The sequence below is a fragment of the Streptomyces minutiscleroticus genome, from assembly GCF_014650875.1.
Lineage (GTDB): Bacteria > Actinomycetota > Actinomycetes > Streptomycetales > Streptomycetaceae > Streptomyces > Streptomyces minutiscleroticus.
Genome location: NZ_BMVU01000008.1, coordinates 112,162 through 168,417 on the forward strand (window position 1 = coordinate 112,162; position 56,256 = coordinate 168,417).

Consider the following 56,256-nt stretch of genomic DNA (forward strand, 5'->3'; position numbering starts at 1 on the left):
CGAGCATCTGGGGTTGGATGCCTGGGCGGTGCGCCTCTACGCCCCTTCCGGGGCCGAGTGGGTGTATCTGTTCGACGTGAACGGGCAGACAGGTGTGTCTCATAAGCGGCCGGTGCTCAAGTGGCTGTCCGAGGGAACCGAGGCGATCAGTGTGTGGTCGCTCATCGGCTCGACCACCCATGTGACCCAAGCCCGTGACGGAGAAGTTGTCGCGACCTGCAGCACGTGGATGTTCGAGCCGGCGAGCGGCTCGGACCCCGACCGTCTCAACGGAGCCCTGGAGCGGGCCGGGTTCTTCCGGGAGGGCGGGACCGAAGACGATTGCGACGACGCGCTTGCAGCCCTGGCCGCGGTGGAGCACGAGTTCGGCCTGGAAGTGGAACCAGGGGCGGTCGCCGGGCCGCTGCCGACCGTGATCGTGCCGGTTCAGCTGCTGTGACGGCGGGCAGCGGCCTTTACCTGCGTGTCAGGACGTGACCTTCAGTCAGAAGCCGTCGTTGTCGGCCGGCCGCGCCGCTACGACGAAGACGCCGCGGGCACTGCCCACGTCGGAGTCGAGCGGTCCGGGGGTGTGGCCTCGTGCACATTTTTCGGTGCCGGTCATGGTGCCGATGGGTGTGATGGTCTGCCGGCCGAAGGGCAGATCGCCGGCGTTGTTCTTGTGGACGGACGTCACCTGTGCGCATTCGTTGCCATGCGTGACGCCATTGAGTGCCCCGCTTCCGTAGGTCCCGGCGGCCCTGGTGGATCTCCCGTGCGCTGGTCGCGTTGGACGCGACTCGGAGAGTGCGTGGTCCGCGCTGGAGCCGGTCGCGCCCATGGACCGGGTGACGCCTGCCTCGCGGCAGGCTTCGACGAATGTCCGACTGCGACAACGGGTCCCGTAAACGCTCTCCTGAATGTCGAGGTTCCCGGACCGATCGGTTCGGAGTGCTGTCCAACTTGATCGGACAGTGGGCTTCGTAGGCCGCGTACCGCTTGGGACAACGCATGATCTCCGTCTTCGTTTCGTCTTCGCCGGTCCGGCGTTCGAGGTACTTCTGCGGGGCTTCGTCGTGGCGGAGGCGGCAGATCATGGCCATGTGGAGAGCGGAGTCGGCCTGGCGGTCGGCACCGCGGTTCCGCCGGTGACGCCGGACCTTTCCGGAGGAGGCGGGGAGCGGGGCGGCACCGCAGAGTTCGGCGAAGCGGGCCTCTCTGGTGACGCGTCCGGGGTTGCCGCCGCAGGTGACCAGGGACTGGGCGGTGTTCTCGATGCCGAGGCCGGTCCGCTCCAGCAGTGAGGGGGCCAGTTCGCGGACCAAGGGCTCGATCGTCGTGTCGCGGTCGGCGACCTCGTCGTTGGGCCCGAGGTGGCGGCGGACCGGGGACTTGATTGCGACGCGGGTGGCCAGAGAGGGGGCGTCGGTGCCGATCACGGCGGCGACGTGCGGGTCTTCGCGGGTGTCCACGTCGCCGATGACGACGTGGGAGACGGGTGGGATGCCGGCCGTGTCGGCCTCCTCGCGGACGAGAGGGGCCTCGGGCGCATCTCGCGGGGCAGCGTCCATCACGGTTATCGGGCCTCTGCCTCGGCTCCGTCCCGGACCTGGTCGTCGTCCGTCGGGCCGGGGCCGCGAGTCCGCATCGCCGAACGCCTCACGCCCGAACGCCTCACGCCCGAAGGCTTCACGCCCGAAGGGTGGAGCGTCCGTCCGACTGTGGCGATCGCGCACCCTTCGGCAGGCGTCCGGCGCACACGTCGCGCGGCATCTTCTTCGGTCGAACCCCTTGACCGCGTGCGTCCGTTCCCTCAGATTACTCGTTAATGCGCATTACCTAATACGCATTAACGAGCCGGAAGGAGGAGCGGTGACCAAGGAAGCCGCAGGGCGGGCCAGGCCGGGACGGACTCCTGTGCCGGCCGGTCGGCGGGCCCGTCCGAGGCAGGCGGAGGTGGCCCGGCTCGCCGGTGTCTCCCAGGCGACGGTGTCCCTCGTGCTCTCAGGACGCGCCACGGCGACGGGGCGGCCGATCTCCGAGGAGACCCGCAAGAAGGTCCTGGACGCCGCTCACAGCCTCGGTTACGTCCCCGACCCCGCCGCCAGCCGGCTCGCCGCCGCCCGCAACAACCTGCTCGGCGTCTACAGCTTCACCGCCACCTTCCCGACGGACGTGCGGCACTCGTACTACCCGTTCCTCGTCGGCGTGGAGCAGGAGGCCGCCGCTCAGGGCTACGACATCGTGCTGTTCACCGGGTCGAGCAGCGGGGGAGCGGGCGCGGCCGGGGCCGGCGCCCTCAACCGGGTGCGGCTGGCGGACGGCTGCCTCTTCCTGGGGCGCCACGTCCCCGTGGACGAACTGCACCGGCTGGTGGCCGACGGGTTCCCGGTCGTCCACGTCGGCCGGCGCGACGAGGTGGAGGGCCTGGCCTGGGTCGGCGCCGACTACGTCAGCGCCGGCCGCGAGGTGGTGACCGCACTGACCGGGCTCGGGCACCGGCGGATCCTGCTCGTGCGCGAGGACGACGACGCCCCCGCCTCCACCGACCGTGAACGGGGATTCCTGGACGGGCTGACGGCGAGCGGTCTGCCCGCCGGCCCCAACGCGGTGGTCCGGTGCGGTGACCCGCGCCGCGAGGTCACCGCCGACCGCGTCCGCGCCTGGTTCGCCGACGGGGTCACCGCCTTCGTCGCCGAGGAGACCGACACCGGTGCCGCCTGGCGGGCCCTGCGCTCCGCGGTCGCCGAGGCGGGTCTGAGCTGCCCGGGGCAGGTGTCGCTTGCCCTGCTCGGCAGCCCGCCCCCCGACCTGGCGGACGGACCGGTGCCGATGGGCTTCGACATCCCGCGCCCGGCGCTGGGCGCCGAGGCCGTACGGCTGCTCGCCTCCCGCATCGGCGGCGGAGCGGTCGGGAGCACCCTCGTGGCGTGCACCTTCAGACCGGGCGCGACCGCCGGGGCACCGGCCACCCCCTGACCCCATCCCACCCCCGACTCGTCCCCCTCACCGAAACCTCACCGAAGCTCATCGAAGAAGGAGCAGAGTGATACCCGAACCCGACATCCTCGTCGTCGGCGGCGGCCTCGGCGGCGTCGCCGCGGCGCTCGCCGCCTGCCGAGCCGGCCGCAGCGTCGTGCTGACGGAGGAGACGGACTGGATCGGCGGCCAGCTCACCAGTCAGGCCGTACCCCCCGACGAGCACCCCTGGGTGGAGCAGTTCGGCACCACCGCCACCTACCGGCAGTTGCGCGAGGGCATACGGAGCTACTACCGGCAGTGGTACCCGCTGCGCGCCGAGGCTCGGGCGCTGACCGACCTCAACCCGGGAGCCGGCCGGGTGAGCAAGCTCTGCCACGAGCCGAGGGTCGCCCTCGCCGTCCTGGAGGGCATGCTCGCCCCGCACCGGGCGGCCGGACGCCTCACCGTCCTCACCGAGCACCGTCCGGTGGCCGCCGAGTCCGACAACGATGTCGTACGTTCCGTCACCCTCCAGGACCTGCGCGACGGCACGCGCCGCACCCTGGCCGCCCGCTACGTCCTGGACGCCACCGAGACCGGCGAGCTGCTCCACCTCGCCGGCGTCGAGCACGCCACCGGGGCCGAGTCCCGGGCCGAGTTCGACGAACCGCACGCGCCCGAGCAGGCCCGGCCGGACAATCAGCAGGGCATCACCGTGTGCTTCGCCGTCTCCCATCACGAGGGCGAGGACCACACCATCGACCGGCCCGCCGACTACGACTTCTGGCGGTCCTACCGGCCCGACTTCTGGCCCGGCCCCCTGCTCGGCTTCCAGGCCCCCGACCCGCGCACCCTGGAGCCGGTCCCGCGGACCTTCGTGCCCAACCCCGACCTGGACCCGCTCGCCGTCAACGCCGACCAGAGCGCCGACGCGGGCGACAAGGAACTGTGGGGCTTCCGCCGCATCCTGGCCCGCAAGCTGCACACGGACGGTGCCTTCGACTCCGACATCACCCTCGCCAACTGGCCGCTGAACGACTACTGGCTCGCGCCGTACATCGGGCGGGAGGCCGAAGCGCTGGCCGGAGCGCGGCAGTTGTCCCTGTCGGTGCTGTACTGGCTGCAGACCGAGGCGCCGCGCGCGGACGGCGGCACCGGCTTCCCCGGACTGCGCCCCCGCCCGGACGTGACCGGTACCGCCGACGGTCTCGCGAAGGCGGCCTACGTCCGCGAGTCCCGCCGGATCAAGGCGGTCACCACCGTCACCGAGCACGACGTGGCCATCGACCTGGTCGGCCCCTACGGCGGCACCCGGTACCGCGACTCGGTGGGGGTCGGCAACTACCGCATCGACCTGCACCCGTCCACGGGCGGAGACAACTACATCGACATCGGCTCGGTGCCCTTCGAGATCCCGCTCGGCGCCCTCGTGCCGCGCCGGGTGCGCAACCTGCTGCCCGCCGGCAAGGACATCGGCACCACGCACATCACCAACGGCTGCTACCGCCTGCACCCGGTGGAGTGGAACGTCGGCGAGGTCGCCGGCGCCCTCGCCGCCCACTGCCTCGCCGAGGACGTCGAGCCGCAGCAGGTGCAGGCCGAGGACAAGCGGTACGAGGAGTTCGCCAGGGTGCTCGACCGCGCCGGCGTACAGCGGCACTGGCCCGACGTCAGGGGCTACTGAACGACCCCCGCGAGGCGGGAGTCCGGGCGGGGCAGCTCCACCTGCCCCGCCCGGCGGCCGCCCGCGTGGGACCGACCCAGCACAAGGAGGTGCCCGGACATGACCACCCACCGCATCCGCGTCGGCATCGACGTGGGCGGAACCTTCACCGACGCCGTGGCGGTCGACGCCACGACGCTCCGTCTCGTGGGACAGGTGAAAGTCCCCACGAGCCACCATCACCAGGACGGTGTCGCGCACGGCATCGTCGAGGCGCTCGACCGGCTGCTGCAGCAGACCGGACACCGGCCCGCCGACGTCGCCTTCCTGGCGCACGGCACGACCCAGGCTACCAACGCCCTGCTGGAGGGCGACGTCGCCACCGTCGGCCTGCTCGGCATCGGCACCGGCGCCGGCGCCGTGCTCACACGCCGACTGGCCTCGCTCGCCAAGCTCGAACTCACCCCGGGCAAGCGGCTTCCGCTGCACTACGCGCACGTACCCGACCCCGAGGACACCGGCGCGGTACGGGCCGCCGTCGAGAGGCTTCTCGCCGCCGGCGCCGAGGCCCTCGTCACCAGCGAGCCGTTCGGGGTCGACCGGCCCGAGGGCGAGGACGCGGTCGCCGAGGCCGCCCGCGCCACCGGCCGGCCGACGACGGCCGCCCACGAGATCACCTCCCTGTACGGGCTGCGCAAACGCACCCGCACCGCCGTCGTCAACGCCGCGATCCTGCCCCGCATGCTGGCCACCGCCGACCTCGTCGACGCCGCCATCACCAAGGCGGGCGTGACCGCGCCGCTGATGGTGATGCGCTGCGACGGGGGCGTGATGGCCCTGGACGAGATGCGCCGCAGACCCCTGCTCACCGTCCTGTCCGGACCGGCGGCCGGCGTCGCCGGAGCACTGATGCAGGAACGCGTCAGCGAGGGCGTGTTCCTGGAGACCGGCGGCACGTCCACCGACATCAGCGTCGTCAAGCGCGGCAAGGTCGCCGTCCGCCACGCCACGATCCTCGGCCGCACCTCCTACCTCAACGCCCTCGACGTGCGCACCGTCGGCGTCGGCGGCGGCTCCATGGTCCGCGTCGCGGACGGCCGGGTCACCGGTACCGGGCCGCGCAGCGCGCACATCGCGGGCCTGCCCTACGCCTGCTTCGCCGACCCGGCCGACCTGCGCGACGCGAAGCTGACCACCCTCAGCCCGCTGCCGGGCGACCCCGCGGACTACGCGGTGCTCGACGCGGCCGGCGGCCGGTTCGCGCTCACCATGACCTGCGCCGCCAACGCCCTCGGCCGCGTCCCGGAGGGCGACTTCGCCCACGCCGACCCGGCGACCGCCCGCACCGCCCTGGCCCCGCTCGCCGCCGCCCTCGGCACCGACGTGGCCACCGCCGCCGCCCGCCTCCTGGACGCCGGAACCGATCAGGTGAAGACCGTGGTGGACGCCCTCGTACGGGAGTACCGCCTCGACACCGACCATGCCGTCCTGGTCGGCGGGGGCGGCGGCGCGGCCTCCGTCACCCCGCATCTCGCCGCCCGCACCGGCATGAGCGGCCGGATCGCCCGCCACAACGAGGTCATCAGCCCCATCGGCGTCGCCCTCGCGCTCGTCCGCGAGCAGGTCGAGCGCATCGTGCCCGGCGCGACCCAGGAGCAGATCCTCGCAGTGCGCGCCGAAGCCGAACGCGCCGTGGTCCAGCAGGGCGCCGCCGCCGACGGCGTCGAGGTCGAGGTCACCGTCGACCCGCAGACCAACGCGGTACGCGCCGTCGCCACCGGCGCCACCGAACTGCGCACCCAGGACCGCGCCCACCGCGCCGACGACGCCGAACGCCTGCGTCTGGCCGCCGCCAGCCTCAAGACAGACCCGTCCCGCGTCCACGTCCTCGCCGGCACCCCCGCCCACACCGTCTACGGCACCGAGGTCCGCCGCCGCTTCCGGCCCGCACGGCACCCCGTACGCGTGGTGGACGCCGACGGCGTCGTACGCCACCACGCCCCCGACGCCCGGGTCGAGGCCACCACCGTCGCCGCCGCACCCGACAAACTGGCCGAACTGGTCGCCGAGACCACCTCCTACGGCGACGGCGGCGTCCGCGCTCCCGCCGTACGCCTGCTGCTCGGCTCCCGCATCGCCGACCTCTCCGGCGTCCTGGACCCCCGACCGCTGCTCGCCCTCGCCCGCAGCGAACTGCGCGCCCGCGCCGCCGACGAACCGGTCGTCGCCGTACTGGAGGTGCGGGAATGACCGCCGCGCACACCAACGCGCCGGCGGACCCGGCCGCCGTCGACGACATCGAGTGGGCGGTGCGACTGCTGGCCGCCACCCCCACCCATGAGCACCGCGACCCGGAGCTGCTGCGCCGCTGGGCCCGCGCCGCGGACGCCTTCGGCGCCGCGCTGCCGCCCGTGGAGTGCACCGCGAGGATCGTGGAGCGCGACGGCGGTCTGGAGCGGGGACTGCTGGCCCGCTACACCTCGCGGCCGCCCACGGTCGAGCTGTACGCCGACACCGTCGCCCTGGCCGAAGAGGTCGTCGACGCCCGCGGCTGGCGCGCCTGGTTCCCGCCGGGCTCGGTACGGGCCGCCGCCCTCGCCCACGAGGCCGTGCACGCCCACCTCCACCACGGTCGCGCACGCGCCGCGCTGAAGCACGCGCTCGGGCACAGCGCCCTGCGCCTGGGCCGGCTGCGCGTACCCGGCCATGTCGCCGGTGCCGAAGAGGTCGCCGCGCACGCCTACGCCCGTACCGTCTGCGGACTGGGCCGCAGCCCCCTACTGCTGACCGCCGCCCTGGCCGCCGAGGCCGACGCCCGGTCCCACAGGCCGGCACCATCCCCCGCACGCGACGCAAGAAGAGAGAACTGACCCATGGGTGTCGTCATCCTCCTCGTCATGGCGGCCGGCGTCGCCGCGATGCTCACCCGGAAACTGCCCACCGCCTTCGCCCTCGTCCTGCTCGCCCTGGCCATCGCCCTCGTCTCCGGGGCACCACTGACCGGCGAGAACAGCGTCCTGGACACCGTGCTCCAGGAGGGCGCAGGAGCCCTCGCCGCCACCATGGTCGCCATCGTCCTGGGTTCCTGGCTGGGCAGGCTGCTCGACGAGACCGGCATCGCCGGCACCCTCGTCCGCAAGATCGTGGAGTTCGGCGGCGACCGGCCCACCGTCGTCGCCCTGGGCGTCCTCGCCGTCTCCGCGCTCGTCGGCACGGTCACCGGCTCGGCGCCCGCCGCGATGCTGGCCGGCATCATCGGCATCCCCGCCATGGTCGCCGTGGGCGTGCCGAAGGTGACGGCCGCGGGCACCGTACTGATGGGCATCGCGGTCGGCGTCCCCTTCGAACTGCCCGTCTGGCAGTTCTTCTCCACCGCCCTCGACCTGCCCGTCGGCACCGTCCGCGGCTTCATGGTCAAGCTGTTCCCGTTCGCGCTGGTCGCCGCCGTCGCCTACGTCGTCATCGAGAACCGGCGGCGCGGCACCGAGCACGCCTGGTCCCTGAAGCCGGTCACCGCCCGCCCGGCCTCGCGCCGCGAACGCCTCGGCGACACACCCTGGTACGCCCTGCTCGCCCCGGTCGTCCCCCTCGTCCTGGCCCTCGGCCTGGAGGTGGCGATCATCCCCTCCCTCCTGGCCGGCGTCCTCTACGCCCTGGTCACCACCACCCGGCCCGGCGAGATGAATAAGCGGCTGCTGCGCACCCTGTACGGCGGCTTCGAGGTGGCGGCCCCGCCGCTGGCCCTGTTCATCGCGATCGGCATCCTGCTGGCGGCCGTCAAACTCCCCGGGGCCGTCGAGGCACTCGAGCCGCTGATGAAGGCCGTCAGCCCGCACCACCCGGTGCTGTTCGTCGCCGTGTTCACCCTGCTGGTGCCGCTGTGCCTGTACCGCGGCCCGCTCAACGTCTTCGGACTGGGCGCGGGCATCGCGGGCGTCCTCATCGCCACCGGTATCTACCCGGCCGTCGCCGTCCTCGGCATGGCCACCTCGTACAACCAGGTCTTCGGTGTCGCCGACCCCACCAGCACCCAGACCGTGTGGAGCGCCCAGTACGCGGGCGTCGGTCCGCAGCAGGTCATGGTCCGCACCCTGCCCTATGTGTGGGCCGTCGCCTGCGGCGGCCTGTGCGTCACCGCAGCCCTGTACCTCTGACATCCCCTTTCCACAGGAGCCGACATGTACGAGCCGCACGTCGACCGCCGCCTCTTCCTCAAGGGCACCGCCGCCACCGGCGCCGCCCTCGCCCTGGGCGTCACCACCGCGCCCACCGCGTCAGCCGCTCCCGGCGGCTTCCCCGACTACACCTACGTCCGCACCCTGCTCACCCCGTCCCGGCTCGCCTACAACCCCACCGGCGAGATCATCTTCCCCACCGTCCGGGGCGTCTACGACAAGCTGTCCTCCCCGCTCGGCCGCTACTACCTCTACTACGCCCCGCACGACGCCCCCGGAGGTGTCTGCCTGGCCTACGGCGACTCCCTGGAGGGCCCGTTCACCGAGTACGCGGGCAACCCGATCGTGAAGAACACATGGTCACCGCACTACTCCGTCAGCCACGTCTCCTCCCCGCACGTGATGTGGAACGCCGGCGCCAAGGAGCTGTGGCTGTACTTCCACGGCGAGAACACCACCACCAGGCTCGCCCGCTCCAAGGACGGGATCTCCTTCACCTACGACAAGGTGGTACTGACCACCTCCATGCTGCCCGCCGGCACGACGGAGACCTCCTACGCGCGGGTCTTCCCGCACGAACTGCCCTCCCGCGGCGCCCACTACGTCATGGTCTTCATGATGAACGGCACCGCCAACCACCGCGACATCGGCTGGGGCTGGTCGGCGGACGGCCGCACCTGGACCTTCGCCCAGGAGCCGCTGGTGCGGCACGGTGACGTCGGTGCGGTCAACGTGGGCGGCCCGCACCTGCTGTACCGCAACAACAGCACCTACGTCGTCTACAACAAGGACAAGGAGAGCGGCGGCGACATCTTGATCACCGAGGTCGGCAACGACTTCTCCCGGCGCAACCACCTCGGCGTCCTGTACAACTCCCGCAGCGCCGCGCCGGAGAACGGCCGCGCCGCCTCGCCCTCCTTCGGCACCGACGGCGGCGTCCCCTACATGATCTACGAGGCGGGCGAACGGCTGTCCGGGGCGATCGCGGTGGCCCGCGGCTGAGTGAGCGCCGGCCCACCGCCCGGACGGCGGGCCGGCGCACCCCGGCATCCGATGACGGCGGGGGGCTCGATCAAACGGGTCCGGCTCATCCCCGGTGGCGACCGAGCGCGATGAGCGACACGGCTGATCACGCCGCTCGCGAACCCTTCTGTGAGCATGATGTGCTCAAGGTTGTCTGCGCTGGTCATCGAGTCGGTCAAGGCAGAGCGCAGCGGCATCGTGGTGCGGGCCCGTACGCCTGACCGCCCGGCGGACCGGGATCGGCTGCCTGATCGGGCCGAGGCCGGCACCGACCCCCGCGCCCTCGTCCCCCTCGCCCTCACGTGATCACAACGGACGAGGCCGGACCATGCCGAAGCCCTGGGGCGGACACTCCGATTCCGGCCCTGTCAGAGGCCGGGCGTCTACGGGCGGCGGGTGAAAGAGTGCAAGCGGTCGACCTCGGTGAAGCCGGCCCGGTCGTACATGCCGTTGGCGGCGGTGCGATCGCGCTCGGGGTCATCAGCCGGGGCGTCGTCGACGTAGAGGATCGCGTCGCGGGCGCCGAGCCCGGTGAGCAGGTCCAGGGCGGAGCCCAGGAGCGCTGTGCCAAGGCCCCGCCCGCGGGCGGCGGGGACCACGCTGATCCACCACAGCACGCCGGTTCCTGCGACGGGGCGGCCGATGGTGGCCTCAGCGACCGGTTCCTCCTCTTCACGGAGTTCCAGGCGCTTGCCCGGCGGATCCACGCACTTGTCGACGGTGAGGTGGGCGGAGTGCGGCAGCTCCGCGACGGGCAGGGGGACCCGCATGCAGCGCCACAGGTCGCGGCCGGTGAAACCCGCTCCTTCGAGTGCCCGGCGGGTCACCGGGCGGTGACGGACCGGACAACAGGCCGTCGCCACCCTCAAGTCCCGGCGGATCCTCCGCAGACTGCGGTGCTCGACCACCCGCATCACGAGCTTCGGCCAAGCCGTTCTCCGCTTGTATCCGGCCAGCTCGGAGTGAGGTGGTGAAGAGCTCACCGATCCCTGCCCAGAGCCATCGACAAACGCTGTCCGCCCACATGAGCGAAGCCACGGCCGTTCGGCGGCTTCATCAGGCGGCAGCGCCTGGTGGAGGACGACGACCACTGGCTCGACGCGGACGGACTCACGGCGCTCTCGACGTCAGCGCGTGATGAGAAGGCCCCCGGTACAACGGGGGCACTTCGGTTTCAGGACCAGACGAGTCGTCCTTCGACGACCGAGCAGGTCGGATGGCTTCCATCGGCGATTTTCGTCAGCATGTCCGCCACGGAGTCGAAATAGTGAGTCAGTGACGCGTACTCGCCCGTGGTCGTGATCTCACCCACGAACCACCTGCCGACACGGCCGTCCCGCACGTCGATGAACTTCCCTGTCCAGCCGTCCTGGTCCGACAGGAACGGGATCCACTCATTGCGCCAGAACGGATCGTCCGGTCGATCCGGAGGGTTGACCCCACCAGGCGTGGAGTGGTTCGCGTAGAGCTTCTCCATCGCCCGGATGCCCAGGAAGAAACTTCCCTCATCCGGAAAGCCTGCGAAACCGCAACACGCCACATCGTCGTCCACGTCTTCCTCGGGAAGATCCAGGTTGTTCTGCAACAGCCATACCCGCAGTTCCCGGGGGAGCGGGATGCCCATCCGCTCCTCGGCGGCCGCAAGCATCCGTTCCGTGGCCGACCCGGGCAGATCCGCATGATCGGCCGGGGCGTGCTCCCGAAGAAGACCCATCACGCGGGACCAGCTCTCCACCACACTCATCCCCCACCGCTCTCTGCGTGGACGCCCTGTACGGCTGCGTCGCCACACGTTCCTGTTCGAAGCATCGACGCCGGGCGCCGCAAGCCCGAAGCAGCGCGCAGGAAGGCCACCTCGCGGAGCGCCGACCGGAAAACCTCGCAGGAATGGTACTGGGGGTACGCCGACTGCCCCTGCTCGGCGCCTCCTGGCCCCAAGTGCAGGACCACCCGCTCGGCGAGGTCACCGCCCGGCAGCGCCTCATGGACGCGGCCGGTGTGACCCTGCGGGCCCAGCGGCGAAACCCCGGAATCACGCGGGATCCTTCCCGCGGTCGAGGGCGGTAGAGCCGGTCAGGGTACGCCAACGGAGACCGCCCTCGATCGTGCGACACCGCCGCGGACAGTGACACACGGCCGAGCGCAGGCTCGGCCAAGGCGATGTCGCGTTCGTGGCCGATCCCGGCGGTGTGGCTACGGATGACGGAGAGCCGACTGGGACCCGCCGTGCCGTGAGGTTCGATCACAGCTGCCTCGGCAACGGTCGGTGGCAGGTCTTGCTCGCGCTTCTTGTGGAGGCGTGGCTTTTTGACCGTAGGGGCACCGTGAGCGCCTGGTCCACGGTCACCGCGTCGGCCGTCACGTCGCAGGCCGCGCACCTCGGCTGCGCCACCGCAAGACTCAACGACCGCTCCACCCCGGGCTCCCCTCGTCACGGCCCCCTCAAGACAGATCTGCTCCGTAGACCGACCTGCGGGGATCTCGACACCGAGCATCACCCGCCGGTCGCAGGGAAGGCCAGGACCAGGACGATGCAGAGCACCAGTCGGGCCGCCCCGATGTATCGGTGTCCGAGCCGTAGCAGTACGAGGCCCGTCACGCCGACGGCCAGGGCCAATGCGCCGTGGCACAGCACTGGCGCCCAGTCCGCGGGCGGCGTGCCGGCCACCGCCTGTCCGAAGTCGGCGTTCGCTCGGTCCAGTCCTCGTACTGCGAGCAGGATGAGAACCAGCATTCCGGCCGCCACGTCCGCCACCAGTACGAGCAGCAGGAGACAGCCTGCGGTGAGGGCCTTCTCTCGGGTGGAGGGCTGTTCGTCGGCATGTTCAGGCATGTCCGTGCGGTCGCACGAAACGCAGCCTTCCGGACGGGCTGCCGCCGAACTGCGCTCAGTCGTCCGGGCGGGACTGCGTACGGCAGCGACACCGACAGCCGCCAGGGCAGTGGACTGCCGATGACGAAGACGCTGAAGCTGGACGGCGACGCCATGCACCACCACATGTCCGCTCAGCTGATGGGCGACGGCGACATCAACTGCTCGATCGCGGTCGACGGCAGGACGAAGAAGGGGCACGCCTCGGGTGGATACAACATCTGCAACGCCCAGTTGCACAGCGGCCTGTTCGGCGGCTGGAGCTGACCAGCACCGCGGCCACGCACAGCCCCAGCAGTGCGCCGAACCGGTAGCGGCGTCCTCGTACCCGGCGTGGATCGGGGAGGCGGTCCACCACCTCGGCCGGCGCGGCCGGTTCAGAGGGGGCCGTGAGTGGATGCGGCGCGGCTGCATCCACGAAGTGGCGCATGGGGACGCTGATCCAGGTAATGCGCACGCGGACGCGGCTCCTGGCCGATCTTCGGTCTCAACGACCCTGATCATCTGGCGTCGCGCCCGTCGTTTCCCATCGGCCATGCCACCCAGCCACGGACCAGCGGGCCTGTGTTGCCGTCACCCCGTGGATCGGTCCCGCGGATGCGTGTGTCCGCGCCGGACGTGCGGGAGAGGTCAGCTCTGGGCGGTGGGCCGGACGACGATGTCGTTCACGTCGACCACGGCAGGCTGTTCGATCGCGAAGGCGATGGCCCGGGCGATCGCGTCGGGCGGAATCGCGATGTCGTCCCGCATCTTCGTGATCTCTGCTCTGACCTGGCTGTTGGTCGAGGCCTCGGCGAAGTCGGTCATCGTTGGACCGGGCGAGACGGTCGTCACCCGCAGGGAGTCGCCGGCTTCCTGGCGCAGTCCTTCGCAGATGGCCCGGACCGCGAACTTGGTGCCGGCGTAGACGGCCATGGTCGGCACGATGCGGAACGCAGCCGTGGAGGCGACGGTGATGAAGTGACCGGTTCCCTGCGCCCGGAAGACCGGCAGGGCGGCGCCGATCCCGTGCAGCACGCCCTTCACGTTGACGTCGACCATGTGGTCCCACTCGTCGACGCGCAGATCGTCAAGAGGCGAGATGGTGCCGACTCCGGCATTGCTGACGAGTACGTCGAGTCGGCCGAAGCACTCACCGGCCAGCGCGACCAGGGCCTGCAGATCGTCTCGCCGGGTCACGTCGGTGCGGATCTGGACGGCCTCGCCACCTGCCTTCCCGATCCGGGCCACCAGTTCCCCCAGGCGTTCGGATCGGCGTGCGCCAAGGACGAGTCGCGCGCCGCGTTCGGCGAGCAGCAGCGCGGTCGCCTCGCCGATGCCACTGCTAGCTCCTGTGATCGCCACCACTTTGCCCTTGATTCCGGACATGAGCTGACCTCTCCTTCTTCGGCACAGCGGCCGGGGTGTCGCGTGCTGGCAGGCCCGGGAGGAGCCTCCAGAAGCCGTTGCGCACTGCCAGGCCGGGGTGCCGATGTTGACCGTGTGAGGCCGTCGGTCGTTCCGCGGCCCTCGCTCGCACACCAGTGTCTTGGGGATTTAGCCTGGTATCCAGAATGCAGTTGTCCTGGAACCAGAGGTGCCATCCGTCATGTCCACGCAGTCGGCCCAGCGCCGTCAACTAAGCGAATTCCTGCGCAGCCGGAGAGAGCGCCTGACCCCTGAGGAGGTGGGCCTGCCTCCGACCGGCCGCCGTCGGACTCCGGGACTTCGCCGGGAGGAACTGGCGCTGCTGGCCGGGATCAGCGCCACCTGGTACACGTACCTGGAGCAGGGTCGAGAGATCCGCGTCTCCGAACAGGTGCTCAACGCCCTCGCCGCGGCGCTGCGGCTCGACCGGCACGAGCGCGATCACCTTCTCCGGCTCGCCGGTCACGCGCCTGCTGCCGAAGCCGAGGAACGCGAGCCGCTTCCGGCCGAGGCGGGTGCCGTCCCCCTGTTGCTCCAGCCGAACCCGGCGTACATCATCGGCGGCAACTATGACGTCCTCAGTCACAACCAGGCAGCCGACGAGCTGTTCCCGAGGCTCATCACCGAGGCGGACCGGCCCGCCAACTTCGTCCGCTGGGTGTTCCTCGAACCGGTGGCCCGGGACGTTCTGGTCGACTGGGAATCCGAAGCACGCGGCCTGCTCGGCCGACTTCGGACGCTGGCGGCACACCACGCCGGCGATCCGCGGTACACCCGCCTGATCGAGGACCTGAACGAGGGCAGTCCGGAGGTGCGGGACTGGTGGCCGCAGTACGAGGTGCAGGCCCGGCACAGCGGTCGCAAGCGGCTACGACACCCGCAACGGGGAGCGACCGAGTATGCGTACACCGCTTTTCACCTGGCCGAACAGCCGGAACGGACGCTGGTCGTCTATGTCGACAGCAGCCAACCGTCCGACGGGAGCGCAGCCGTGACCGGTGACTGAAGGAAGGGGGCGACGGCAATACCAGCGCTTACGATGCGGCGGTGGAGGACCAACGGCTGCGCGCCGGGCAACTGCTGGAGAAAGGGTCGGAGGACCGGCCGACGCGGGGCGGCCGGGGTGAGGGCGTCGAGCATCGGCTTTCGGACGGGGCAGGCGGAGGAGGGCTCGAAACTCCACCGCATCTGGGGTGTACCTTCACCCCTGCTGCCGGGCAGGATCTGCCGTCGACGTGATGCGGTGTTCAGCATGTGGCCTGTGACGGGGTGCCGGTGAGCAGACCACGGACCGACCGCGACGGACCATGGGACAGACCACGGGCCGGGCAGCAGGGGGCAACCTCGGGGTTCGGAGCGCGCAGGGCTACTTGTGGCGCGTCGGCGAAGTCTCCGTGCGCGGGGTGGGGAGGGGCGGCAGCTGCGGGGCCGCCGCCGGGCGTTCAGAGAGCCGACAGACGGCTTTTTGAACCTGCGCAGGATCTCAGGGCCAGTCCTTGCGCCAGCACGGCATAGGACCTTGATCTCAGCCGTGACAGCCCGAGTCCGGTTCTGTCCCGGTCGGGGCGGTACCCGTCTCCCTGTCCATGGCTGGCCACGGACAGGACGCCTTTCCCGTAGCAGCCCTGCACTGCGCCCTGCAGGGCACCCTGCAGGGCACCCTGCTCTCCCCCTTCCCGACTTTCGGTCATATGTGCAGGTCAACTGGCGTTTTTGGTGTGGTCTGCGGGGCTGACATCCCCTTGGCCGGCTCCTGTTGCCCGTACGTGGTGGTGGGGTGGGGGACGGATCGGGCGGGCAGGAGCGGCGCCCGGGGGATCGGGCGCCCTGGGGTGTCTTTGCGTATCGGCGACGCGGCTGCGCGAAGGGGCCGGCCGCCAGCGGACGTCCGCGTCCGGGAGCACTGGAACCCGGCGCGGCGCCGGGTGGGCATGTGATGATCGCAGCAGGTGGTCCGTGGCGGTAAGGACGGAGACGGTACGGACCACTCTCAGAAACTCGATTTCTGATCCACTTGCTGTTCCCTGAACTGGATCAAAAGAGTTCTTCCGGCTCGGGAAGGGCTTGCTCGACAGGGGCGATCCGGTATGCATCGGTGCTGGGCAGGGGCGGGCCGGGGAGCCGGTCGCCGGGCCGACGCGGTCGTATCACCGCACGTCAGGCGATGAGGGCGAGAAGGACGGCCCCCACGCCCATGCTCGCCGGTATCCACTCATAGCCGCGGCGCCACAGCGGCGCCTCGGTCACCTGCAAGGGTTCCGCACGCTCCGGGGACACGGGGTCGTAGCACACGAGCACCTCACTGCCCGCCCGGATTCCCGGTGGTACTTCCTTCTCCCCCGCGTCGATCACACGCTCGCGGCCGTCCTGCGCGGTGTATCCGAGTACGTAGGTCGGACCGCCCTGCCCCTGCCACCGCCTGTCGATGCAGCGTGCCGCCACTGTGACGCCCCGGCGCCTGAGCAGACGGCCCCTGTCGTAGAAGAGTCCGGAACCCGTGAAAAGGAGCAGTGCCGGCAGAAATTTGAGCAAACTCCAGTCCAATGTTCTTCCCCGCGACTCGGAAAGGGCGGCGAGGTACCCAATCACAGCGTCAACGAACGATCAAGGCCGGTGAACCGATGACGACTCTGAACGACTGGCAGGAGGCGTCGACGCTCTGAAGTGCGGTCTCTCGGTTGATGGGCAGCGGAACCTTGTCAGCTGCGACGGCAAGGATGTCAGTGGACGTCTACGTTGCTCAAGGAGATGACACACTGACAATTTTGCAGTTTTCGCCGTGAAGTGATTGCGCCGCGTGCTGGCAAGATTTATCGCTCGCTCCTTTTCGGGGCGGCTGAGTATTCTTGCTGTCCCCTAGCGGGGTTTTTGTACGTGGGTGGTGTCGGCGTCGAGGGGGGTGCCGTCGGTACCGGCCGGCACGAGGGCGGGGACCGGGGCGCCGTGCTGGTCGACCAGGGTGGAGTGGGGCTCGCCGGGGGTGAAGGCGTGGCGTTCCCCCCATTGCCGCAGGGTGAGGATGACGGGGAAGAGGTCGCGGCCGGCGTCGGTGAGCGCGTATTCCTGGCGGCGGCCCGATGGTGCGGTGCGCTGGACCAGGAGCCCGTGAGCGGTGAGCTTGCGCAGGCGGTCGGTGAGGATGTTGCGGGCGATGCCGGTGCGCCGTTGGAACTCGGTGAACGACCGGGCTCCGTCCATCGCGTCGCGGATGACGAGCAGGCTCCACCGGTCGCCGACGAGGTCGAGGGTGCGGGCGACCGGGCAGTCGGGGTCGGTCCAGTCGGGGCCTGAGGAGCGCGTGGTGATGCGCGGCATGGCACCTCCCAATGAGTTGCGGATTGAAACCATCATGCCGTACCGTCAAAATGGTTTCACTTTACTACTCATTGGGAGTGGGGTGCGATGGACACCTGGCGGCGTTTGCTGCTCGCGATGGTGTGCGGTGTCGCTGTGGCGAGCATCTATGCGGCGCAGCCGGTTCTGGAGCCGATGGGACGCGATCTGGGGGTGCCGGCCCACCTCGCCGGGTGGATCGTCGCGACCGGCCAGTTCGGCTATCTGGCAGGACTGGTGCTGCTGGTGCCGCTCGGTGATGTGGCCGACAGGCGCCGGCTCATCGCCGTGCACCTGGCTGTCACCGCGGGCGGCCTGGCCCTGACGGCCTCGGCGTCGGCCGCCTGGGCTGCGTTCACGGGGCTGGCGGTGACGGGGCTGTTCGCGGTCGTGGTACAGACATCCGTGGCCTACGCCGCGTCGGTCTCCACGCCCGCCGAACGCGGACGCACCATCGGCGTCGTGACCGCGGGCGTCGTGGTCGGCATCCTGGGCGCACGGGTGATCACCGGCGCGCTCGCCCAGATGTGGAGCTGGCGGAGCGTCTACGCCGTGCTCGCAGCGCTGTCCCTCGCACTCGCCGCCCTCGTCCTGACCGCACTGCCACCGGAGAAACACCCGGACCTGAGCACAGGCTATGTACGGGCCGTCGCCTCCCTCGGCGACCTGCTCAAGCAGCGCCTCTTTCTGACCCGCGGACTCATCGCGTTCTTCCTGTTCGCCTCCTTCGGAACCCTGTGGAGCGGACTGGCCCTGCCGCTGGCGGACACCCCCTGGCAGCTGTCCGAGAGCCAGATCGGGCTGTTCGGCCTCGCCGGCCTCACCGGCGCACTCGGCGCGGCACGCGCGGGACGGTGGGCAGACGCGGGACGGGCAGCCCCGGTCACCGGTCTCGCGCTCGCCCTGCTCGCCCTTGCGTGGGCGGCGATCGGGCAACTGCCCTGGTCCCTGTGGCTCCCCATCATCGGGATCGTGCTTCTCGACTTCGCCGTTCAGGCCGTGCACGTGAGTAACCAGCATCTGCTCACCACCGCACACCCGGACCGCATCAGCAGTGTCATCGGCAGCTACATGGTCTTCTACTCCCTCGGCTCCGCCCTCGGCGCAGCCGCCACCACCGCCACCTTCACCGCCCACGGCTGGGCCGCATCCAGTCTCCTCGGAGCCGGATTCGCGGCCTGCGCTCTGGCCGTCTGGGCGGCCGACAGGCGGCTGCCGGTCGACAACGCGGACCAGCGGTACCGGCACCTGCCCAGCACAAGTGAACTGCCCCGGGTCCGATAGGGGCCCCGGACATGTCCGGGGCCCCTATCGGACCCGGGGCAGTTCGCATCGCTAATTCCACCTGAGTACCCGCTGCTGCACAACGGAAAGCAGTCAGGTCTCTCGGCCCGGCGACCGACCGATCACGGCAGTACCGGCGTCCCGCCTACTTCGTTCACGATGTGGGCGGTGGTCCTCGGATGGCGGCCGTGCGGCCTGGACCCGGACGGTGCACCGGCCCCTCGGTGGCAACCGTCGGTGTCCGCCCTGATCAGCTGGCGACTGCCGCGTGGCGCCCGGTAGGGGAGAGGGGCGTCCGCGGTCGGTGGCGCGGTTCATGCGGACGCCGTGCTCGGCAGCGTCCGGTGACCCGGCAGCACAGCGGACCGGCCGGGTCGCCTCGTTCGGACGCGGGCAGGCGGGTGCTCGTGGCCCATGGCAGGTGAGGCGGCCGGAGGCCGGGCGGCGGGCCCGGGCGATGCGGGAGGCGCCGCCGCCCTGCGGCGCAGGCTTTTTGTGTGCGGGGACTGTGGCCTCATGCCGCGCCCATAAGAAACGTTGCGTATCTTAAGAGCGCCCGCTACTGTGACCTTAGATACGGCTGGTTTCTTAGGAGTCAGCGGGTGACCAAGGGGAGGAAGATGGTGTCGACGATCTCGACGACGTCCGCGTCGGGTACGGCCCGTGAGGTCATGAGCAGTTCGTGCCGGAAGAGATCCTCCGGAAGCCGGATGACGCGCGGGGTGAGTCTCGCCGGATCGACCTCGCCGCGCTCGACCGCTCGCTCGACGATCTCCTCCATTGCGGACCGTTGGCCCGCCGTCAGGGCCACACGTAGGTCACCGATGCTCGTGCCCGTCGCCCGGTAGAGGTCGGCGAGCTGGGCGACCAGGGCGGAGGCGAGCCCGACGCGACGCTCGTTGACCTGCCGCAGCAGCGAGATGACGTCGTCACGCAGTGTGCCGGTGTCGGGCACGGCGATCGGGTCCCGCTGGACGACGTGCAGCAGCGCCGCCCGCACCAGATCGGCCTTGCTCGGCCAGCGACGGTAGAGGACGGGCTTGCTGGTACATGCCCGCTCGGCGACGCTCTCCAGGCTGAGCGACTCGTAGCCGCGTTCGGTCAGCTCGTCCCAGGCCGCGTCGAGCAGCGCACCTTCGAGCGCGGCCCCACGTCGACGCTTCGCCGTCGTGGTCCCCATGACAAACCCTCCGCCTCATGCTGCCTCACAGACACCATACTTTTCGTTTCCTATGGAGTAGGACATGCGCATTCTCGTCTCCGGAGCCGGAATAGCCGGCCTCGCCGCCGGCATCAACCTCGGCGCCACCGGCAACGACGTCACCATCGTCGAACGCGCCGACCACCTGCGGGTCAACGGCTCACCCATCGACGTGCGCGGCGACGCCCTCGAGGTCGCCCGCTCGATGAACGTCCTCGACCAGATCCACGCCCGCCGGGTCACCATGACCGAGCGGTCCCGGTTCATCGACGCCGACGGCACCGTGCTCGCCGAACTTCCCGTCAGCGAGATAGGCGACTCCGAGGACGACATCGAAATCCCCCGCGAAGACCTCGCGCACGTCCTGCACGAGGCGTTGCCCCCCACGGCCTCGCTGGTCTTCGGGGAATCCATCGCCCGCCTCCACGACGACGGTGCCGGCGTCGATGTCGCATTCGCCTCCGGCCGGCAGGACCGCTTCGACCTGGTCGTCGGGGCCGACGGAATGCACTCGCTGACCCGCCGGCTCACCTTCGGGCCCGAGAGCGACTACCTCGAACACCTCGGCTTCTACGTCGCCCTCACCGACCTGCCCGCGCAGCGGGGCGGCGACCGGGAGAGCTCGTTCCTCAACTGGCCCGGTCACATGATCGGCATCGCCCGCTACCATGACACCGCACTCGGCGTGCTGAGCTTCCGCTCCGACTGGATCGACTACGACCACCACGACCTCGACGCCCAACGGCGGATCCTGCTCGACGCGTTCGCCGGCCACGACGAATGGCAAGTTCCCGAGATCCTCGACGCCGTACGCAATGATCCGGAACTGTATTTCGACTCCGTCAGCCAGATCCACATGCCGACCTGGCACAAGGGTCGCATCGTGCTGGTCGGCGACGCCGCGCACTGCGCCTCCAACCTGTCCGGCCGCGGCACGTCCCTGGCCCTCACCGGCACCTGGCTACTGGCCCGGGCACTGCACAAGCATCAAGGAGACCTCGAAACGGCCTTCGACGAGTACGAAACCAACCAGCGTCCGTACGCCACGCGCGCCCAGGACAGCGCCGGACCCGGCGGCGACCTCATCATGCCCGCCACCCAGCAGGCGCTGGACGCCCGTAATGCACGACTGCGCGCGATGACCAGAGGCTGAGCCTGCCCGCCCGTCCGCCGCTCGCCGGGCAGGGAAGCGAGATCATCTGCGTGGGACCGGCGTTCCCCGCAGCGGGGAAGGGTCTCCGCGATCCGCCGACCCGTCCCGCAAGCCCCGGCCCCCGTTATCGCCAAGGCGCTCGGCTGTCACGACGGGACCGCCACTCGCCTGGTCGCCGAGGCCGGCGGTATCTGGAGCCGGTACGCCTCCGGCGATCACGAACGGCGCCGATGACGGACAATGCCGGGACGACCCGACCCAGAGTCCGCGTCGCCGCATACGTGATCCGGCATCGCGCCGTCCCCGAGCTGCTGGTCTTCGACCATGTCGGTGTGCCGGAGGCCGGCACCCAGGTCCCGGCGGGAGGGGTCAAACCAGGCGAAGGACTGGAAGAAGCGGTTCTTCGAGAGGTCGCCGAGGAAACCGGTCTGCTCACAGCCACAGTGGTCCGGCCGATCGCCGTGGAGGACAAGCCTCACCCCGACACGGGACAGCCGCGACGAACCGGCTTCTTCCACCTCCAGGCACCTGCGGACACCTCCGATGAGTGGGAGCACCACGTCCACGGCGACGGGGAGGACGGCGGCCTCACCTTCGCCTGCCGGTTCCTCCCACTTCCCCTGAGACAACCACTGGCCGACGATCAAGACGCCTGGCTGGGCCGCATCGACCCGAACTGGACCACCGCTACCGGCAACACTCAATAGTCAAGCCGTCAGCCGTGTGCCGGATACGCGGCACCTCAACACGCGAGCCCACCAGTCCCGGGGCCGTAACCCCAACTGCCCCGATCGCACCATTCGTTTGACACTGCCGCGCCGTGACGGCCCGCCACGCCCAGCGTATGTCCGGCTGATGCGGCCCTGTCGCTGCCCGAGCACCGGCATTCGTACTCGCTGGCGAAGCCGGCCGTGCTGGAATCGGTGCGGTCCTCCTTCGACGCCGCCACCGCGGTGGCGGTCATCGGCGAACGCCGGGTCGAAGACGCCGTCGTGGCCGCCGCGTGCCGGTCGTCTTGGGGTGGTGCGGTCAGGTGTCGTGGGTGGGGTGACCAGGGAGGGACGGATGGAGGCGTCCGCGGTTCAGGCCCGTGCGCCACCGTCGACCCGTAGGACTGTGCCGGTCACGTAGGAGGAGCGGTCGCTTCAGGAGCCAGGCGGCGACCTGGGCGATCTCCTGTGGGTCGGCCGCGCGGCGCAGCGGGGTGTGCGCCGTGAGTCGTTCCCGGAGGCCGGGCGAGTCGGTCTCCCAGGTGCGGATCATCTCGGTCAGTGTGTTGCCGGGGGCGATGGCGTTGATGCGGATGTCTTCCGGGCCGTGGGTGACGGCGGCCGGCGGATGAGTTGTTGACGATGGCGCCCGTCTTGGCGGTGGTCCGGATGGCGGCGATCTCGGCGCCCATGGCCAGCCAGACGCCCTTGAGGTTCACGTCACGGCGGGCCGGCACCTGGTGGCCGAAGCCGTGCCGGCGCAGCATCTGCCTGATCGCCGACACGGTCATACCCAGGTGAAAACGGCGCCCGGTCAAAGTCCTGATCCGTGACGGCGTCCACCTCCGGTCCGGCCATCCGCGCGCCACCGGCCCCTGGCCAACTCCTGCTCCAGCACCCTGAACAGGGCCTCGCTCAGCCTGGGCCCCGACATCGGTCCCTTCGACGCCAGGGCCCGCTCCCCGCCGTGCTCCCAGGCCCGGCGCCGGCGCTGCACCGACCGCACGCTCACACGCAACCGCCCAGCGACAGCGGCATTGCCCTCTCCGAGGACGAACAGCTCCGCCGCCTGCAACCGGACGTGCTCACGGAACGCCTGCCGCTCCGCGCTCAGCCCGCCTCCTTGCGGATACCTCGTGCAACCGGCCCGCCGCGGCAACCACCACCGTCAGCCACGACATCACACCGACAAAGTCAGTAGCGGCTGTCCGGGGCTCCCGGGAGCCCCGGAGCCCTGGGAGACGGGTGGCCGTCATGGACGCGGGACGTCGATGCCGGCCGCGCGCAGATTCGCCTCGACCAGCGCGTTCAACCGGGCGATGGACGGTGTCTCGTCCGCCCGGTGGCCGTTGACCACCGCATACCGGGAGGCGGCGTCGGACCGCTTCCGGAACCCGGCCGGCATCGACGGCAGCCCGCGGTCGGCCAGCACCTTGTCGGCCAGCGCGGCCGCCAGTTCCTCGATGCGCGGGTCGTCCGGGTCCCAGGTCCTCGCCTCCCAGCCGCGCCGGGTCAGCTCGACGTGCTCGGGGTCGTCCAGGAGAAGTTCCAGCCGGGTCAGGAAACTGTCGAGGATCTCCGGCATCAGCGCCCGGACCAGCACCAGAGCCTCCCGTTGGACGGCCACGTAGTCCGGGCCGAAGCCGGCACCGGCGAGCCGGTCCAGCACCGCGCAGGCCCGGTCGGGCAGCAGGGCCCGGTCGCCGTGGGCGAGCCGGTGCAGCGTGTCGCGGCGCGCGGTCAGGTCCTCGATCTGTTCGGTGAGCCGGCGACGGACGTCGTCCAGGGCGGCGGCGAACCGCTCGGGACCGGCGTCCAGCAGGTCGGCGATCCCGGCCAGCGGCACGCCGGCCCCGGCCAGGGTCCGGACCTGGATCAGCCGGTGCAGGTCGGCCGACCCGTAGCGCCGGTAGCCGGAACTGTCCCGGTCCGGCTCGGCGACCAGGCCGAGCCGGTGATAGTGCCGCACGGTCTTGACCGTGACGCCCACGAACGCCGCCGCCTGGCCGATCGTGAGCCCGTTCGCCGGGTTGCGGGTGATCACAGCGGTGAGGGTAGCGCGCCTTTGCGCCAGTGCGGCACCCCCTCGGGGACGCCGGCAGCGCAAGGTCACGGCGGAGGTTGACCTTGACCTTGGGTCAGGGTGAACGCTCGTCTCATCGCCGCCTCGAAGGGGCCGGTGGCCACCTTCGGGAACCACCGTCGCGCGGCCCGAGCGGTGCCGCGTACCTGCTGACCCGAGACAAGGAATGACCATGAGTGAATCCCTGGACACCGCCGAGAACTCCGTCGCAGGGCCGGACCGCCCAAAGCTGCGCAAGGCCCTCCAGGAGATCGTCGATTCCGGTATCACCGGAGTGCACCTGCGCGTGCACGACGAGCGGGGCGGGTGGGCCGGCAGCGCCGGGGTGGCCGAGCTGGGCGCGAGTGCCGCGCCGCCGACCGACGGACACGTGCGGATCGGCAGCAACACCAAGACCTTCACCGCGACCCTGGTGCTGCAACTGGTGGCCGAGGGGAAGGTCGAACTGGACGTCCCGGCAGCCGTTTACCTGCCCGGGTGCGGACTGGACGAGCGCATCACGGTACGGATGCTGTTGCAGCACACCAGCGGGGTGTTCAACTTCACCGGCGAGTACTACGAGGACGGGACGGTGGCGTCGGGGATCCCCTCCACCGTCTCGGGCAAGGAGTGGGTGGACAACCGGTTTCACACCTACCGGCCCGAGGAACTGGCACGGCTGGCGCTGTCCCGGCCCGCGCGGTTCGAGCCGGGGACGGACTGGAGCTACTCCAATACGAACTACGTACTGGCCAGACTGCTGGTAGAGAAGGTCACCGGTCGCTCGTGCGCCGAGGTGACACGGGAGCGGATCGTGCGGCCGCTCGGTCTGTCGGGCACCGTCGTGCCGGGCACCTCGCCGGAGATCCCCAGGCCGTACGCCCACGCGTACTACCGGTACGAGGACTCCGGCCGCCAGGAGACGGTCGACGTCACCCGCCACAATCCTTCCTGGATCTCCGCCGGCGGCGACATGATCTCCACCACCCAGGACCTCCACACGTTCATCTCCGCACTGGCAGGCGGCCGGCTCCTGCCCGCCCCGCTGCTGGCCGAGATGGCAAAGCCGCACCCCAAGAGCGGTTTCGGCCTGGGGCTGCGCGTGCAGGAAGCGGGCCCCGGCGGCGACACGCTGCTCTTCCACAATGGCGGCGCCGGCGGCCATGCGGCGCTGATGTACAGCACGTCCGACGGCAGCAAGACCCTGACCGCCGCGCTGAATTATGTGGACGACGCCGCATTGTCTCTGTCCGGAGCGTTCCTGAAGGCGCAGGACAGGCTCGTGCGGGAAGTGTTCTGCGGCGGGCGGACCGGACCGGCCGGCGAGGCGGCCGAGCCTGCTCAGCCGGCGGGCTGAGGTCGGCCGCCTTCCCGCCTGCTCGGCGCGAGCCGCGCAGCACCTCGCCGTCGACCGCGATGGCCGGCCGGCGTCCCGCCTCCTCAAGCGGGGCGCTTCTGGCCTGCGGAAATGCGCAGATCACGGCGTCGAAGGCGTCGCCGTCGAGACGGTTGAGCAGCCGCATCACCGTAGTGGGGCGAGGCACTGCGACCGTCCTGTTGAACGGGTCGACGGTGAAGCCGAGAGATACAGGGGTTCAGCGGGGTGCGTCCGCGATCCACTCGGTGATCGCGGTCAGGTATCTGGCGCCGGCCCATACGCTCGCCGTGGCCGCCGACACGATCGCCTCGGCCGGAGTCTTCCCGAAGCCCGGTGCGCCGTCGCCGGTTGCGAGGACCGGGGCGAACATGCCCCGGCGGATGCAGTCCCGCACCGGGTCGGCCCACGACTCGCCCGACTCGCGGTGGCCGTCCTCGAGGGCGACCGGTTCCTCGGAGCCCTCGGCGCGGACCCCGATGAGCAGCAGGACGCACGCCTTGGCCTCCTCCAGGCGGACGGAGAGGCGGATGCCGTCGGCCCGCACGTACACGTAGTCGGCCTCCGGGAGGTCACGGTCCATGAGGGCGGTGTGGTCGGCCCGCCACTGCGTCGTCAGCCGCGTGAGCGTGGCCGGGGAGAGCCCGGTCGGGCTTCGGAGGCCGTTGGAGCTTCGCGGTGGGGCGATCGAGTCCCTGTCGATCTATGCAGTGAGGCCGGTGCCCTGTGGACGTCGCGTGACGAAGACGGACCCAAGACCCCCGTCGACAAGGGTCCCCGGCAACACTGTGCGGGGTACGTTCCGCGGCCGCTGGGCGCCCCTTTCCGCTGGTCGAGGTGCGGCCAGTGTCTCGTCTGTCCGTGCGCGCCTGTAGAGCAGGCCATGGCCACGCTCAGGACCTGGTGTTCGCCCGCAGGCCGCAGTGCGGCACACGCCGCCACCGTCGTCGTCCGGGCCGTCCTCGCCCTGCACCCGACCTGCCCGGACTGATGTCGGAGCAGGGCTCATCGGCTGTTCGATGTGGATGAGGGTGTCCAGGAGCGGGTCCGGGGTGGGTGGACGAGTGCGGTGACGGCGGCGGCGATCGCGTCCCGGCGACGGGGTGCGAAGGAGGCGGGGCCGGTCTGCGTCTGCAGGGCCTTCAGCGACCAGGAGGCGGTCTCCCAGCTCATCACCAGCGCGACTGTCATGGCCATCAGCTCCGTGGCCGGGATGTCGGTGCGGACCCGGCCCGCCGCCTGGGCCGCCTCGATCGCGGCGATGTTGCGCCGGTACTCCGCCACCTCGGCGTCGACGGGCTGTTGCCGCTCCAGGCCCGCCCACAGGTACAGCCGTCGTACGTGCGGCCGCTGTTCCAGTTGGTCGAACAGCTCGCCGGCGTACTCGGCCAGGTCGCTCGCGTCGATCGAGACCGCCTGTGCCAGCTCGACCATGCTGTCCGCGACGACCATGTCGAACAGCTCTTCCTTGGTCCCGAAGTGCATGTAGATCGACCGCTTGTTGGCCGCGGCGTTCTCGGCGATGCGGTCGACCCGGGCGCCGGCCAGGCCGTGCCTGGCGAACTCCTCGACCGCCGCCTTCTTCAGTCGCCGCTTGGTCTCCGTGGCATCAGGTGGCATGCCTCCATGGTACATAACCACCCGGTTATTTACATGGGCGCCGTCATGGGTTATGAATATATCCAGTTAGTTACAGACCGAGGAGCATCCATGACTCGCACCTGGTTCATCACCGGCACGTCCTCCGGCTTCGGCCGTCACCTCACCGAGCAGCTGCTCGCCCGGGGGGACAGGGTCGCCGCCACCGCGCGGCGCCCGGAGGCCCTGGACGACCTGGCGGCCCGGCACGGCGACCGGCTCTGGCGCGCCCGCCTGGACGTCACCGACACCAGCGCGCTGCGCGAGGTCGTGGACCGCGCGTTCGCGGGCCTCGGCCGGATCGACGTCGTCGTCTCCAACGCCGGCTACGGGCTCTTCGGGGCCGCCGAGGAACTGACCGACGAGCAGATCGACGCGCAGATCGCGACCAACCTCACGGCCTCGATCCAGCTCGTCCGCGCCACCGTCCCGCACCTGCGCGGCCAGGGCGGCGGACGCTACATCCAGATCGCCAGCATCGGCGGCCAGGTCGCCTTTCCCGCCATGAGTCTCTACCACGCCACCAAGTGGGGCATCGAGGGCTTCTGGGAGTCGGCCGCCGCCGAACTCGCGCCGTTCGGCATCGGCGTCACGGTCGTCGAGCCCGGCGTCTCCCGCACCAATTTCGGCGGCACCGGCGCGGTCCTGGGCGCCCCGCTGCCCGAGTACGCCGACGGCCCCTCGGGGCAGCTGCGCGCCGTCCTGTCCGGCGAACTGCCCCCGCTGCCCGCACCCGGCGACCCCGCGAAGATCGCGGACGCCATCATCGCCTCCGCCGACCAGATCGAGGCGCCGTTCCGCCTGACGCTGGGCTCGGACGCCTACGCCATGGCGACCGCCGCCCTGCGCGACCGCCTCCAGGCCCTGGAGGCCGGACGTGCCCTGGCCCACTCCACCGACGCCGACGACACCGTCCCCGCCACCGGCCTCGCCGGCCACTGAAAGGACGTCTCCCATGTTCGACTTCACCGGCAGGACCGTTCTGGTGACCGGAGCCACCGGCGCGCTCGGCACCGCGCTGTCCACCCGCCTCGCCCGGGCCGGCGCCAACACCGTCGTCGCCGCCCGGACCGGCGCCGACCAGCTGGCCGCCGACCTCGGCGGCCCCTCCCTCGGCGTCCGGCTCGACGTCACGGACGAATCCGACTGGACCGAAGCGATCGCCCGGACCGAGGCCCGCTTCGGACCACTGGACATCCTGGTCAACAACGCCGCCTACCTGCGCGTCGGCACCACGGAGAGCATCCCGCTGGAGGAGTTCCGGCGCGTGCTCGACACCAACCTCACCGGCGCCCTGCTCGGCATCCGCGCCGCGGCCCCGTCGATGCGCAGAGCCGGCGGCGGCGCGATCGTCAACGTCAACTCCATCGCCGGGCTCGCGGCCGCCCCCGGCCTCGTCGCCTACAGCAGCAGCAAGTGGGCGCTGCGCGGCCTCATGCGCGCGGCCGCCAAGGAGCTGGCCCGTGACAACATCCGCGTCAACGCCGTCCACCCCGGCATCATCGAGACCCCCCTCGCCTACGGCCCCGACGGCACCGAACTCGTCCCCGTCGACGACCTGGCCGTACCCCGCCGGGCCGCCCCGGAGGAGATCGCCGACTTCATCCTGTTCGCCGCCTCCGACCGGGCACGTTTCGCGACCGGCTCCGAGATCGTGGCCGACGGCGGCTTCACCCTCGGCCCCGTCGCCTGACGGACACCGGGCACGACGACCCGCATCCGCACCGGCGGCTGCACGAACTCCGCCGAAGGGAGTCAGTCCGTCAAGACCGCGCAGCACCGGGTCCTGCGACACACCGGACAGCGCTGCCGTTCCCGGCTTCAGCAGGGCCGATCGACAAGGCTTCCCGCAGCACAGGCACGCCTGCCATCCACCGTCCCAGCCCTCTGAAGAACCCCGAGAGGGATTGTCACGTCGGCTGACCGGGTGGGATGACCTCCGGATCGATCACGTGGAGGAGGCGTTTGTGGGGGACGCGTCGCCGTCGTACGAGGGGCAGCGGTACCCGGTCGAGGTCATCTCCCACTGCGTATGGCTGTACTTCCGCTTCCCGTTGTCGTTTGGTGAGGTCGAGGAGCTGACACTTCGGCGCGGTGTGATCGTCTCGCACGGGACGGTCCGGCGGTGGTGCGGGAAGTTCGGACAGCAGTACGTCAACACGCTGCGCCGCCGACAGCCCCGTCCCGGGGACACATGGCACCTGGACGAGGTCTTCATCAAGGCCGACGGGGAACGGAAGCACCCGTGGCGGGCCGTCGACCAGGACGGGACGGTGCTGGACACACTCGTTCGGTCCCGCCGGGACAAGGTCGCGGCCAGGCGTCTTCGCACAGGCTGATGAAGAGGACGCGTGCGGTGCCGTGAGTGGTCGCCACCGACGAGTTCCGCTCCTACGGCGCGGCTCGCCGCGAGGTGATGCCGTCCGTCGGGCACCGCTCCCACAAGGGTCTGAACGCCCGGGCGGAGAACAGCCACCAGCCGACAAGACAGCGTGAGCGCGCCAAGACAGCGTGAGCGCGCGATGAAGGGCTTCCGCCCGGTGGGCGGGGCGCAGCGGTTCCTGTCCGCGTTCAGCGGCATCTCACCGCTTGTCTGGCCCCGCCGCCACCTGAGGACCGCCACCTGAGGACCGCCACCGACCACCGAGCCGAGACGACCCTCCGCTTCACCGCCTGGGACCACATCACCGGAGTCGGCGGCGCGGCTGCGACGGCCTGACCCCGGGCCGGCCACCCCAGCCGATCACGTCCTGGCGTGCCATCAGGCCCTCGCACACCCAACAACGTGACAACACCGCCCGCAGGGTTTGCTGTTCACGGGCGCGGCCGACCAGGGAGACCTGCAGAAGCCGCTCGGGGCAGTCATGCTCAGCCAGCCGGTGCAGGGGTTTTCCCCCGCACCGGCTGACTCAGGTCGTAGGCCGGGCCGGCGGCGCTCCGGTACCGGCGGCCGGAGTCCTTCTCCAGCAGTCGGGCCACCACATCGGAGAAGTCCCTGCCGACCGCCGGAACCAGGTCGATCAGCGGGACCGGCACGGTGGTGCGGACATCCCGCAGCGCTCACCGCCGGGAACCGACGGGCCGCCACTCGCCAGGGCGTACAGGGTGGCGCCCAGGACGTGGAGGCCGGCGTGCTGGTCGATCGCCGTGGCGGTGCGGCTGGTCCGCTCGGGGGCCGAGAGCGGCCGGCCGGCATCCACGACGTTCCCATCTCTGTCCCGGGCGTCAGCAGGCCGTGCCCGAGCCGAGGCCGCGTTCGACCGCGTCATCAGGTCAGCTGATCGACATGCATGGCCAGGGAGTGGTTATCCCTGGAAAAGCCTGGCCTTCCTGCGTCCGGTGCCGCCGGGTGTACTTGAACGCATCGCACCGAAAACCCTGATCAGGAGCATCTGTGAACATCAGCGGCAACACGATTTTCATCCCCGGCGCCACGTCCGGCATCGGGCTCGGCCTGGCCTTGCGCCTGCAGGCCAAGGGCAACACCGTGATCGTCGGCGGTCGGCGCGCCGAACTGCTGGACGACATTCGCTCCCAGCACGCCGGTATCGACACTGTCGTGATCGACACCACGAGTCCCGCCTCGATCGCCGAGGCGTACGAGACCGTTCTGGCCCGTCACCCGGGGCTGGACACGCTGATCACGATGGCGGGCGTCATGCTGCCCGAGGACCTCGCCACCGAGGGCTCCCTGCAGGTCGCCGAGCAGACCGTCGAGACCAACCTGCTGGGCCCGATCCGGCTGATCTACCAGTTCCTGCCGGCGCTGCGGAAGCGCCCGAAGGCCACCATCGTCACGGTTTCCTCCGGTCTGGCCTACGTGCCGCTGCCGGCCACGCCCACCTACAACGCCACGAAGGCGGCGATCCACTCCTTCACCGAGGGGATCCGGGTGCAGTTGGAGAAGAGCAACGTCCAGGTCATCGAGCTGGTCCCGCCGGCGGTCCGGACCACGCTGATGAACCAGGAGGAGTCGCCCGTGGCGATGCCGCTCCAGGAGTTCCTGGAGGAGGTCATGACCCTGCTGGAGAAGGACGGCGACGCCGACCAGATCCTGGTGGAGCGGGCCAAGTGGCAGCGCAACGCGGTGGCCGAGGGCCGCTACCAGGACGTGCTCAACGTTCTGGCCGGACGCTACCGCTCCTGACCCCTCAGGGCGACGGCGGGCCGAGCGGACGGCTCCGGGTGCACCACCTCACTAGGCCCGCCGGAATCATTCTCTGCTGGACAGATCCGGACAAGTTCTTGCACCAGGAGAAAGCGTCCGGGCGTGATGCCCCGGGCCGGGGGCGGGCTGATGGGTGTCGCCGTCTCGCCGTCCTTCGAGCGGGACCGCAACGTCTACGGGTTCGCCTCGGCCGATCCCGCCAGCCGGCCGCTACGGCTGCGCCCGGCCGAGGACCTGCGCTCGTTCACCGTGGAAGACGTGGCCCTGGACGGCATCCAGAGTGCCGAGCGGCATCATGGCGGACGTATCGGGTTCGGCCCGCACGGGAACCTCTGGATCGGCACCGGTGACGCGTTCGAGCCGGAGAACGCCGCCGATGACGACTCCCTCGACGGCAAGGTCCTGCGGATCCGGCCCGACGGAAGCGTTCCGGAGGACACCCCGGACCCGGACACCCCCCTCCACTCCTCCGGCCACCGCAACGTGCAGGGCCTCGCCCTCGGCCCCGACGGCACGGTCCGCGCCTCCGAACCGGGCCACCGCATGTGGGACGGGGTCAACGTCCTCAAGCCCGGGCTGACGGCCGGCTGCGCTCGGTCGGCGTCTCCGACCTCCACCAGGCGCATCTGGGGCGCATCCTGCGCGACGGTGGCATCCGCCCCGCCGTGAACCGGATCGAGGTACACCCGCACCTGCCCGGCAATGCCCTGCTCCGGTACTGAGCCGAACTCGGCATCGCCATCCAGGCGTGGTCGCCCCTGGACGCCGAGGCCCTGCTGCGTGACCGGGTGATCGCAGCGGTGGCCAGGGAACTCGGGCGTTCACCCGCCCAGGTGATCCCGCGCCGGCATCTGCGGCGGGGCGACATGGCCCCGCCCAACGCCGGTGTGGAGTCCCGCGTCCGGGAGGACCTGGCGTGGGACGACTTCGCGCTGAGCCCGGGCGACATGGCCCGTATCGACCGGCCCGACCGCGCGGAACGGCGCCGTACCGGCCCGCGCCCCGCCAGTGCTTGAAATCGATTTGACCGGATTGTCCGGGGGAGTGCACATCCCTGGACAACCCTGCCCTTCCTGGTGCCGACAGCAGGGGTTGTACTTGTTCCTCTCGGACTTCCCTTCGGGCCCACCGGTCCGCCGGTCCGGGACTTCTCACCGAATCGAGGTAGCTGGTGTCGGAAAGCGATTCGCTGGGCGGATTCCTGCGCCATCGGCGTGAGCGCCTGTCGCCCCAGGACGCAGGTCTGCCCTCGGGCGGGCGCCGGCGCACTCCCGGACTGCGCCGGGAGGAGGTGGCCTCGTTGGCCGCGATCTCTCCCGACTACTACGGCCGACTGGAGCGGGGACAGCTGACCAACGCCTCACCGGCCACCCTGGCCAGTCTGGCCCGGGCCCTGCGGCTGTCCCTGGACGAGCGGGACTACCTGTTCCGCCTGGCCGGTCAGGAGCCGCCGTCACGCCACTCGGCCCACGCCCACATCGACCCGGCGATGCTGTTCCTGCTCGACGCCCTGCCCGAGACCCCGGCCCAGATCACCGACGACCTGCTGACCGTGGTGGCGCAGAACCAGGCGGCCACGGCACTGCTGGGCACCTGGACCGGGCTGCCGGGCTTCGCCTCCAACGTCACCTGGCGCTGGTTCGCCGACCCGTCCTCACGCGCCCTGAACGTCCCGGAGGAACACGCGGCCATCGGCCGCGCCTACGCCGCGGACCTGCGCTCAGGACTGGCCCGCCGGCCGGCACGGGACAGATTCGGCAACGAACTGGTCAAGGACCTGCTGCAACAGAGCCAGGAGTTCCGCGACCTCTGGGCAGAACTCGAGGTCCAGCCGCTGACCTCCTCGGCCAAACGCATCCGGCACCCGAAGGCCGGCGAGCTCGACCTGCAGTGCGACGTCGTCCTGAGCCCGGCCACCGGCCACCGTCTCGTCGTCTTCCGCCCGCGACCGGGATCCGGCGCCGGTGCGCAACTGTCATTTCTGTCGGTGCTCGGCGAGCAGATCTGGGACTGAGGGCGATGGCGGCGTAGGCGTCAACGTCTTCGGTGTCCACCCGGTCTCCGAGAACCGTAGCCCAGGCAAGAAGATCCGGAAGCGAGCAGGAACGGCTCGAACCGCTGGGGCCGGGTGATCACCGAGCTGTCGCCCGGCCCGAACCGCTCACCGCCACCACCGGGCCCGGTGCTGACGACAGGTGCACGCCTTCTTCCGCACCCGCTCCCCCAGCCAGTCGCCGGCCACCGCAGCTCCTTGGACCAGCCTGTGGTTTTCGGACAGTCACCGACGGACGCCGGACAGGCCGCGGGCGACCAGCGAGCGCAGAAAGACCGGCCAGCCGGCACCGTCCTCGCTCGAGACCATGTCCGGGCCGGGGATCTCGCGGTGCCCGTCGGCGTTGACACTGACCGCGACCAGCGCGTGGACGCCTGTCTTGCGGCCGCCCTCGCGGACCTTCCGGGGCCGGGCGTCGACCCGGACGAAGGTGTAGGGCCGGCGTCCAGGGGGCGGTTGCGGAAGGCCGTGACCTGCTCGGTCCAGCTGCTTGGCCACCGCACTGACCTGCGACTTCGACAACTGGGTGACGCCAAGGCTCTTGGCGAGTTTCTCGACGAACGGGGGTGCCCCCGCTTGCGGGGGAGGGCGGAGACGCCCAGCAGGTAGGCGGTGGCGACCACCGGGAGCAGGGCCTGTCCGGCCCGGCGGTGGCGCTCCAGCAGCCAGGTGGGGAAGCAGCTGCCGGAGCGCAGCTGGGGAATGGCGAGTTCGATCGTGCCGGCCCGGGTGTCCCACTCGCGCGGGCGGCAGCCGTTGCGCTGATTGACGCGGTCGTCGCTGACCTGTCCGTCTGCGGCATTGCAGAGGGTGTCGGCCTCGGCGGACATGAGTGCGTCGGCGAACGTCTTGACCATCGTGCGCAGCGGATCGGGACTCTCCCCCGCAAGCGGGGGCACTCCAGGCGGGATTCTCCTCGGTCAGGGCGTGCAGGGGCAGTGCCGTTCCCCCTCCAGCGTGGCCACGAGCCGGGCGACTGTCAGGAAACTGCCGAACTCGTCGTTGGAACAGGGCGTTTCATATGCGTCGCGCAAAGGACCGCATCATGGGCAAACAGCCTGGTCGCATGGGTACGGGCAGAGGCGCTCCGGTCAAGGGTGTGCCCAGGCGCCGACACGGTATCTGCGGCCGGTTGCCGCTTCTGCGGCTGTGTCTCCCGGGCGCCACCTGCGTGCCCAGGCCGGGCTCAGCGTTGTCGATGCCGGTGGCCGGGTGTCGCTGGGCGGCGCCGAAACTGCTCAGCAGAAAGACCGTTTTCCCATGACCGGGTGCGCGAGCCGATGGCGGCTGCCGCAACGGCCAGACGCAGGGCCTTTGCCTGGTGCAGGAAGCACAGTGTGATGGTGAAGTGCTCACGGGCCTGGGGCCGTCGACGGCCCGGTGTTCTTCTTGCAGGCCGATCCGAGTCCGCTCGGGGTCGGAGGGGGTGCGGGGGATGAAGAGGACGTTCAGCGTCGTGCTGCTTCCGTGAAGCGGCTCCGTTCGGGCGTGGTCGGTGTCTGGTGGTGGATTCGCGCGCGGGGCCCGGAGTCAGTGCAGGTTCTTCTCCAGTGCGGTCAGGTAGCTGCGCATGAAGTGGTCGCGGATGCCGTCACTGGAGGGGGCCAGCGGATCGGCGGTGAGTCCTGCTGCATGGTCGAGCAACCCGCCGGCCATGGGCATCGCTTCGCGGACCCTGCTGTGCGAGTCGATGTAGCGCAGCGCGTCGACGTGGGTGTAGGCGGGTGCGGGCGGCATCTGCGGGACGATGTCGTTGTTGTTCACGAACCGGTACATGCGGTCCTTGAAGCCCTTGTTGTAGGCCTCGGCCAGGACGTGGTCGCAGGTGCGGGGCTGGCCATAGGTGTAGACGCCGTCGGCGGCCAGGCGCGGGTCCTCCAGGTACATCCGCGCACCGGCGAGCATGGCCAGTGCCCCGCCCAGGCTGTGCCCGGTGAACCACACTCTCTGGTTGTCGCCGCGCAGTTCGGCGTGGGTGTCTCGCACAGCGGGCCAGATCGACTCCAGTGCCTCGGCGAAGCCGTAGTGGACGTATCCGGTGCCGCCCGGCCCCGGCCTGGGCGGAGTGGTGGCATCCGACAGCCAGTCCTTGATCTGCTTCGGTTCGGTGCCGCGGAACGCGGTGACGATCGTGTCGTTGCCGGCCATGGTGTAGGCCTGCGTGTCCTGCAGCGGGAACGGCGGGGTGAAGCGCGTCTCGTGATGCCGTACGGTGCCGAAGCCCCACTGCCGGGCCTGGGCGTCGATGGCGGCCTCGTCCTTGTACGCCAGGTCCGAGGCCAGTGCCAGCCAGTAGGCGCGCTCGACGCTGTAGCCGGCCGAGCGGTGATCGATCGTCACAGGTGCAACCACGGTAATCTCCTCTGCCTTGGGGGGAACTGCTGTGCCGGGTGGTGCCGGGAGCGTGGGCGGCACTTCGGCCGTCCGCGGGTCTGCGGTGCCGACCCACTACAGGGCACACCAGTGGGCTTCCCCAGGGAGCGCCGGCTTGCCCTGCGCAATCGGGTGGTTAGTGAATGGCTCACCCACCTATTGGAGGGCGCAGGACGACGGACAGGGCCGAGGCGGGCCCGTCCGCCGGACGGATCGGCCCGACGGACAGGCTGGGCCCTCACCCCTGATCCCGGGCACTTGGGACAGCGGGTCCCGGGGCCCGAGAGACGGGCGGATCGTGGTCGTGAAGCACTGCTGTGCCGGGTTTGAGACGGAGGCGGTCGCACTGTACGCGTCGGCGGTCGAGCAGATTGCTGCGGAACCGGAGGTCGGCGCGGAGACGCTGCGGAACTGGATCCGGGCGGCGGGCTCCGGTCGCCTGCGAGGCCGCCGTCCGGTTGCCCGGTCTTCCGCCTCGGTGGTGCCGTCGGCGCTGGAGGTCGGGGTCGCCGCCTTCGACGGGGTAGCGCCGGTTGAAGGCGGGACATGGGATTCCGTGGAAGGCGGGCCGCCGTTCCGCCGGCTGCACTGCCGCAACACTGTCCGGCGCCGCTCCAGCCTCGGACACCGCAGCCCGACCGCCCACGAGCGAGCACTCCGGACGACACCGGCTACGCCGGCCCCTGGAACGACCTCCTCGCCGACGTGCAACCGACGGGCGTGGATCCGTGTGTCCGCAGCGCTGCGGCAGGAGGCCGGCAGCGTGTCGGGGGCGACGCGTGGAGGTGTTGTGGCGCGCACTGCGGTCTCAGTGGGTGTGATCATGGCGAAGCCACCTTTCTGGCAGGTCGAGCAGGACACGTCGGGCGGCGAGACGGTCGATGCCGGGGCGGGAGCCGGCAGTGCCCGAGCGAGCCGCAGCGATCTCCTCCTCCGTCGGACGAGCGAGTTCGCGCAGGTAGGGCCGGCCTTCGGCGAACCCTGCCGCGAACTTCTCGTTCGGCCACCGTGGTCCGTCGTCCTGGATGAGTGGGTTGACGCGCAGCGGTGCTCCGGGCAGGGGTGTGGTGAACCACCCGGAGGGCCCGCTCGGGGCCGCCGCTCCGTCGGGCGCGTGGACGAAGGCCAGGGCCGCGGCCCGGCGCAGCGCCGGAGGCCGCTCCGGGACGGCTGCGGTACGGTGCAGGGCCGCGTAGGTCAGCGCGGTGTCGTCGTAGCACGGGTGTGGTGCGACCGCGGCGACATAACTGTCCACGGTCAACGGCAGACCGGGGGAGAAGTTGTCGCGTTCGGCGTTGTGGACATGTCCGAGCAGCATCCGTCCGCCCCGGGCGATGCGGTGCATCTCCCGCACGGCATGTGGTTTGTCGGGGAGGTAGCGGAAGCTGTCGTACGCGCAGCAGACGTCCGAGGCTCCGCCGGCCAGCGGGAACGGGCCTCGCGCGTCGAAGCACACGAGCCGGGCACGCGGCGCGGTGAACATCCGGGCCGGCCACAGGTGGGAGAAGACCAGGTCCGATCCGATGGCCGGGCCCGAGCGTTGTTCCCAGTCGCGCAGGAAATGGCCTGCCCCGCAGCCGATCTCGAACAGGGTTCCCCCGCGCGGGGCGTTCGCCCCCGGCAGGGCCAGGCCGCTCAGACAGGTCGGCTGGCACCAGCGGCGCAGGAAGTAGGGAGCGAGACCACCGTAGCCGAGGCCCTCCATCGAAGTGGCTGTGCAGTGTGAGCATGGTGACGACGTCGAAGGGCCCGGTGGGCAGTGTCTGTGCCAGGTTCGCGTCCGCCGCCCGGAAGTTCGCCGCGGGTACGTGCATGGCCGCACAGCGCACCAGCTCCGGTAGGGTGTCCACTCCGGTGCAGGCCAGTTCGGGGTGACGGCCTAGCAGGAAGTGCAGGAACGCACCGTTCGCGCAGCCTATGTCCAGTACGGACGCTTGGGGTCGTGACAACGGTTCGCGGGCGTGCCGCTCGACGAAGGGGAAGTACGGCCTGGGGTGCGAGGCCGGGGGCCGGCCGAGATACCGCCGGTCCAGGCCGCGGGTGCCCAGGACACTGTGCGGGGTGGTGTCGGCTGTGGGCGCGGGGCCGCTCATGCGCGCAGGTCTTCCGCTCTGACGTCGAGCGGACCGGCGGGCGGGTCGGTCAGACGCGCATCGGGGTGCGGGGCGGCGCCGTCGGCGGCGCGCAGGGCGAGCAGCAGGTACGTGTGCACGGTGGCGTCGTTCAGCTCGCAGTCGAGCAGGGAGGCGATGGCGCGCAGCCGGGCGCGCTTCGGGAGACGGCACAGCCGTGGACCGGGTCCTGGCCCATGGCGTCGTTGACGGGGCCGACGTGGATCAGCGCGGGCGGCCGGCTGCGGCCTCGCGGTTCCGCTGGCAGGGGTGCACAGGGCCTGGCCTGAGATTCGTCGCGGTCGGCCCGGGGCGTCGCAGAGCACGGGGTCGGCGCGGATCCGGCCGGGTTCGTGATCGGCCAAGGACAGGGGTGTTCCATGGCAATGGGTGGTGCAGCACACTGGAGGGATGAGCAGCAAGCCGGTACCAGTGTCTGAGCCGCCCGGTTGGGCCGGTGCCGGTCGGTTCGGCCCGGGCGCCGCTGGATTCCTGCGCTCGGTGGTTCGGCCGGTTGACATCTGGCAGGGCGGAGCTGATCGGCGCGAGACCCTGGCGGATGCCCGTGAAGCCGAGGCGGACCGGCGGGAGACACTCGCGGATGAGCGGGAGGCCGAGGCCGACCGGCGCGAGAGCCGTCTCGATGCGCGAGAGCCGAGGGCGGATCGATACGACCGCGCTGCGGGCCGCGGTGCGCCCGGCCAGCACCAGCGCTCATATGAGGCGATCGGCCGCAAGCGGGCCGCCCTCGCAGCCGGCCAGGCCCGGCTGGAACGCAGCCAAAGGGCGCTGGACCGCACGCGGGCGCGGGATGAACGCGAGCAACTGGCCATCGAGTACGAAAAAGCCGTCACGGAACACTGCGCCCTCACCACCGCGCCCCGCCGTGCTTCCAGCGTCCCGGCCCATGACGGCTCAGCACCCGGCAGGAGTGGGCAGGCCGGGCACGGACCGGACCGTTACCGTCCGGCCGGTACGGCACAGGCCGCAGCCGAACGCCGCGACCGTGCCGCGGCTGAGCGTGACACCGCCGTCGGCCGGCGTGAGCGCGCGGCCGACCAGCGCGAGCAGCTCGCCGACCGGCGCGAAAGCGCCTTGAACGTACACCGGTCCCGGCAGCCGGACCAGCTCGCAAAAAGCACTATCGCCTGTCTGAACCACAGCGTGGAGGCGATCAACCGCGCGGAAAAGCTGCTCGCCGCCAGCCAGGCCCGGCTGAAGCGCAACGAGGAGAGACTGCGCGACGCGCAAGCAGCACTGCGCCGCGCCGATAGGGGTGGTGCGCCGACGCACGGGTAGACCTGTGTCCTCCTGTACCCCCGCGGCATCAGTGCAGTGTGCCGCTGGCCGTTGCTGCCGCCAGCGGGTCGTCGACGACGGCCGCGAAGCCCTTGTCGGGGTCGTCCCGGTGCGCCGGGAGGAGGCGCGAGGGCAGTGCGTGGCGCAGGATGCGTCCCCACATCGATGTGTACTGGCGCCACAGCGGTCCGGTGACGTAGGGGAGTCCGTACCGGGTGCACAGCTGCCGTACCCGGGGCGCGAGTTCGGCGTAGCGGTTGCTGGGCAGGTCGGGGAAGAGGTGGTGTTCGATCTGGTGGCTGAGGTTGCCGGTGAGGACGTGGAAGAGGAAGCCGCCCTCGATGTTCGCCGAGCCCTGGATCTGCCGCAGGTACCACTGGCCGCGGCTCTCGCCTTGTAGTTGCTCCTCGGTGAAGGTCTGTACGTCGCCGGGGAAGTGGCCGCAGAAGATGACGGTGTGCGCCCAGATGTTGCGCAGACTGTTGGCGGCGAGGTTGCCCAGCAGGCAGGGCAGGGCGGAGGGGCCCGCCAGGAGCGGGAAGAGGACGTAGTCCTTGGCGGTCTGGCGTGCCGCTTTCCGGGCCAGGCCGGCGATGTCGCGCAGGAGGGTCCGCACGCTCTTGCGGCCGGCCGTCACCGCGTCGGCCTCCAGGTCGTACAGGGCGATGCCCCACTCGAAGACGGGGGCGAGCAGGGCGGCGTACAGCGGCTGGAGCAGGTGCACCGGGTGCCAGGGCTGTTCGGGGCTCATCCGCAGGATGGTGTAGCCGAGATCACGGTCGCGCCCGACGACGTTGGTGTAGGCGTGGTGCAGGTGGTTGTGGGTGTGCTTCCAGGCGTCGGCGGGGGTGAGGAAGTCCCAGTCCCAGGTGGTGGAGTGGATCGCCGCGTCGCCCATCCAGTCCCACTGGCCGTGCAGGACGTTGTGGCCGAGCTCCATGTTCTCCAGGATCTTGGCGGTCGTGAGCATCGCGGTGCCCGCGCACCAGGCGGGCGGGAACAGCGAGACGGCCAGGGCGAGCCGCCCGCCGGTCTCCAGGCCGCGCTGGACAGCGATCACCGTACGGATGTAGCGGGCGTCGTCCGCCCCTCGGGCGGCGACGATCTCGGCGCGGAGCCGGTCGAGTTCCGCGCCCAGTTCCGCGGCGCGGTCATCGGGTGCCGCCGGTGCGGCGGTCGGGGCGGTTGCGGTCATGGAGTCCTCCCGGGAGGGCCTAGACGTCGAGGACGAGCCGGCCTGCGGCCGCGTTGACGCAGGTCTGGATCAGTTCGCCCGGTTCACCGTGCACTTTTCCGGTCCGCAGATCGCGGACCCGCCCGTCGACGAGCGGGACGAGGCAGCCGTGGCAGACGCCGATGCGGCATCCGTAGGGCAACGCCACGCCCGCCTTCTCGCCGGCCACCAGCAGTGGATCGGACGGGGACGCGTCGGCCTCGATGCCGCTGCGGTCGAACCGCACCCGGCCGCCCATGGCACCGGCGCGCGGCGGCAGCACGGGCATCAGGCGGAAGCGTTCGATACGCAGCCGCTCCCGCAGACCGGCGGCGCCCCACTGCCGTTGCGCCGCGTCCAGCAGTCCTGCCGGACCGCACACCCAGGCTTCCCGCCGTCGCCAGTCGGGACAGAGCGCGACGATGCGCTCCGGGGTGAGCCGGCCGTCTGTGCGCGTGTGGATCAGGTGGAGTCGCAGCCATGGGGACCTGGAGGCCAGGCCGGTCAGTTCGGTGCGCAAGAGGCACTGGTCCGGCTCGGGCGCGCTGTGCAGGAGCACGACGTCGAGACCGCCGGTGCGACCGCGGGCCAGGGTACGCAGGATGCCCAGGACCGGGGTGATGCCGCTGCCTGCCGTCACGAACAGCATCCGGGCGGGCAGGGGCCTCGTTAGTACGAACTTCCCCTGGGCCGGGCCGAGGCGCAGCACCGTGCCGGGCGGTGTGCGGTGCACGAGATGGGGGGAGACCAGTCCGCGCGGGTCCGCCTTCACCGTGAGGGTGACCGGGCCGCCCGGCAGGCCGGGCGGTGAGGTGATGGAGTACGTCCGCCAGTGCCGTACGCCGTCGATCTCGACGCCCACCGGCAGGTACTGCCCGGCCCGGTGCCCCCTCCAGCCTCGTCCCGGCCGGATGGTGAGGGTGGCCGCGGCGGGTCCCTCCGCCCGCACGGCGGTAATGCGGCCGGCGGGATGCCGGGCGGACAGCAGCGGGTCGACCAGGCCGAGGTAGTCGTCGAGAGTCGACGGGCTCGTCAGCGGTCCGGTCAGCCAGGAGGCGGCCGCCAGGACGTGGCGGCCGGCCCGTCCGAGTCCCCACCCGGCCAGCCGTCCGCCGAGGGGCGGCGAGAACGGCAACGGCGGCACGGGCATGCCTGTGTCCCTTCCTGCGTCCCTCGGAACCCCTGTGGCGCGGCGGTCCCGTCCGGTCACCTTGTATGTGCGGCCCCGTGCTCCATGTCACCGGACCGCTTCGAAGGAAGCGAAGCACACCGCGCGGCTCGGCGCAGGAATGCGCGTGGGCTTTGCGCCATGGGCGGCGTCGGCTTCTGCCGGTGAAGGCGGAGCAGCCGTCCGGTGCGGGCAGGGTGACCTGCTGGGAGCGGCGCCACGGATTGGGCCGACCGCGTTGCGGGACGACCGGATATGGGGTGTTTTGTCCGGTAAGCGGACGGCGGACAGCGGACAGCGGTGATCGTCGGCGGCGGCCGGCTTCAGCAACCGCCTGCTCCGTCGCAGTGGGTGCAGGGCGCTGGTGGCGGTCGAGGTGAGACGATCGGAGCCGCCGTGTCGGCAGCCTACTCGTCGACCAGGGCACGCCCGTAGAGGCCGCCTGCCGCATCATCATCCTCGAAGACCAACTCGAAGAAGCCCAGCGCCTCAACGCCGAGTACCGCCGCACCGCCGACGTGCCGAACCCGCCTGCCGCGGATTGAGACGGGGAGCCGGATCGATCTCCCCCAGGAGCTTCGCGACTGTCGCCCGCGCATGCGGTCCGCAACGCACGGCGTTCCGGGCAGCCCTGTCCTCCCAGGTCCTTGAACCGGGAGCGGCCTGTGGTCACGGACGTCAGACACCGTCGTTCTCGTAGAGGCTCATCTGCGAGAGCCCTGGGGGATCGCGGTCCGCGGGTCGCCGTTTGCGAAAGTCCTTCCGCAACCTGCACGTGGTGCGAGGTATTTCTGGAGGGCAGTGGGTCCGTTTTCGGTGGATGCCTCGTCCGGGTCGGGCGAGGGGCCTTGGCGGAAGTGGTGTCCGAGGCAGCTGCGAGTGATGTGTGCAGCCGGGGCGACGGCCGGCGTGCCGAGGCGTTCGTGTGATGCGCGAACGCTCGCGAAGGAGAAAGGTCCGCCCGCTCGTCTGCGCTTTCATCTCGTCCGGATGCTGCGGGGCATGGTCGGGATCTTTGGGACGGGCGGAATGTACCGCGGCGCGATCGCCGACGGCAGCGCCTGGATCACGGGCGACTTCAACTGTTGTGAGCACTGGGCGACCGCTGCGATGGGCACCTGTTGCCCGTAGTAGGGGACCGACCGGCGCGTTCCGGTCGGTCCCCTACTGCTGTCCAGATGTCTGCGTGTGCCTGTTGCCCCCGTCAGACAGGCGTGGGGGTGCCGAGTATCGCGGAGGCCTGCTGGAGCGGGCTGAGGCGGCGTACGGGTGCGGTCTCGGAGAGGGCGTGGCAGGTGAGGCCGAGCTGCGTCGTCACCGGCCAGGACCGCCGGCGGTGAGGTCACGGCGGTCCTGGCGGGTGATGACCTGGCCGACCTGCTTGGCGGGACAGCGGCGGCGGCCGATGGTCACAAACGCCCTGGTGCCCGGTTCGGGTTCGATGCCCCCACCGATTCCAGCACGCCGCTCTTGGTGAGCTCGAAGGGGAGGCGGGCGATGACGCAACGCACGTGACCTCGCAGGAAGAAGGGAGGAACAGTCGGGCCGGAGGGAAGGCGGTTCAGCGGGGGAGGGCGAGGACGCCCAGTGCTTTGCCTTGTTCGTCGGCCACCGGCGGGGCACCGAGCCGGTGGGTGCGCATCGCGTGCTCGGCTTGCGCCCTCGTGGTCACGGGTGAGGGGAGCGGCGCGTGGTCGCCGAGGATGTCGCGCAGGCGGACGCGGTCCGTGTAGGCGGAACCGGCGCGGACGGCGGCGAGTTCGGGCCGGGTGACCAGGCCGGTGCGCTGGTCGTCCTGGTCGCAGACGACCAGTCGGTCGGTGTGGGCGGCGGCCATGACGGACAGTGCCACCTCGACGCTCATGTCGTCACAGACCTGCGGTCCGGCCGGGTCCATGGCCTCGGGCGCCTTCTTGTGCGTCGGGTCGGCGATCGCGGGGCGGGGCTGTGTGCGAACCAGCTTCAAAAGGTGTCTCCTGCAGAGATGGGACGGCTTCCTGAGCACGAAGGTTCTAGGCCGCCGCGTCGACGACGGAGTTGCGTACGGGGGTGCGCCGGGTCGCCGATGCGGGGCGGCGTCGGCCTCGGCCTCGGGAGGAGGCGCTGCGCTTGGGCCGTTCGGCCACCGGTGCGGTGATGACGACCGGGATGCCGGACGGGGCCTGGGCGCCGGTGATCCGGCTCAGGGCCTCGTCGCCCGAGCGGACCTGGGTGGTCTGCGGCCGGATGCCCGCGTCCGACATGAGGCGGACCATGGCGCGGCGTTGGTTGGGTGTGACGAGGGTGACGACACGGCCGGACTCGCCGGCGCGGGCGGTCCGGCCGCCGCGGTGGAGGTAGTCCTTGTGGTCGGTCGGCGGGTCGACGTTGACGACGAGGTCGAGGTTGTCGACGTGGATGCCGCGCGCCGCGACATTGGTCGCCACCAGCACGCTGACGTGCCCGGTCTTGAACTGCGCCAGCGTGCGGGTGCGCTGCGGCTGCGACTTGCCGCCGTGCAGCGCGGCGGCCCGTACCCCGCTGTCGAGCAGGTCCTGGGTGAGCCGGTCGACGGCGTGCTTGGTGTCCAGGAACATGATCACGCGGCCGTCGCGGGCGGCGATCCGCGTGGTGGTGGCGTGCTTGTCGGCGCCGTGGACGTGCAGGACGTGGTGCTCCATCGTCGTGACCGCACCGGCCGACGGGTCGACCGAGTGCACGACCGGATCGGTCAGGTAGCGGCGCACCAGCAGGTCGACGTTGCGGTCCAGGGTGGCGGAGAATAGCATGCGCTGGCCTTCGGGGCGCACCTGGTCCAGCAGCGCGGTGACCTGCGGCATGAATCCCATGTCAGCCATCTGGTCGGCTTCGTCCAGCACCGTGATACCCACCTGGTTCAGTCGGCACTCGCCACGGTCGATGAGGTCCTTGAGGCGGCCCGGGGTCGCGACGACGACCTCGGCCCCGCCCCGCAATACGCCGGCCTGCTTGCCGATCGACATCCCGCCCACCACCGTGGCCAGCCGCAGCTTGACGGAGCGGGCGTACGGAGTGAGCGCATCCGTCACCTGCTGCGCCAGCTCGCGCGTGGGTACGAGGACCAGCCCCAGCGGCCGGCGGGGCTCGGCACGCTGTCCAGCGGTGCGGGCGAGCAGAGCGAGGCCGAAGGCGAGGGTCTTGCCGGAACCGGTGCGCCCGCGGCCCAGGACGTCACGGCCCGCCAGGGAGTTCGGCAGCGTCGCGCCCTGGATGGGGAACGGTACGCTCACGCCCTGCCTGCCGAGTTCGGCCAGTAGGTGCTCGGACATGTCGAGATCGGCGAAGCTCTCGACGGCGGGCAGCGCGGCGGTGATGGTCCTGGGGAGGGCGAACTCGCCCTGCGCTGCGGCGGGCCGGCTGCCGTGAACGCCGAAACGGGTCGGCCTGCCGGAACGGCGCGGTGCCGGCGGGCCGAAGCGGTTGCCGCCCTTTCCGGCGGCAGAGCTGCTGCTACGGGTGCGGGCGGAGCGGTCGTTCGTGCGGGTGCGGTTCATGCGGAACCTTCCTCGATGCGGTGCATATCAAGGAATCCCCGCAGCGATGAGCGGCATGGAGAATCGCAGGTATGGACCGATGGCAAGAGAAAGCACATCCGGCCGGCGGAAAACCATGCGGGCGGAGGTGCTGGAACAGGTGGTGCGACGCGGGATGCAAAATCCGGGCACCGATTGCTGTATGTGATCCTTCAGGAGACGTCTGCATCCCTGAACGGAGACCTGTGTGTAGCGGGACTACGGCTTCTCCGCGTTGCCCGTCGGTGAAACCGCTGCGGGAAACGCGTGTAGCTGGGGCCCGCACCCCGTAGGATGCGGGCCCCAGCTACAGATTGCGCGTCAGCGTCAGGCCGGAACGATGTTCTCGGCCGTCGGACCCTTCTGGCCCTGCGCGATGTCGAAGTTCACCTTCTGGCCTTCGAGCAGCTCACGAAAACCCTGGGCGGCGATGTTCGAGTAGTGGGCGAACACGTCGGGGCCGCCACCGTCCTGCTCGATGAAGCCGAAACCCTTTTCCGCGTTGAACCACTTCACGGTACCAGTAGCCATGTCATATCTCCTCTGGGGCAGTACGTCGGAGTCCGCACTGCACGGACGCCGAGTCGCCGCGATGATTACCCCGCCCGGAAAATGACCGGAAATACAAAGAAGCTCCCGCCGGCAGAAGCCGAGCAGGGGCACTTGAAGTGGGAACCACAACTGCAACTGAGATCGACAGTAGCATGCCGCAACGGCCCTCGTCGGGTGAGTAATTCCGATCCGCTCACCGCGGCAGGAATCCTCACCGCACAGCCCGCCAAACTCTTGTCCCGCGAGCACAGATATTGAACGCCCCGGAGCGCAACATCCAGAAAGAGCGGAGTTGCCGGCGACCGCACCACCATGCTCCGGCGCTGCGAAAAGGCTGGACGGCTCACTACCCGGGCTGTCGTCGCCGAGCGAGAAGAGGGCGCGGCTGCCGACATGGCAAGCAAGCCGCCCATGAGCGCTGGGCGGGGATGGGCACCGCCTGAAATCCCCGGATATGGGTACAGGGGCTTTGCACGCATGCGGTCCGTCCAGGTTCGTCAGGTGAGGCCGAGGGCTGACAGCGGGCGGTGGTAGCCGCGGGCGATGTGGCGGAGGGCTGCGGCGATGTTGGTGCGGCCGTTTTGACGGTGGACGCTGATGGCGAGGTTGCGCAGGCCGGCCATGGTCCGGGGCGACCGCCTGGTGCGGATCTTGGAGTCGTCCTCGCGGAAGGTGCGGTCACGCACGTGGTGCGGGAGGTTCTCGATGTGCCAGTGGCCTCGGATCCAGGCGGCGAGCCGTGCGCCGTCGGCCGCGTCCGGCGGCAGGCCGGTGATCAGGTGAACGCGTTCGATGGTGGCCTGCCGGTGCCCAGGACGCGGCGCCGGCGCACGACGTGGAGGGCCTGACGGGCGCCTGGGTGGTCGAGGCGGGCGAACGCCAACGACCCCGGCGATCCCTCGGATCGGGCACACGGTCGAGAAAGGCGCGCGGGCAGACGGCATCGGCGGCCGGGGCTGTCGCCCCGACACGGGCCGGTTGCTCCAGCGCGGCAGGGACAGGGGATGATGTGAGAGCGGGCACGGACTCGCCCGGCGTTCACGGGACCCGGACACTCACTGGCGCAGGCACAGGGTGCCCCAGTGGAACCCGGCTCCGATCGCGCACATGACGTAGGTGTCTCCTGGCCGGAGTCCGTCCTGGGAGACGGTCTGGTGCAAAGCGGTGAAGATTCCTGCGGCGCCGGTGTTGCCGAGTCGGTCGAGGGTGATGGGGACGCGGTCGGCGGGAATGCCCAGCTGACTGCGGGCCGCATCCAGGATGTTGATGTTGGCCTGGTGGAGGAAGTAGTGGTCGATGTCCTCGACTACGAGGCCGGCATGGCGGACGGCCCGGGTGATGCTTTCGGGCAGACGGGTGGTCGCGGTGTCCCACACGGCGCGCCCGTCCATGCTCACGTAGTGCGCTCCGGCGGCGAGGCTTTCGGGACTGGTGGGCCGACGGGATCCGCCTGCCGGGATCTGCACCGCGTAGGAGAGCTGGGAGCCGATGTCGTAGGAGAGCAGTCCCGCGCCTTCTGTACCGGTGCGGGTGAGGACGGCGGCTGCCGCGGCGTCGCCGAAGAAGACCCCGGCGGTGCGGTCGCCCGGACGGGTGACGCGGGAAGCACAGTCGGCGCCGATGACGAGGACCGTGCCGAGGGAGGGGTTCTGCAGGAGGTGAGCGGCCAGGAGCACGGCGTGGACGCCGGAGGCGCAGGCGGCGTGGGCCACGTCCAGGGCGAGCGCGCTACAGGCGCCGAGGGCGTCTTTGACGATCAGCGCGGTCGAGGGCAGGGGCTGGTCGTGGGTGTAGCTGGCCACGATGATGGCGTCCAGGCCGTCCGGGGTGATCCGGGCTGCTTCCATGGCGGGGCGGGCGGCGGCCACGCACATGTCCGAGGTGGCCAGGTCGGGTGCGAGGCGGCGGCGTTCGTGAATACCGGTGCGCGTGGTGATCCAGTCGCCGCTTCTGCGGGTGGAGCGGGTGAGGTCGTCGTTGGTCACGACCTGCGAGGGGACGTGAAGTCCGGTGCCGGTGACGGCGAAGGGCACGGACAGGCCGTTTCCGGTGTGGGAAGCGGCGGGCTCGTGGGCGAGGGTGGTCATGCCAGGGTGCTCTTCTCGGCGCGCGTGAGGGTTTCGAGGTCGGTGTAGAACCGGCCCGAGGGGCGGGGCAGCCCCAGGAGGATGCGGCGGGCGGCCTCTGCGGTGAGAGCGCCGCCCAGGGCGACACCGGAGGCGAGTTGCGGCCAGCTGCTGAGGGTGGTGCCCAGGCGGGGGATGGAGGCGGCCATGTCGCGGCTGATGGTGTCGCGGCCGACCATGGCGAGGATGGTGTCCACCGTCTGCGCGGGCGTGAGGTCGGCGAGGTCACGGGAGGTGGTCTCGCCGAGGATTCCGTGCAGGAGCGGCCGGTGAGGTTCGAGGTCGAACCGCTCGACGTCCAGCAGACCGCGGTCGTTGGCGTCCATGACGACCGGGATGCGCAGGGCACGGGCACGCTCCCGGGCCGCGAGCTTCACGTACGGGGTGTCGCATTCCTCGACGAGGAGGTCGATGGGCCCGTTGCCTGCGCTGAAGAACTCCTCCATCACCTCCTCGGTCAGGCCGCCGGGGTAGATCTCGATGTCCAGCCAGGGGTCGATCTCCGCCATGTGCCGGGCGGCGATCACGCACTTGTTCAGCCCGAGGTGGTGGACGCCGGCGCGCAGCCTGTTCAGGTTGGAGAGGCTGAGGTGATCGAAGTCGGCCAGCTTGAACGCGCCCGCGATCCCTTCCATGGCGAAGGTGACAGCCGCGCTGCTGCCGACCGACAGGCCGATGATGCCGACACGGCGCCGCAGCAGCTCGCGCTGCTGCGGGCGCTCGATCTTCCCGCGGTTGCGGTCGGTGCGTACCAGGCGGAACTCCTCCTTGGGCAGCAGATGCACCACGCGGCCCGACCACGGGTACCAGACCCACGTCCCGTACTCCCGCAGACCGCGGCCCGCCAACTGCTCGCGCACGGCCTGCTCCACCGCCGCCGGCGAACGCCGCAGTTCGGGGTCGCGGCTGGTGACCAGTTCCCTGAGCTGGTCCTCGATCGTGTCGTGTACCTCACGCACCTGCCCTGAGCCGAGCAGAGCTTCGAAGTCCAGCGCGTCTTGCGTACGGCCGAGGTCGAACAGCGCAGGCTGCCAGCGATCGACGCCATGGGCGGGTGAAGTGGTGGCCGTGGCCGGGACGGCAGGAGCCGCCGCCTCGTGCCCGTCGTCTGCCATGCGGTCCTCGTCGAACCCGATTCGTTCTGCGGGCGTGACGAAGGCCGGGAACTGATCTTCCAAGCCCTCCACCAGAGCGTTGTACTCCCCGGCCGGTCCCGCCGCCCGGTACAGCAGGACGACGACGTCTTCGGTGTACCGCTCGACGTGCCGACGGGTTTCCGGTACCGGACGGAAGCCGAAACGCTCATGGAACAGGTTCTGGCCGTCGGCCGTGCCGGAGGTCCCGATCATCGCCTTGGCACCCAGGTGGCGGGCGGCGGCGATGGCGACGGCGTTCAGATAGATGCCGAGCCCCAGCTTGCGTGCATGGTGTTCGACCACCAGCCGGCTGTGCTCGAACGTTTCCGTAGCGCCCACGCCGTACGCGCGCAGCACCTCTTCGTAGCGGTCCGCACCCAGGTACGCCCTGGTCTGAAACAGCCGGCCCGTCTCCGGCGTGGCGAGCCGCACATACCCCACAGGGCGTCCGTGCGGCTCTCGCCGTGCGATGAAATGCCAGGCGCCGAAGTCCAGGTCCTGCTCGTCCGCGTACACGCCGTCCGCCGTGCGGAAACCGGGCCGACGCCCGCGGTCGTACAGGATTCGCGCTCTCAGCCGACGGGTCCGCTCCAGCAGCGTCCCACCGGCCGCGGTGCCCTGCTCGATACGGAACGCGGAGACATCCCATGCGGGCACGCATTCGGATCGCACAGGCCTCTCACTCCTTCCCTCTGCTCCGGCACGCGCCGTCCGGCCGTGCCCGGGAAGCGTCCACAGGCACGCATCCGTCATCGCAACGAGGGCCTGACGTGCATGGTTGCGCGGACGGGAACCGCGTCACCCCCCGGACGTCTGTCCTCTGACACCGGCCGGCCCACCTCGGGGGACCTGCTGCACGACTGCCTCTGTGCCCACCGGCGGCGGCCTTCGGGCACGAGGGGAGGGCGGATCACAAAGGGGTGTTCACTAGATCAGGTGTCATATGCACTGTTCGATATGCCTGACGAATGCTTTGCCCCATGCTGAAGGAGATGCAAGGCAACATTCCGGAAGGACTCGGCGCATGACCACGACCACGCAGGATGTCATCACCCTCAAGCTCGAACGCACTTTCGACACCATGGACGCCAACCGCGACGGCTACGTGGACTGGACGGACTACCAGCAGCTCGCCGACCGCTACATCCAGGGCTACCGCCTCGACAGGGCCGACCGCCGAGCCAGGGCGCTCCACACGTTCTGCCAGATCTACTGGCTGGAGCTGCTGCGCCACGCGGACGTGAACAGCGACCGGCTCACGAAAGACCAGTTCGTCACGGCCAACCGCCTCGCCGTCATCGACACCAGCCGCCTCAACGTGACCGAGGGCGGTGGCCACGCCATGTTCGACGTCATCGACGTCGACGGCGACAACGAAATCAGCAAGGACGAGTTCTCCCGCTTCCTGAGGGATGTGTGGAGGATCGACGCGCCCGACGCGATGGACAGCTTCGCCCGGCTGGACACCGACGGAGACGGCGTGATCTCGCGCCATGAATTCATCCGCGCGATCCGCGAACACTTCCTGTCCAACGACCCGGACGCCCCGGGCAGCCTGTTCTTCGGGCACGTCTGACCCAGCCGCCCCAGACAATGATCGACTAGACCAAGGGCTCGCGACGGCCGCCCGCTGCAGAGCGCTCCAGTGAGCGACCCGTCTTCATGCGCACGCCCCTTCCGCCGCGAGCGAGTGGTCTTGCGTGACCTTGCCCGCCTCCTGTTCGTAGGCGACCCGATGAACACCGCGCGGCCGTTCCTCTCCGACCTGCTGAGCGACCTGCTCGACCAGGCCGCACCCCCATGCGCACGGTTCGTCATCGCTCTGGTCGCCGTCTGTACCGTCCCTGCCGCCGAGATGCGCACCGCGCGTGCCGTCGCCCCGAGCCTTGCCTGCAAAACCCTTGTACTGCCCCTGCTCGTAGGCGGGGCCGTGTTCCCGGCGCGGGTGGCGGGCCGTCCGCGCGCGGGGAACAAGGTCAGCCGCAGAAGCCCGAGAAGCTCGTGTACGTGTCGGCGATCTGGCCGCGGACGGTGGCGCACTCGCCGCGGGCCGGGATGTGGACCGGGCCCGCGTAGGTGGTGTAGGCGCCGGAGTCCGAGGAGCTGACCTGGGTGTGGTTGGTCTGGTAGACCTTCGCCTGCATGTACACGGCCGCGCCCTTCCGGGCCCGTACGGTCACGGCGCAGTTCTCGCCGATCCGCTCGTTCCAGGTGAGGTAGACGGTGCCGAGGTCGCCGATGTGGCGGCCGTGGACGACGCTGTAGCCGGAACCGCAGGCTCCGTTGTACTCGGCGGCGTACGCGCCCTGCGCAGCGGCGGAGGCGGGTGCCGTGAAGGCGGCGCCACCGGCCACCGCGGCGGCCAGGGCGGTGACGGCGGCGGCGTCGACGTCCTTGTAGGTCGCGGCTTCCTGGACGGCCACCGTGCTTCCCATGGAGTGGCCGACCAGTGCGACCGGCAGCCCCTTGTGGGCGGTCTTCAGCGTGGTGATCAGTTGGTGGATGGTGGCGGCATGCGTCGTGCCGTTCAGCTTGTCCGCGGCCGGGCTGCTGGAGTTGCCGGTTCCCAGGCGGTCCACGGCGACGGTGATCCAGCCGTCTTCGGCCGCCTCGCGTGCCTGTGAGATCCAGCCGCGGTCTGTCTTGAGATCGAAGCACCTGTGGTCGTAGGTGACGCCCGGGATCATCACCTGGGGGCCCTTCACGCGGGCGTGGGTCGGCCGGTATTCCACGGCGCTCACCGTCTGGTCGGCTGGTCCGCTGCCGGTGAGCGAGACCTTCTGGGTGATCGTGTGGCGCGTGAAGCCTGATACGCGTTCGGAGGCGGCGGACGCATTTCGGGGTGTGGCCGCGACGGCGGTGACGAGCAACGCGGCAAACGCCGCGCCCGCGGTGAAGTGGGCCGCGCGGTGTCGGGGCTTGGTCCAGGACATGGGAGATCCTTGCTGTCTTGGCCGAGGCGCGGCCTCGGATGAAGCCTGAGCAGGCGTCGCGACGGATGGCGAAGGGGCGTTGATCGAGCCGTGACTGCCGGTAGGCGGGTCGGCTCGCCATCGGATCGGCTGTGGGAGCAGCCTGAAAGAGGTGGTGCATGCTCGGAGGCGCCGGTGTCCTCAACCGTGCCGGAGAAGACGGTTGAGGACGGCCGAGGCACGCGCGAGAAGGGCCGGGCGGTGGCGGGCGCCGAACCCGCCGGCCCGACTCGCGCAACAGGGTTCACTGCCGTCCCGGTCGGCAGGGAGTTCTGCGGCCTCATGCTTTGGATCCGCAGCCTGGCCCCACCGGGTGCTCTCGCCCCGAACGGGCTCTAACGGCCGATCTTGTCCAGCTCGGCGAGTTCCTCGTCGGAGAGCGCAAGGCCCGCGCCGGCGACGTTCTCGCGCAGGTGCGCCACCGACGACGTGCCGGGAATGAGCAGGATGTTCGGGGATCGCCGCAGCAGCCAGGCCAGGGCGACCGACATGGGCGTCGCGTCCAGCCGGGCGGCCACGGCGGAGAGTGCCGAGGACTGCAGCGGGGTGAAGCCGCCGAGCGGGAAGAAGGGCACGTAGGCGATGCCCTGCTCGGCGAGTTCGTCGATCAGCCCGTCGTCCTGGCGGTGGGCGAGGTTGTACATGTTCTGCACGCACACGATCGGTGCGATCGAGCGTGCCTCGGCGACCTGCTCCGCCGTCGCGTTGCTTACTCCGAGGTGCCGGATCAGGCCCTGCCGCTGGAGTTCGACGAGCGCCTCGAAGGGCTCGGCCAGCGAGCCGGGCCGGGGGCCCTGGGCGTCGCCGAGCCGGAGATTGACCACGTCGAGCGCGTCGAGGCCGAGGTCGTCCAGGTTCTCGTGCACGGCGCGGCGCAGTTCCTCCGGCCGCCGGGCCGGGGGCCAGCCGCCCTGCCGGTCGCGGACCGCGCCGACCTTGGTCACAATGCGCAGCGATGCGGGGTAGGGGTGCAGCGCTTCGCGGATCAGCCGGTTGGTGACGCGTGGTCCGTAGGCACCAGCGGTGTCGATGTGGGTGATGCCGAGGTCGACGGCCTCGCGCAGGACGGCGAGCGCGCCGTCGTGGTCGGCGGGCGGGCCCATGACCCCGGGGCCGGCGAGCTGCATGGCGCCGTAGCCGAAGCGGTCGACGGTCAGGTCGCCCAGGGTCCAGGTGCCGCCGGGCAGTGACGAAGAGGGTGTGTTCGTGGTGTCGCTCATGCCGTCGATGGTCACTCGCGGACAAGCGGCGCAGCCAATACCGACACAATGCCCTGTGATACCCGGCAGGTATCACCGAGGTATGGTGGGATCATGGACACCCCGGACACCCCGGACGCCCTGGAGACCCGCGAGCTGAGGTACTTCCTGGCCGTGGCCGAGGAACTGCACTTCGGTCGTGCCGCCGAGCGCCTGGGCATGGCGCAGCCACCGCTGTCCCGGGCGATCCAGCGGCTCGAGCGGCGCCTCGGCGTCTCGCTGCTGCAGCGCAACCGCCGCGGCGTCGCCCTGACCGACGCCGGAGAGATGCTGCTGCACGAGGGCCGCGCGGCTCTCGACGCGACCACCGCCGCTGCCCGCCGCACCCGCCGCGCCGGCGGCGCCGACCGCCCGGGCGGCTCCCGCAACCGCCTGGTGCTGGCGGTGAAGGCCGGCGCGTTTCACGAGCTGCTGCACAAGCTCCTCGACGCCTACGCGGCCGAGCCCGACGCCGCCGAGATCGAGGTACTGCCGAGCGGCACGTGTGAGCAGGAAGAAATGCTGCGCGACGGCCGCGCTGACGCGGCGCTCATGCACAAACCGTTCAACTCCCTCGCCGGATTCGACAGCGAGGAACTGATGACCGAAGGGCAGATCGCCGTCCTGCCCGCCGGGCACCCCCTCGCCGCGCACAGAACCCTGTCGCTTGCCGACGTCAGCAACATCCCCGGTCTTCCGCTCGCCCGCTGGGCCCGCAACGGCATCTACCCACCCGGCCCGGGCCCCGAGATCCACGACCAGACGCAACTGGCCCAACTGATCGCCCTCGGACGCACCGTGGCCGTCTTCCCCGACTCCGCCCGCACCTGGCTGTGGGCCGAGCACACCGCCGTCCCCCTGACCGACGCGCCCCCCGTCGTCACCCACATCGCCTGGCCGGCCCACAGCCGCTCCCTCGCCCTCGCAAGGCTGGTCCGCACAGCCACACGGCTATGACCGACCTCCGGTACGGGAGTGTCATCCCGGAAAGGGCGGGGCCGGTCAAGCGTCGTGTCCGACCGGGTTTCTCCTCTTGGGCAGTCGATCGAGACGTGCTGAGGTGAGGGAACGGGGCGGTCCCGTCTCCGGCTGATGCGCTGTGGTCCCGCCTGGGACGGAACGTTGTGGTGGTGCGCTCTTCACCGGGCGTGATGCTGAAGTGGCGGTGCGCCGGCCGTCGGTCATCCCTCCGCCGTGCCCGGGGCGTGCGCATGCCGGTGCGGCACGGTGCGGGTCGGCACACGGCCGACGGGCTCCATCGTGAATCCGGGCGCGCCGCGGTGTGGGCCGTACACTCCGCCGATCTCGCGTCGGTCGTGGGTCCGGAGGCTGCTCACGCCGCACCCCGGCGGGACAGGCCGCGGACTTCGCCCTCGCGCAGCCCGTAGGAGACCAGGGTGAGCGGTTTGCGAGACGCGGCAGCCTTGGCGACATTGCGAGCCTCGGTCGCCCTTTGGTCCACGTCGGCGAGAACGTGAGCCACTTCGGCCAGACGTCTCTGTTCAGGGCGTGGCTGCACGTGTGGGACGCACTCGGCTACACGCCCGTTCTCGCCTCGGTCAACGCAGCCCACCTCAAGCTCGACGGCGTCCCCCGAGGCCGCAGGCGAGGAAGATGAGGGCGCTGTGGAGTTCGGTGCGGCGTTCCCAGTGGACGGCGAGGCGATTGAACTGGTGGAGGAGGGCGAAGGTCTGCTCGACGACGTAGCGGAGTTTGCCCAGGCCCTGGATGTCCGGGACCCCTGCGGGAGATGACCGGGAGGATCCGGCGCTTTCGCAGTTCGCGGAGGTTGGGTTCGGAGTCGTAGCCCTTGTCGCCGAAGCCCCGACACGGCCCGCACGACCTCGAAACGATCAGCCGGGAATCAAGCCGGTGGATCCGAGGTGAGTCAGCGCACCAGGCAAGGGGGCTCTCACAGTACCTGTATCACCAGGGTCTCCCAGACGTTCAAAACGCCTGTCAACCTGGTTGAGTCGAAAGCGCCGACAACACTTCATGGAAACGCACTGCAGCTTTATCCCCATCGATTCAGCTGCCCGAATGCGCGACCGTGTCGGCGCATTCTTCCACGAAAGAAGGGACGGAGACCCATGGCGGACAACCAGTTCACCCCTCACGCAGACCTTTTCGATCTGAGTGGGAAGTGCGCACTTGTCACCGGCGGCACCAGGGGCATTGGGATGATGATAGCGCGCGGCCTTCTGCAGGCGGGCGCCCGCGTCATCATCAGTTCACGCAAGGCAGACGCGTGCGCGGAGGCACAGCACCTGCTGTCCGAATTCGGCGACGTTCGAGCAATCCCCGCCGACCTGTCCAGGCACGACGAGTGTCAGCGCCTCGCTGATCTTGTCAAGGCCGACTCGGAACGCCTGGACATCCTCGTCAACAACGCGGGAGCGATGTGGCACGAGCCGCTGGAGACGTTCCCGGACGAGGCCTGGGACGCAGTGATCGACCTCAACCTCAAGTCGCCGTTCTGGCTGGTGCAGGCGCTGCTCCCCGCACTTCGCAGGGCGGGCACCGCCGATGATCCCGCGCGGATCGTCAACATCGGCAGTATCGCCGCCATCCACGTCGCCGCGTCGCCCAACTACTCATACGCCAGCAGCAAAGCGGCACTCCATCAACTCACCAGGGTGCTTGCCAGAGAGCTGGGCCCACAGCACATCACGGTGAACGCGGTAGCACCGGGAGTGTTCCCGTCGCAGATGATGGCGTCCGTGCTCGACGCCATCGGCGACACGATCGCGGCGGCGGCCCCTCTGCGCCGGCTCGGCCGCGACGACGACATGGCGGGTATCGCCGTGTTTCTCGCCAGCCGGGCCGGAGCCTACCTCACGGGCACCGTCATCCCGGTGGACGGCGGCACCGCGACGACCGCATCGGGCACCCCATAGACTGTGGGACGGGCTTACGGTGAGGGGATGGCCACGATGGATCTACGCACCGAGATCCGGGAGTTTCTCGGCTCGCGTCGCGCCCGCATCGCACCCGAGCAGGCGGGCCTGCCCGCTTACGGCGGTAACCGTCGGGTCAAAGGTCTTCGCCGCGAGGAGGTAGCCCTACTGGCGGGGGTATCGGTCGACTACTACGTGCGCATGGAGCGCGGCAGCCTCGCCGGTGCCTCCGATGGCGTGCTCGACGCATTGGCCTCTGCCCTGCAACTCGACGAGGCCGAGCGAGATCACCTGTTCCACCTCGCGCGCCGATCCAGGGCGCCCAGCGGCCCACGCCGGCGCAGGCCTGCCGTGACGGTGCGCTCGACGCTGCAGCAGGTGCTCGACGCGATCTCCGATGCGCCGGCCTGGATCGGTAACGGCCGTTATGACGTGCTCGCCATGAACCAACTCGCTCGCGCGCTGTATTCACCGGTGCTGGCCGACCCGCGACGGCCCGCGAACACGGCGCGGTTCGTCTACCTGAACCCTGAGGCGGCCAGGGATTTCTTCGTCGATTACGACCAGGTTGCCGGTGACGCGGC

The 56,256-nt window shown here is 70.5% G+C and carries 49 protein-coding genes and 9 pseudogenes (2 of these 58 cut by a window edge); 29 read left to right on the forward strand and 29 right to left on the reverse strand.

The window, feature by feature from the left end; translation table 11 throughout:
- Nucleotides 1-439, forward strand: the 3' portion of a protein-coding gene (locus IE271_RS12200; protein ID WP_229919284.1) for a DUF6461 domain-containing protein. The gene continues 221 nt to the left of window position 1, outside the view; only the last 439 of its 660 coding nucleotides appear in the window; its start codon lies beyond the left edge, outside the window; its stop codon occupies nucleotides 437-439.
- Between the two features lie 45 nt (nucleotides 440-484).
- On the opposite strand, the gene IE271_RS41920 is transcribed toward IE271_RS12200, so the two are convergent.
- On the reverse strand, nucleotides 485-676 hold the full coding sequence (locus IE271_RS41920) for a hypothetical protein (RefSeq protein WP_229919285.1): 192 nt from the start codon (nucleotides 674-676) through the stop codon (nucleotides 485-487).
- 418 nt (nucleotides 677-1,094) lie between these two features.
- A pseudogene (locus IE271_RS43925) lies at nucleotides 1,095-1,550 on the reverse strand (transposase); the annotation flags it as partial.
- 301 nt (nucleotides 1,551-1,851) lie between these two features.
- Between IE271_RS43925 and IE271_RS12210 the strand changes: the two are divergent.
- The 7 genes from IE271_RS12210 (at nucleotide 1,852) to IE271_RS12240 (ending at nucleotide 10,107) form a co-directional block, all read left to right on the forward strand.
- Nucleotides 1,852-2,958, forward strand: a complete 1,107-nt coding sequence (locus IE271_RS12210) for a LacI family DNA-binding transcriptional regulator (protein WP_190190268.1) — start codon at nucleotides 1,852-1,854, stop codon at nucleotides 2,956-2,958.
- Nucleotides 2,959-3,025: 67 nt separating this feature from the next.
- Nucleotides 3,026-4,624: an FAD-dependent oxidoreductase gene (locus tag IE271_RS12215; RefSeq protein ID WP_190190269.1), complete on the forward strand. Its 1,599-nt coding sequence runs from the start codon at nucleotides 3,026-3,028 to the stop codon at nucleotides 4,622-4,624.
- A gap of 99 nt (nucleotides 4,625-4,723) precedes the next feature.
- Nucleotides 4,724-6,853: a hydantoinase/oxoprolinase family protein gene (locus IE271_RS12220; RefSeq protein ID WP_190190270.1), complete on the forward strand. Its 2,130-nt coding sequence runs from the start codon at nucleotides 4,724-4,726 to the stop codon at nucleotides 6,851-6,853.
- Nucleotides 6,850-7,473, forward strand: a complete 624-nt coding sequence (locus tag IE271_RS12225) for a hypothetical protein (protein WP_190190271.1) — start codon at nucleotides 6,850-6,852, stop codon at nucleotides 7,471-7,473. Before IE271_RS12220 ends, IE271_RS12225 begins: the two co-directional genes overlap by 4 nt.
- Before the next feature lie 3 nt (nucleotides 7,474-7,476).
- Nucleotides 7,477-8,757, forward strand: coding sequence for a TRAP transporter large permease subunit (locus tag IE271_RS12230; protein WP_190190272.1), 1,281 nt, complete (start codon nucleotides 7,477-7,479; stop codon nucleotides 8,755-8,757).
- Nucleotides 8,758-8,781: 24 nt separating this feature from the next.
- Nucleotides 8,782-9,780, forward strand: a complete 999-nt coding sequence (locus IE271_RS12235) for a twin-arginine translocation signal domain-containing protein (RefSeq protein ID WP_190190273.1) — start codon at nucleotides 8,782-8,784, stop codon at nucleotides 9,778-9,780.
- 171 nt (nucleotides 9,781-9,951) lie between these two features.
- The gene (locus IE271_RS12240) at nucleotides 9,952-10,107 is read left to right on the forward strand and encodes a hypothetical protein (protein WP_190190274.1); all 156 of its coding nucleotides are present in this window, start codon (nucleotides 9,952-9,954) and stop codon (nucleotides 10,105-10,107) included.
- A 77-nt stretch (nucleotides 10,108-10,184) separates the two neighbouring features.
- Here IE271_RS12240 and IE271_RS12245 read toward each other — a convergent pair whose 3' ends face one another.
- Nucleotides 10,185-10,628 carry a GNAT family N-acetyltransferase gene (locus IE271_RS12245; RefSeq protein ID WP_190190336.1) on the reverse strand — a complete coding sequence of 148 codons (444 nt, stop codon included), beginning with the start codon at nucleotides 10,626-10,628 and terminating at the stop codon, nucleotides 10,185-10,187.
- Nucleotides 10,629-10,647: 19 nt separating this feature from the next.
- Here IE271_RS12245 and IE271_RS12250 point away from each other — a divergent pair.
- A pseudogene (locus IE271_RS12250) lies at nucleotides 10,648-10,767 on the forward strand (IS5/IS1182 family transposase); the annotation flags it as partial.
- Between the two features lie 208 nt (nucleotides 10,768-10,975).
- Here IE271_RS12250 and IE271_RS12255 read toward each other — a convergent pair.
- Both IE271_RS12255 and IE271_RS12260 read right to left on the reverse strand, forming a co-directional pair.
- The gene (locus IE271_RS12255) at nucleotides 10,976-11,545 is read right to left on the reverse strand and encodes an SMI1/KNR4 family protein (RefSeq protein ID WP_190190275.1); all 570 of its coding nucleotides are present in this window, start codon (nucleotides 11,543-11,545) and stop codon (nucleotides 10,976-10,978) included.
- 750 nt (nucleotides 11,546-12,295) lie between these two features.
- Nucleotides 12,296-12,634, reverse strand: coding sequence for an inner-membrane translocator (locus IE271_RS12260; protein WP_190190276.1), 339 nt, complete (start codon nucleotides 12,632-12,634; stop codon nucleotides 12,296-12,298).
- A gap of 120 nt (nucleotides 12,635-12,754) precedes the next feature.
- On the opposite strand from IE271_RS12260, the gene IE271_RS12265 reads away from it, so the two are divergent.
- Nucleotides 12,755-12,940: a hypothetical protein gene (locus IE271_RS12265; protein ID WP_190190277.1), complete on the forward strand. Its 186-nt coding sequence runs from the start codon at nucleotides 12,755-12,757 to the stop codon at nucleotides 12,938-12,940.
- 363 nt (nucleotides 12,941-13,303) lie between these two features.
- On the opposite strand, the gene IE271_RS12270 is transcribed toward IE271_RS12265, so the two are convergent.
- Complete coding sequence (locus IE271_RS12270) at nucleotides 13,304-14,041, reverse strand: SDR family oxidoreductase (protein WP_190190278.1); 738 nt, start codon at nucleotides 14,039-14,041, stop codon at nucleotides 13,304-13,306.
- A 220-nt stretch (nucleotides 14,042-14,261) separates the two neighbouring features.
- Between IE271_RS12270 and IE271_RS12275 the strand changes: the two genes are divergently transcribed.
- Nucleotides 14,262-15,086: a helix-turn-helix transcriptional regulator gene (locus IE271_RS12275; RefSeq protein ID WP_190190279.1), complete on the forward strand. Its 825-nt coding sequence runs from the start codon at nucleotides 14,262-14,264 to the stop codon at nucleotides 15,084-15,086.
- A gap of 1,151 nt (nucleotides 15,087-16,237) precedes the next feature.
- On the opposite strand, the gene IE271_RS12280 is transcribed toward IE271_RS12275, so the two are convergent.
- Together IE271_RS12280 and IE271_RS12285 are read right to left on the reverse strand one after the other, a co-directional pair.
- Nucleotides 16,238-16,624, reverse strand: a complete 387-nt coding sequence (locus IE271_RS12280; RefSeq protein WP_190190280.1) for a DUF3592 domain-containing protein — start codon at nucleotides 16,622-16,624, stop codon at nucleotides 16,238-16,240.
- Nucleotides 16,625-16,936: 312 nt separating this feature from the next.
- Nucleotides 16,937-17,395, reverse strand: a complete 459-nt coding sequence (locus tag IE271_RS12285) for a winged helix-turn-helix transcriptional regulator (protein ID WP_190190281.1) — start codon at nucleotides 17,393-17,395, stop codon at nucleotides 16,937-16,939.
- Between the two features lie 87 nt (nucleotides 17,396-17,482).
- On the opposite strand from IE271_RS12285, the gene IE271_RS12290 reads away from it, so the two are divergent.
- Nucleotides 17,483-18,697, forward strand: a complete 1,215-nt coding sequence (locus IE271_RS12290; protein ID WP_190190282.1) for an MFS transporter — start codon at nucleotides 17,483-17,485, stop codon at nucleotides 18,695-18,697.
- A 595-nt stretch (nucleotides 18,698-19,292) separates the two neighbouring features.
- Here the strand turns inward: IE271_RS12290 and IE271_RS12295 are convergent.
- Nucleotides 19,293-19,877 carry a TetR/AcrR family transcriptional regulator gene (locus IE271_RS12295; protein ID WP_190190283.1) on the reverse strand — a complete coding sequence of 195 codons (585 nt, stop codon included), beginning with the start codon at nucleotides 19,875-19,877 and terminating at the stop codon, nucleotides 19,293-19,295.
- A 64-nt stretch (nucleotides 19,878-19,941) separates the two neighbouring features.
- Here IE271_RS12295 and IE271_RS12300 point away from each other — a divergent pair, with 64 nt between their 5' ends.
- Together IE271_RS12300 and IE271_RS12305 are read left to right on the forward strand one after the other, a co-directional pair.
- Nucleotides 19,942-21,051 carry an FAD-dependent monooxygenase gene (locus tag IE271_RS12300; protein ID WP_190190284.1) on the forward strand — a complete coding sequence of 370 codons (1,110 nt, stop codon included), beginning with the start codon at nucleotides 19,942-19,944 and terminating at the stop codon, nucleotides 21,049-21,051.
- A gap of 230 nt (nucleotides 21,052-21,281) precedes the next feature.
- On the forward strand, nucleotides 21,282-21,758 hold the full coding sequence (locus IE271_RS12305; protein ID WP_190190285.1) for an NUDIX hydrolase: 477 nt from the start codon (nucleotides 21,282-21,284) through the stop codon (nucleotides 21,756-21,758).
- A gap of 416 nt (nucleotides 21,759-22,174) precedes the next feature.
- Here IE271_RS12305 and IE271_RS44335 read toward each other — a convergent pair.
- Nucleotides 22,175-22,920, reverse strand: a pseudogene (locus tag IE271_RS44335) (transposase).
- 93 nt (nucleotides 22,921-23,013) lie between these two features.
- Nucleotides 23,014-23,805, reverse strand: coding sequence for a MerR family transcriptional regulator (locus IE271_RS12320; protein WP_190190286.1), 792 nt, complete (start codon nucleotides 23,803-23,805; stop codon nucleotides 23,014-23,016).
- Nucleotides 23,806-24,016: 211 nt separating this feature from the next.
- Here IE271_RS12320 and IE271_RS12325 point away from each other — a divergent pair, with 211 nt between their 5' ends.
- A complete protein-coding gene (locus IE271_RS12325; RefSeq protein ID WP_190190287.1) occupies nucleotides 24,017-25,180 on the forward strand; it encodes a serine hydrolase domain-containing protein in 1,164 nt (387 codons plus the stop codon).
- Nucleotides 25,181-25,475: 295 nt separating this feature from the next.
- On the opposite strand, the pseudogene IE271_RS12330 reads toward IE271_RS12325, so the two are convergent.
- Both IE271_RS12330 and IE271_RS12335 read right to left on the reverse strand, forming a co-directional pair.
- Nucleotides 25,476-25,877, reverse strand: a pseudogene (locus tag IE271_RS12330) (transposase); the annotation flags it as partial.
- A 326-nt stretch (nucleotides 25,878-26,203) separates the two neighbouring features.
- Nucleotides 26,204-26,818, reverse strand: a complete 615-nt coding sequence (locus tag IE271_RS12335) for a TetR/AcrR family transcriptional regulator (RefSeq protein ID WP_229919286.1) — start codon at nucleotides 26,816-26,818, stop codon at nucleotides 26,204-26,206.
- 90 nt (nucleotides 26,819-26,908) lie between these two features.
- On the opposite strand from IE271_RS12335, the gene IE271_RS12340 reads away from it, so the two are divergent.
- The 7 genes and pseudogenes from IE271_RS12340 to IE271_RS12370 all read left to right on the forward strand — a co-directional run bounded on the left by IE271_RS12340 (nucleotide 26,909) and on the right by IE271_RS12370 (nucleotide 33,018).
- Nucleotides 26,909-27,778, forward strand: coding sequence for an SDR family oxidoreductase (locus tag IE271_RS12340; RefSeq protein ID WP_190190289.1), 870 nt, complete (start codon nucleotides 26,909-26,911; stop codon nucleotides 27,776-27,778).
- Nucleotides 27,779-27,791: 13 nt separating this feature from the next.
- The gene (locus tag IE271_RS12345; protein WP_190190290.1) at nucleotides 27,792-28,529 is read left to right on the forward strand and encodes an SDR family NAD(P)-dependent oxidoreductase; all 738 of its coding nucleotides are present in this window, start codon (nucleotides 27,792-27,794) and stop codon (nucleotides 28,527-28,529) included.
- A 274-nt stretch (nucleotides 28,530-28,803) separates the two neighbouring features.
- Nucleotides 28,804-29,555, forward strand: a pseudogene (locus tag IE271_RS12350) (IS6 family transposase).
- 675 nt (nucleotides 29,556-30,230) lie between these two features.
- Nucleotides 30,231-30,983 (forward strand): SDR family oxidoreductase, encoded by a 753-nt coding sequence (locus IE271_RS12355; protein ID WP_190190291.1) that lies wholly within the window; start codon nucleotides 30,231-30,233, stop codon nucleotides 30,981-30,983.
- A 123-nt stretch (nucleotides 30,984-31,106) separates the two neighbouring features.
- On the forward strand, nucleotides 31,107-31,673 hold the full coding sequence (locus tag IE271_RS12360) for a PQQ-dependent sugar dehydrogenase (RefSeq protein WP_268256187.1): 567 nt from the start codon (nucleotides 31,107-31,109) through the stop codon (nucleotides 31,671-31,673).
- A gap of 119 nt (nucleotides 31,674-31,792) precedes the next feature.
- Complete coding sequence (locus tag IE271_RS12365; protein ID WP_190190292.1) at nucleotides 31,793-32,020, forward strand: hypothetical protein; 228 nt, start codon at nucleotides 31,793-31,795, stop codon at nucleotides 32,018-32,020.
- 155 nt (nucleotides 32,021-32,175) lie between these two features.
- Complete coding sequence (locus IE271_RS12370) at nucleotides 32,176-33,018, forward strand: helix-turn-helix domain-containing protein (protein ID WP_229919287.1); 843 nt, start codon at nucleotides 32,176-32,178, stop codon at nucleotides 33,016-33,018.
- A gap of 264 nt (nucleotides 33,019-33,282) precedes the next feature.
- Here IE271_RS12370 and IE271_RS12375 read toward each other — a convergent pair.
- The 5 genes and pseudogenes from IE271_RS12375 to IE271_RS43290 all read right to left on the reverse strand — a co-directional run bounded on the left by IE271_RS12375 (nucleotide 33,283) and on the right by IE271_RS43290 (nucleotide 37,642).
- A pseudogene (locus IE271_RS12375) lies at nucleotides 33,283-33,914 on the reverse strand (transposase).
- Nucleotides 33,915-34,587: 673 nt separating this feature from the next.
- Nucleotides 34,588-35,409, reverse strand: a complete 822-nt coding sequence (locus tag IE271_RS12380) for a lipase family protein (protein WP_190190293.1) — start codon at nucleotides 35,407-35,409, stop codon at nucleotides 34,588-34,590.
- Nucleotides 35,410-36,238: 829 nt separating this feature from the next.
- Nucleotides 36,239-37,135, reverse strand: a complete 897-nt coding sequence (locus IE271_RS12385) for a methyltransferase domain-containing protein (RefSeq protein WP_190190294.1) — start codon at nucleotides 37,133-37,135, stop codon at nucleotides 36,239-36,241.
- A gap of 13 nt (nucleotides 37,136-37,148) precedes the next feature.
- A pseudogene (locus tag IE271_RS43935) lies at nucleotides 37,149-37,523 on the reverse strand (class I SAM-dependent methyltransferase); the annotation flags it as partial.
- On the reverse strand, nucleotides 37,520-37,642 hold the full coding sequence (locus IE271_RS43290; protein ID WP_268256188.1) for a hypothetical protein: 123 nt from the start codon (nucleotides 37,640-37,642) through the stop codon (nucleotides 37,520-37,522). The pseudogene IE271_RS43935 and the gene IE271_RS43290, both read right to left, overlap by 4 nt.
- Before the next feature lie 310 nt (nucleotides 37,643-37,952).
- Here IE271_RS43290 and IE271_RS12395 point away from each other — a divergent pair, with 310 nt between their 5' ends.
- Nucleotides 37,953-38,840: a coiled-coil domain-containing protein gene (locus IE271_RS12395; RefSeq protein ID WP_190190295.1), complete on the forward strand. Its 888-nt coding sequence runs from the start codon at nucleotides 37,953-37,955 to the stop codon at nucleotides 38,838-38,840.
- Nucleotides 38,841-38,868: 28 nt separating this feature from the next.
- On the opposite strand, the gene IE271_RS12400 is transcribed toward IE271_RS12395, so the two are convergent.
- Nucleotides 38,869-40,035, reverse strand: a complete 1,167-nt coding sequence (locus IE271_RS12400) for a fatty acid desaturase family protein (RefSeq protein ID WP_190190296.1) — start codon at nucleotides 40,033-40,035, stop codon at nucleotides 38,869-38,871.
- A gap of 19 nt (nucleotides 40,036-40,054) precedes the next feature.
- On the reverse strand, nucleotides 40,055-41,203 hold the full coding sequence (locus tag IE271_RS12405; RefSeq protein WP_190190297.1) for a ferredoxin reductase: 1,149 nt from the start codon (nucleotides 41,201-41,203) through the stop codon (nucleotides 40,055-40,057).
- 428 nt (nucleotides 41,204-41,631) lie between these two features.
- Here IE271_RS12405 and IE271_RS41940 point away from each other — a divergent pair.
- A pseudogene (locus IE271_RS41940) lies at nucleotides 41,632-41,766 on the forward strand (MerR family transcriptional regulator); the annotation flags it as partial.
- 659 nt (nucleotides 41,767-42,425) lie between these two features.
- On the opposite strand, the pseudogene IE271_RS12410 reads toward IE271_RS41940, so the two are convergent.
- The 7 genes and pseudogenes from IE271_RS12410 to IE271_RS12440 all read right to left on the reverse strand — a co-directional run bounded on the left by IE271_RS12410 (nucleotide 42,426) and on the right by IE271_RS12440 (nucleotide 49,222).
- A pseudogene (locus IE271_RS12410) lies at nucleotides 42,426-42,732 on the reverse strand (SCO5918 family protein).
- Nucleotides 42,733-42,782: 50 nt separating this feature from the next.
- The gene (locus IE271_RS12415) at nucleotides 42,783-43,187 is read right to left on the reverse strand and encodes a CBS domain-containing protein (RefSeq protein WP_190190298.1); all 405 of its coding nucleotides are present in this window, start codon (nucleotides 43,185-43,187) and stop codon (nucleotides 42,783-42,785) included.
- A 46-nt stretch (nucleotides 43,188-43,233) separates the two neighbouring features.
- A complete protein-coding gene (locus IE271_RS12420; RefSeq protein ID WP_190190299.1) occupies nucleotides 43,234-44,733 on the reverse strand; it encodes a DEAD/DEAH box helicase in 1,500 nt (499 codons plus the stop codon).
- Nucleotides 44,734-45,078: 345 nt separating this feature from the next.
- Nucleotides 45,079-45,282, reverse strand: a complete 204-nt coding sequence (locus IE271_RS12425) for a cold-shock protein (protein ID WP_190190300.1) — start codon at nucleotides 45,280-45,282, stop codon at nucleotides 45,079-45,081.
- Between the two features lie 518 nt (nucleotides 45,283-45,800).
- Nucleotides 45,801-45,989, reverse strand: a complete 189-nt coding sequence (locus IE271_RS12430) for a hypothetical protein (RefSeq protein WP_190190301.1) — start codon at nucleotides 45,987-45,989, stop codon at nucleotides 45,801-45,803.
- Between the two features lie 369 nt (nucleotides 45,990-46,358).
- Nucleotides 46,359-47,390, reverse strand: a complete 1,032-nt coding sequence (locus IE271_RS12435) for a 3-oxoacyl-ACP synthase III family protein (protein WP_190190302.1) — start codon at nucleotides 47,388-47,390, stop codon at nucleotides 46,359-46,361.
- Complete coding sequence (locus tag IE271_RS12440) at nucleotides 47,387-49,222, reverse strand: ThiF family adenylyltransferase (protein ID WP_229919288.1); 1,836 nt, start codon at nucleotides 49,220-49,222, stop codon at nucleotides 47,387-47,389. The genes IE271_RS12435 and IE271_RS12440 overlap by 4 nt, the downstream gene beginning before the upstream one ends.
- Before the next feature lie 367 nt (nucleotides 49,223-49,589).
- On the opposite strand from IE271_RS12440, the gene IE271_RS12445 reads away from it, so the two are divergent.
- Complete coding sequence (locus tag IE271_RS12445; protein WP_190190304.1) at nucleotides 49,590-50,141, forward strand: EF-hand domain-containing protein; 552 nt, start codon at nucleotides 49,590-49,592, stop codon at nucleotides 50,139-50,141.
- A gap of 400 nt (nucleotides 50,142-50,541) precedes the next feature.
- Here the strand turns inward: IE271_RS12445 and IE271_RS12450 are convergent, their stop codons facing one another.
- Both IE271_RS12450 and IE271_RS12455 read right to left on the reverse strand, forming a co-directional pair.
- Complete coding sequence (locus tag IE271_RS12450; protein ID WP_190190305.1) at nucleotides 50,542-51,498, reverse strand: alpha/beta hydrolase; 957 nt, start codon at nucleotides 51,496-51,498, stop codon at nucleotides 50,542-50,544.
- A 374-nt stretch (nucleotides 51,499-51,872) separates the two neighbouring features.
- A complete protein-coding gene (locus IE271_RS12455; protein ID WP_308435177.1) occupies nucleotides 51,873-52,757 on the reverse strand; it encodes an aldo/keto reductase family oxidoreductase in 885 nt (294 codons plus the stop codon).
- 93 nt (nucleotides 52,758-52,850) lie between these two features.
- Between IE271_RS12455 and IE271_RS12460 the strand changes: the two genes are divergently transcribed.
- The 4 genes from IE271_RS12460 to IE271_RS12470 all read left to right on the forward strand — a co-directional run.
- Nucleotides 52,851-53,732: a LysR family transcriptional regulator gene (locus IE271_RS12460; RefSeq protein ID WP_190190306.1), complete on the forward strand. Its 882-nt coding sequence runs from the start codon at nucleotides 52,851-52,853 to the stop codon at nucleotides 53,730-53,732.
- A 668-nt stretch (nucleotides 53,733-54,400) separates the two neighbouring features.
- Complete coding sequence (locus IE271_RS43295) at nucleotides 54,401-54,529, forward strand: hypothetical protein (RefSeq protein WP_268256189.1); 129 nt, start codon at nucleotides 54,401-54,403, stop codon at nucleotides 54,527-54,529.
- 336 nt (nucleotides 54,530-54,865) lie between these two features.
- On the forward strand, nucleotides 54,866-55,672 hold the full coding sequence (locus IE271_RS12465; protein WP_190190307.1) for an SDR family oxidoreductase: 807 nt from the start codon (nucleotides 54,866-54,868) through the stop codon (nucleotides 55,670-55,672).
- Nucleotides 55,673-55,699: 27 nt separating this feature from the next.
- Nucleotides 55,700-56,256, forward strand: partial view of a helix-turn-helix transcriptional regulator gene (locus tag IE271_RS12470; RefSeq protein WP_190190308.1) — the 5' portion only. It continues 337 nt past the right edge of the window; the window shows 557 of its 894 coding nt (coding positions 1-557); the start codon lies at nucleotides 55,700-55,702; its stop codon lies beyond the right edge, outside the window.

What these genes read in the sequence shown, in the direction of transcription:
- IE271_RS12220 (WP_190190270.1), top strand. Translation starts at nt 4,724, where the DNA reads ATGACCACCCACCGCATCCGCGTCGGCATCGACGTGGGCGGAACCTTC.
- IE271_RS12225 (WP_190190271.1), top strand. Translation starts at nt 6,850, where the DNA reads ATGACCGCCGCGCACACCAACGCGCCGGCGGACCCGGCCGCCGTCGAC.
- IE271_RS12230 (WP_190190272.1), top strand. Translation starts at nt 7,477, where the DNA reads ATGGGTGTCGTCATCCTCCTCGTCATGGCGGCCGGCGTCGCCGCGATG.
- IE271_RS12235 (WP_190190273.1), top strand. Translation starts at nt 8,782, where the DNA reads ATGTACGAGCCGCACGTCGACCGCCGCCTCTTCCTCAAGGGCACCGCC.
- IE271_RS12255 (WP_190190275.1), bottom strand. Translation starts at nt 11,545, where the DNA reads ATGAGTGTGGTGGAGAGCTGGTCCCGCGTGATGGGTCTTCTTCGGGAG.
- IE271_RS12260 (WP_190190276.1), bottom strand. Translation starts at nt 12,634, where the DNA reads ATGCCTGAACATGCCGACGAACAGCCCTCCACCCGAGAGAAGGCCCTC.
- IE271_RS12265 (WP_190190277.1), top strand. Translation starts at nt 12,755, where the DNA reads ATGACGAAGACGCTGAAGCTGGACGGCGACGCCATGCACCACCACATG.
- IE271_RS12270 (WP_190190278.1), bottom strand. Translation starts at nt 14,041, where the DNA reads ATGTCCGGAATCAAGGGCAAAGTGGTGGCGATCACAGGAGCTAGCAGT.
- IE271_RS12275 (WP_190190279.1), top strand. Translation starts at nt 14,262, where the DNA reads ATGTCCACGCAGTCGGCCCAGCGCCGTCAACTAAGCGAATTCCTGCGC.
- IE271_RS12285 (WP_190190281.1), bottom strand. Translation starts at nt 17,395, where the DNA reads ATGCCGCGCATCACCACGCGCTCCTCAGGCCCCGACTGGACCGACCCC.
- IE271_RS12290 (WP_190190282.1), top strand. Translation starts at nt 17,483, where the DNA reads ATGGACACCTGGCGGCGTTTGCTGCTCGCGATGGTGTGCGGTGTCGCT.
- IE271_RS12295 (WP_190190283.1), bottom strand. Translation starts at nt 19,877, where the DNA reads ATGGGGACCACGACGGCGAAGCGTCGACGTGGGGCCGCGCTCGAAGGT.
- IE271_RS12300 (WP_190190284.1), top strand. Translation starts at nt 19,942, where the DNA reads ATGCGCATTCTCGTCTCCGGAGCCGGAATAGCCGGCCTCGCCGCCGGC.
- IE271_RS12305 (WP_190190285.1), top strand. Translation starts at nt 21,282, where the DNA reads ATGACGGACAATGCCGGGACGACCCGACCCAGAGTCCGCGTCGCCGCA.
- IE271_RS12325 (WP_190190287.1), top strand. Translation starts at nt 24,017, where the DNA reads ATGAGTGAATCCCTGGACACCGCCGAGAACTCCGTCGCAGGGCCGGAC.
- IE271_RS12335 (WP_229919286.1), bottom strand. Translation starts at nt 26,818, where the DNA reads ATGCCACCTGATGCCACGGAGACCAAGCGGCGACTGAAGAAGGCGGCG.
- IE271_RS12340 (WP_190190289.1), top strand. Translation starts at nt 26,909, where the DNA reads ATGACTCGCACCTGGTTCATCACCGGCACGTCCTCCGGCTTCGGCCGT.
- IE271_RS12345 (WP_190190290.1), top strand. Translation starts at nt 27,792, where the DNA reads ATGTTCGACTTCACCGGCAGGACCGTTCTGGTGACCGGAGCCACCGGC.
- IE271_RS12385 (WP_190190294.1), bottom strand. Translation starts at nt 37,135, where the DNA reads ATGGAGGGCCTCGGCTACGGTGGTCTCGCTCCCTACTTCCTGCGCCGC.
- IE271_RS12395 (WP_190190295.1), top strand. Translation starts at nt 37,953, where the DNA reads ATGAGCAGCAAGCCGGTACCAGTGTCTGAGCCGCCCGGTTGGGCCGGT.
- IE271_RS12400 (WP_190190296.1), bottom strand. Translation starts at nt 40,035, where the DNA reads ATGACCGCAACCGCCCCGACCGCCGCACCGGCGGCACCCGATGACCGC.
- IE271_RS12405 (WP_190190297.1), bottom strand. Translation starts at nt 41,203, where the DNA reads ATGCCCGTGCCGCCGTTGCCGTTCTCGCCGCCCCTCGGCGGACGGCTG.
- IE271_RS12420 (WP_190190299.1), bottom strand. Translation starts at nt 44,733, where the DNA reads ATGAACCGCACCCGCACGAACGACCGCTCCGCCCGCACCCGTAGCAGC.
- IE271_RS12425 (WP_190190300.1), bottom strand. Translation starts at nt 45,282, where the DNA reads ATGGCTACTGGTACCGTGAAGTGGTTCAACGCGGAAAAGGGTTTCGGC.
- IE271_RS12435 (WP_190190302.1), bottom strand. Translation starts at nt 47,390, where the DNA reads ATGACCACCCTCGCCCACGAGCCCGCCGCTTCCCACACCGGAAACGGC.
- IE271_RS12445 (WP_190190304.1), top strand. Translation starts at nt 49,590, where the DNA reads ATGACCACGACCACGCAGGATGTCATCACCCTCAAGCTCGAACGCACT.
- IE271_RS12450 (WP_190190305.1), bottom strand. Translation starts at nt 51,498, where the DNA reads ATGTCCTGGACCAAGCCCCGACACCGCGCGGCCCACTTCACCGCGGGC.
- IE271_RS12455 (WP_308435177.1), bottom strand. Translation starts at nt 52,757, where the DNA reads ATGAGCGACACCACGAACACACCCTCTTCGTCACTGCCCGGCGGCACC.
- IE271_RS12460 (WP_190190306.1), top strand. Translation starts at nt 52,851, where the DNA reads ATGGACACCCCGGACACCCCGGACGCCCTGGAGACCCGCGAGCTGAGG.
- IE271_RS12465 (WP_190190307.1), top strand. Translation starts at nt 54,866, where the DNA reads ATGGCGGACAACCAGTTCACCCCTCACGCAGACCTTTTCGATCTGAGT.